General features: G+C 66.6%; 49 protein-coding genes (1 of these 49 only partly in view). 15 read left to right on the top strand and 34 right to left on the bottom strand.

Annotated elements, in window-relative coordinates:
* From GGR43_RS08760 to GGR43_RS08740, 5 genes are all read right to left on the bottom strand, one after another.
* Window positions 1-504 carry the 5' portion of an enoyl-CoA hydratase-related protein gene (locus tag GGR43_RS08760; RefSeq protein WP_188071602.1) on the bottom strand. The gene continues 285 nt to the left of window position 1, outside the view, so the window shows 504 of its 789 coding nt (coding positions 1-504); the start codon lies at window positions 502-504; its stop codon lies beyond the left edge, outside the window.
* A complete protein-coding gene (locus GGR43_RS08755) occupies window positions 504-1,262 on the bottom strand; it encodes an enoyl-CoA hydratase-related protein (RefSeq protein ID WP_188071601.1) in 759 nt (252 codons plus the stop codon). The genes GGR43_RS08760 and GGR43_RS08755 overlap by 1 nt, the downstream gene beginning before the upstream one ends.
* Entirely contained in the window at window positions 1,259-2,896 is a 1,638-nt protein-coding gene (locus GGR43_RS08750) for a (2,3-dihydroxybenzoyl)adenylate synthase (protein ID WP_188071600.1), read from the bottom strand. Before GGR43_RS08750 ends, GGR43_RS08755 begins: the two co-directional genes overlap by 4 nt.
* Window positions 2,897-2,942: 46 nt before the next feature.
* Window positions 2,943-3,713 (bottom strand): SDR family NAD(P)-dependent oxidoreductase, encoded by a 771-nt coding sequence (locus GGR43_RS08745; RefSeq protein ID WP_188071599.1) that lies wholly within the window; start codon window positions 3,711-3,713, stop codon window positions 2,943-2,945.
* A 62-nt stretch (window positions 3,714-3,775) separates the two neighbouring features.
* Window positions 3,776-4,891, bottom strand: coding sequence for an aromatic ring-hydroxylating oxygenase subunit alpha (locus GGR43_RS08740; protein WP_188071598.1), 1,116 nt, complete (start codon window positions 4,889-4,891; stop codon window positions 3,776-3,778).
* Between the two features lie 494 nt (window positions 4,892-5,385).
* Here GGR43_RS08740 and GGR43_RS08735 point away from each other — a divergent pair, with 494 nt between their 5' ends.
* Window positions 5,386-7,536: a TonB-dependent receptor gene (locus tag GGR43_RS08735; RefSeq protein WP_188071597.1), complete on the top strand. Its 2,151-nt coding sequence runs from the start codon at window positions 5,386-5,388 to the stop codon at window positions 7,534-7,536.
* Window positions 7,537-7,581: 45 nt separating this feature from the next.
* Here the strand turns inward: GGR43_RS08735 and GGR43_RS08730 are convergent, their stop codons facing one another.
* Entirely contained in the window at window positions 7,582-8,217 is a 636-nt protein-coding gene (locus tag GGR43_RS08730) for a TetR/AcrR family transcriptional regulator (protein ID WP_188071596.1), read from the bottom strand.
* A 127-nt stretch (window positions 8,218-8,344) separates the two neighbouring features.
* Between GGR43_RS08730 and GGR43_RS08725 the strand changes: the two genes are divergently transcribed.
* Genes GGR43_RS08725 through GGR43_RS08700 form a run of 6 tightly spaced genes read left to right on the top strand, consistent with a single transcriptional unit; the run spans window position 8,345 to window position 14,306 of the window.
* Entirely contained in the window at window positions 8,345-9,358 is a 1,014-nt protein-coding gene (locus GGR43_RS08725; RefSeq protein ID WP_223177366.1) for a GlcG/HbpS family heme-binding protein, read from the top strand.
* The gene (locus GGR43_RS08720) at window positions 9,358-10,563 is read left to right on the top strand and encodes a Rieske 2Fe-2S domain-containing protein (protein ID WP_188071594.1); all 1,206 of its coding nucleotides are present in this window, start codon (window positions 9,358-9,360) and stop codon (window positions 10,561-10,563) included. Before GGR43_RS08725 ends, GGR43_RS08720 begins: the two co-directional genes overlap by 1 nt.
* A 13-nt stretch (window positions 10,564-10,576) precedes the next feature.
* Window positions 10,577-11,578 (top strand): PDR/VanB family oxidoreductase, encoded by a 1,002-nt coding sequence (locus GGR43_RS08715; protein WP_188071729.1) that lies wholly within the window; start codon window positions 10,577-10,579, stop codon window positions 11,576-11,578.
* A 52-nt stretch (window positions 11,579-11,630) separates the two neighbouring features.
* On the top strand, window positions 11,631-12,569 hold the full coding sequence (locus tag GGR43_RS08710; protein WP_188071593.1) for a VOC family protein: 939 nt from the start codon (window positions 11,631-11,633) through the stop codon (window positions 12,567-12,569).
* 60 nt (window positions 12,570-12,629) lie between these two features.
* Window positions 12,630-13,001, top strand: coding sequence for a VOC family protein (locus tag GGR43_RS08705; RefSeq protein ID WP_188071592.1), 372 nt, complete (start codon window positions 12,630-12,632; stop codon window positions 12,999-13,001).
* 45 nt (window positions 13,002-13,046) lie between these two features.
* Window positions 13,047-14,306, top strand: a complete 1,260-nt coding sequence (locus tag GGR43_RS08700; protein ID WP_343054472.1) for a multidrug effflux MFS transporter — start codon at window positions 13,047-13,049, stop codon at window positions 14,304-14,306.
* A gap of 95 nt (window positions 14,307-14,401) precedes the next feature.
* Here the strand turns inward: GGR43_RS08700 and GGR43_RS08695 are convergent, their stop codons facing one another.
* Complete coding sequence (locus tag GGR43_RS08695) at window positions 14,402-15,487, bottom strand: aromatic ring-hydroxylating oxygenase subunit alpha (RefSeq protein ID WP_188071590.1); 1,086 nt, start codon at window positions 15,485-15,487, stop codon at window positions 14,402-14,404.
* Between the two features lie 391 nt (window positions 15,488-15,878).
* Between GGR43_RS08695 and GGR43_RS08690 the strand changes: the two genes are divergently transcribed.
* Window positions 15,879-16,631: a glutathione S-transferase family protein gene (locus tag GGR43_RS08690; RefSeq protein ID WP_188071589.1), complete on the top strand. Its 753-nt coding sequence runs from the start codon at window positions 15,879-15,881 to the stop codon at window positions 16,629-16,631.
* A gap of 87 nt (window positions 16,632-16,718) precedes the next feature.
* On the opposite strand, the gene nikR is transcribed toward GGR43_RS08690, so the two are convergent.
* From nikR to GGR43_RS08635, 11 genes are all read right to left on the bottom strand, one after another.
* Window positions 16,719-17,261, bottom strand: coding sequence for a nickel-responsive transcriptional regulator NikR (gene nikR, locus GGR43_RS08685; protein ID WP_188071588.1), 543 nt, complete (start codon window positions 17,259-17,261; stop codon window positions 16,719-16,721).
* A complete protein-coding gene (locus GGR43_RS08680) occupies window positions 17,254-18,198 on the bottom strand; it encodes a response regulator transcription factor (protein WP_188071587.1) in 945 nt (314 codons plus the stop codon). The genes nikR and GGR43_RS08680 overlap by 8 nt, the downstream gene beginning before the upstream one ends.
* On the bottom strand, window positions 18,195-21,581 hold the full coding sequence (locus tag GGR43_RS08675; RefSeq protein WP_188071586.1) for a hybrid sensor histidine kinase/response regulator: 3,387 nt from the start codon (window positions 21,579-21,581) through the stop codon (window positions 18,195-18,197). Before GGR43_RS08675 ends, GGR43_RS08680 begins: the two co-directional genes overlap by 4 nt.
* Window positions 21,578-22,243, bottom strand: a complete 666-nt coding sequence (gene ureG / locus GGR43_RS08670) for an urease accessory protein UreG (RefSeq protein WP_188071585.1) — start codon at window positions 22,241-22,243, stop codon at window positions 21,578-21,580. Before ureG ends, GGR43_RS08675 begins: the two co-directional genes overlap by 4 nt.
* Window positions 22,240-22,968 (bottom strand): urease accessory protein UreF, encoded by a 729-nt coding sequence (locus GGR43_RS08665; protein WP_246343439.1) that lies wholly within the window; start codon window positions 22,966-22,968, stop codon window positions 22,240-22,242. Before GGR43_RS08665 ends, ureG begins: the two co-directional genes overlap by 4 nt.
* Window positions 22,910-23,410, bottom strand: coding sequence for an urease accessory protein UreE (ureE, locus tag GGR43_RS08660; protein ID WP_188071584.1), 501 nt, complete (start codon window positions 23,408-23,410; stop codon window positions 22,910-22,912). The genes GGR43_RS08665 and ureE overlap by 59 nt, the downstream gene beginning before the upstream one ends.
* A gap of 13 nt (window positions 23,411-23,423) precedes the next feature.
* A complete protein-coding gene (ureC, locus tag GGR43_RS08655; RefSeq protein ID WP_188071583.1) occupies window positions 23,424-25,136 on the bottom strand; it encodes an urease subunit alpha in 1,713 nt (570 codons plus the stop codon).
* Complete coding sequence (locus tag GGR43_RS08650; RefSeq protein WP_188071582.1) at window positions 25,136-25,441, bottom strand: urease subunit beta; 306 nt, start codon at window positions 25,439-25,441, stop codon at window positions 25,136-25,138. Before GGR43_RS08650 ends, ureC begins: the two co-directional genes overlap by 1 nt.
* A complete protein-coding gene (locus GGR43_RS08645) occupies window positions 25,438-25,758 on the bottom strand; it encodes an urease subunit gamma (RefSeq protein WP_188071581.1) in 321 nt (106 codons plus the stop codon). Before GGR43_RS08645 ends, GGR43_RS08650 begins: the two co-directional genes overlap by 4 nt.
* Window positions 25,758-26,627, bottom strand: a complete 870-nt coding sequence (locus tag GGR43_RS08640) for an urease accessory protein UreD (RefSeq protein WP_188071580.1) — start codon at window positions 26,625-26,627, stop codon at window positions 25,758-25,760. Before GGR43_RS08640 ends, GGR43_RS08645 begins: the two co-directional genes overlap by 1 nt.
* A gap of 158 nt (window positions 26,628-26,785) precedes the next feature.
* A complete protein-coding gene (locus GGR43_RS08635; RefSeq protein WP_188071579.1) occupies window positions 26,786-28,279 on the bottom strand; it encodes an agmatinase family protein in 1,494 nt (497 codons plus the stop codon).
* A 331-nt stretch (window positions 28,280-28,610) separates the two neighbouring features.
* On the opposite strand from GGR43_RS08635, the gene GGR43_RS08630 reads away from it, so the two are divergent.
* On the top strand, window positions 28,611-29,210 hold the full coding sequence (locus GGR43_RS08630) for a hypothetical protein (RefSeq protein ID WP_188071578.1): 600 nt from the start codon (window positions 28,611-28,613) through the stop codon (window positions 29,208-29,210).
* Between the two features lie 3 nt (window positions 29,211-29,213).
* Here the strand turns inward: GGR43_RS08630 and GGR43_RS08625 are convergent, their stop codons facing one another.
* Window positions 29,214-29,513, bottom strand: a complete 300-nt coding sequence (locus GGR43_RS08625; protein ID WP_188071577.1) for a UrcA family protein — start codon at window positions 29,511-29,513, stop codon at window positions 29,214-29,216.
* 303 nt (window positions 29,514-29,816) lie between these two features.
* Here GGR43_RS08625 and GGR43_RS08620 point away from each other — a divergent pair, with 303 nt between their 5' ends.
* Complete coding sequence (locus GGR43_RS08620; protein ID WP_188071576.1) at window positions 29,817-32,198, top strand: TonB-dependent receptor; 2,382 nt, start codon at window positions 29,817-29,819, stop codon at window positions 32,196-32,198.
* A 349-nt stretch (window positions 32,199-32,547) separates the two neighbouring features.
* Here GGR43_RS08620 and GGR43_RS08615 read toward each other — a convergent pair whose 3' ends face one another.
* From GGR43_RS08615 to GGR43_RS08605, 3 genes are read right to left on the bottom strand one after another with little or no spacing between them, the layout of a single operon-like run.
* Window positions 32,548-34,143, bottom strand: coding sequence for a tetratricopeptide repeat-containing sulfotransferase family protein (locus GGR43_RS08615; protein ID WP_188071575.1), 1,596 nt, complete (start codon window positions 34,141-34,143; stop codon window positions 32,548-32,550).
* Entirely contained in the window at window positions 34,140-35,186 is a 1,047-nt protein-coding gene (locus tag GGR43_RS08610) for a HupE/UreJ family protein (protein WP_246343438.1), read from the bottom strand. The genes GGR43_RS08615 and GGR43_RS08610 overlap by 4 nt, the downstream gene beginning before the upstream one ends.
* A complete protein-coding gene (locus tag GGR43_RS08605; protein ID WP_188071574.1) occupies window positions 35,164-36,009 on the bottom strand; it encodes a peptidyl-prolyl cis-trans isomerase in 846 nt (281 codons plus the stop codon). Before GGR43_RS08605 ends, GGR43_RS08610 begins: the two co-directional genes overlap by 23 nt.
* Before the next feature lie 241 nt (window positions 36,010-36,250).
* Between GGR43_RS08605 and urtA the strand changes: the two genes are divergently transcribed.
* Genes urtA through urtE form a run of 5 tightly spaced genes read left to right on the top strand, consistent with a single transcriptional unit; the run spans window position 36,251 to window position 40,980 of the window.
* Window positions 36,251-37,471 (top strand): urea ABC transporter substrate-binding protein, encoded by a 1,221-nt coding sequence (gene urtA / locus GGR43_RS08600; protein WP_188071573.1) that lies wholly within the window; start codon window positions 36,251-36,253, stop codon window positions 37,469-37,471.
* Between the two features lie 54 nt (window positions 37,472-37,525).
* Window positions 37,526-38,419, top strand: coding sequence for an urea ABC transporter permease subunit UrtB (urtB, locus tag GGR43_RS08595; RefSeq protein ID WP_188071572.1), 894 nt, complete (start codon window positions 37,526-37,528; stop codon window positions 38,417-38,419).
* Window positions 38,412-39,521 carry an urea ABC transporter permease subunit UrtC gene (urtC, locus tag GGR43_RS08590; protein WP_425502173.1) on the top strand — a complete coding sequence of 370 codons (1,110 nt, stop codon included), beginning with the start codon at window positions 38,412-38,414 and terminating at the stop codon, window positions 39,519-39,521. The genes urtB and urtC overlap by 8 nt, the downstream gene beginning before the upstream one ends.
* A complete protein-coding gene (locus GGR43_RS08585) occupies window positions 39,518-40,276 on the top strand; it encodes an ABC transporter ATP-binding protein (RefSeq protein WP_188071570.1) in 759 nt (252 codons plus the stop codon). The genes urtC and GGR43_RS08585 overlap by 4 nt, the downstream gene beginning before the upstream one ends.
* Window positions 40,273-40,980, top strand: a complete 708-nt coding sequence (gene urtE, locus GGR43_RS08580; protein WP_188071569.1) for an urea ABC transporter ATP-binding subunit UrtE — start codon at window positions 40,273-40,275, stop codon at window positions 40,978-40,980. The genes GGR43_RS08585 and urtE overlap by 4 nt, the downstream gene beginning before the upstream one ends.
* Before the next feature lie 365 nt (window positions 40,981-41,345).
* On the opposite strand, the gene GGR43_RS08575 is transcribed toward urtE, so the two are convergent.
* The 12 genes from GGR43_RS08575 to GGR43_RS08520 form a co-directional block, all read right to left on the bottom strand.
* A complete protein-coding gene (locus GGR43_RS08575) occupies window positions 41,346-42,722 on the bottom strand; it encodes an agmatinase family protein (protein ID WP_188071568.1) in 1,377 nt (458 codons plus the stop codon).
* 3 nt (window positions 42,723-42,725) lie between these two features.
* Window positions 42,726-44,219 (bottom strand): agmatinase family protein, encoded by a 1,494-nt coding sequence (locus GGR43_RS08570; protein WP_188071567.1) that lies wholly within the window; start codon window positions 44,217-44,219, stop codon window positions 42,726-42,728.
* Window positions 44,220-44,343: 124 nt separating this feature from the next.
* Window positions 44,344-44,835: a hypothetical protein gene (locus tag GGR43_RS08565; RefSeq protein WP_188071566.1), complete on the bottom strand. Its 492-nt coding sequence runs from the start codon at window positions 44,833-44,835 to the stop codon at window positions 44,344-44,346.
* Window positions 44,832-45,536: a DUF4198 domain-containing protein gene (locus tag GGR43_RS08560; RefSeq protein WP_188071565.1), complete on the bottom strand. Its 705-nt coding sequence runs from the start codon at window positions 45,534-45,536 to the stop codon at window positions 44,832-44,834. The genes GGR43_RS08565 and GGR43_RS08560 overlap by 4 nt, the downstream gene beginning before the upstream one ends.
* A 16-nt stretch (window positions 45,537-45,552) precedes the next feature.
* A complete protein-coding gene (locus GGR43_RS08555) occupies window positions 45,553-47,577 on the bottom strand; it encodes a TonB-dependent receptor (RefSeq protein WP_188071564.1) in 2,025 nt (674 codons plus the stop codon).
* Window positions 47,574-48,320: a HupE/UreJ family protein gene (locus GGR43_RS08550; RefSeq protein WP_223177365.1), complete on the bottom strand. Its 747-nt coding sequence runs from the start codon at window positions 48,318-48,320 to the stop codon at window positions 47,574-47,576. The genes GGR43_RS08555 and GGR43_RS08550 overlap by 4 nt, the downstream gene beginning before the upstream one ends.
* Before the next feature lie 163 nt (window positions 48,321-48,483).
* Window positions 48,484-50,496 carry a TonB-dependent siderophore receptor gene (locus GGR43_RS08545; RefSeq protein WP_188071563.1) on the bottom strand — a complete coding sequence of 671 codons (2,013 nt, stop codon included), beginning with the start codon at window positions 50,494-50,496 and terminating at the stop codon, window positions 48,484-48,486.
* 162 nt (window positions 50,497-50,658) lie between these two features.
* Window positions 50,659-52,950 carry a hydantoinase B/oxoprolinase family protein gene (locus GGR43_RS08540; protein WP_188071562.1) on the bottom strand — a complete coding sequence of 764 codons (2,292 nt, stop codon included), beginning with the start codon at window positions 52,948-52,950 and terminating at the stop codon, window positions 50,659-50,661.
* A complete protein-coding gene (locus GGR43_RS08535) occupies window positions 52,947-55,091 on the bottom strand; it encodes a hydantoinase/oxoprolinase family protein (protein ID WP_188071561.1) in 2,145 nt (714 codons plus the stop codon). Before GGR43_RS08535 ends, GGR43_RS08540 begins: the two co-directional genes overlap by 4 nt.
* Before the next feature lie 174 nt (window positions 55,092-55,265).
* A complete protein-coding gene (locus GGR43_RS08530) occupies window positions 55,266-56,060 on the bottom strand; it encodes a 2-keto-4-pentenoate hydratase (protein WP_188071560.1) in 795 nt (264 codons plus the stop codon).
* A gap of 46 nt (window positions 56,061-56,106) precedes the next feature.
* Entirely contained in the window at window positions 56,107-56,772 is a 666-nt protein-coding gene (locus tag GGR43_RS08525) for a TetR/AcrR family transcriptional regulator (RefSeq protein WP_188071559.1), read from the bottom strand.
* Between the two features lie 68 nt (window positions 56,773-56,840).
* The gene (locus tag GGR43_RS08520; RefSeq protein ID WP_223177364.1) at window positions 56,841-57,671 is read right to left on the bottom strand and encodes an alpha/beta fold hydrolase; all 831 of its coding nucleotides are present in this window, start codon (window positions 57,669-57,671) and stop codon (window positions 56,841-56,843) included.

The following is a 57,671-nucleotide window of genomic DNA, read 5'->3' as shown; positions in this document are numbered from 1 at the left end:
GCGCCCGGTCAGCAGATAGCCCATGGCGGCATGGCGCGGGATCGCGCGGGGCAGGCGGTGCACGCCCCCGGCAAAGGGCATGAGCCCGCGCCTCGGCTCCGGCAGCGCGAACCGCGCATCCTCGCTGGCGATGATGAGGTCGCACGCCAGAGCGATCTCGAACCCGCCGCCAAAGGCCACGCCGCGCACCGCCGCGATCAGCGGCTTGGGATATTCGAGGCGGTCGGTGAGCCTTGTCGTCCTTGCCCAGCGGCCGTCGATCACCGCCCGCTCCTCGCCGGTCAGGTCCGCCGCCAGTTCCTTGAGGTCGCGCCCCGCCGAAAAGGCCCGCTCGCCCGCGCCGGTCAGGATGATCACGCGGACCGCCTCATCCCCGGCCAGATGGTCGAGCGCCTCGCTCAGGGCGAGGTGCGCGGCGGAATCCATCGCGTTCATCCGCTCGGGCCGGTTGATCGTCAGCCGGGCGACCGGCCCGCTAATGTCCAGAAGAACAGGCTCGGTCATCAGCGCTTTCCGATTTCGCCCTTCAGGCGGGCGACCAGCGCCTTGAAGGCGGGCTGTTGCAGCGACGCCATCTGCTCCTCCGTCTCGCGCGCCAGCGCCCCGGCATGATCGGATGCCACCGCCATGCGCAGCGTCTCTTTCGCACGGATCAGCAGGTCGCGGGGCAGCGCCTCGGTGCGGCGGGCGAGCGCCAGCGCGCTGTCTAACAGGGTCCCGCCGGCGACCACCTCCTGAACGAGGCCGGCGGCGCGGGCTTCGTCGGCATTCAGCGCACGGTCGAGCAGCAGCATGCGCGCCGCCTCCGCCCAGCCGACCGCGCGCAGCAGCATCCAGCCATGGCCGCCGCCCGGATGCAGGCCGATCTTGAGGAAGCGGCAGTCGAAACGGGCGTCCTCCGCCGCCAGCCTGATGTCGCAGGCGAGCGCGAGGTTCATGCCCGCGCCGACGGCGATCCCGTTCACCGCCGCGATGGTCGGCAGCGCGCTGTCGGCGACGTCGATGAACGAGCGATAGACGAGATGGAGCGTTTCCGTCTCTCCCCCGGCGGCAGCCTCCAGATCGTCGAGATGCGCCCCGGCGCAGAAGGCGGGCGGCGCGCCGGTGATGACGATCGCGCTCGCCGCCGGATCGGCATTGGCCCGCGCCACGGCCTCGCTGATCTGGCGGCACAGCTCGCCCGACAGCAGGTTCCGACGCGTGGGATCATCGAGGACGATCAGCCGCGCGCCGCCATGGCTTTCCATGCGAACAAGGCTCATTGCGCGCTCACGCGCCCGGCGACGATGGCCGTCAGATCCTTCTTCGAAACCTTGCCGAAATTGCTGAGCGGAAACTCCTCGAAGCGCTCTATCCGTTCGGGATATTTGAACTTGGCCAGTTCGAACTGGCCGAGGAAATCGACCAGCTCGCCCAGTTCCAGCGAAGAGCCGTTGCGCAGCACGACGCAGGCGCAGTTCCGCTCCCCCAGCACCGGATCGGGCATCGGCACGCAGGCGACATTCTCGACCGCCGGATGCTGGAGGATCAGCTCCTCGATCTCCTCGGCGCTGATCTTCTCCGCGCCCCGGTTGATCAGGTCCTTCTTGCGCCCCTCGACCATATAGTTGCCGGAGGGATGCTGGCGCATCAGGTCGCCGGAGCGGTAGAAGCCGTCCGGGGTGAAGGCGCGGGCATTATGCTCCGGCGCGTCATAATAGCCCCGCAGCGTATAGGGGCCGCGGCAGCAAAGCTCGCCGACCTCGCCGAACGCCACCGGCTGGTCGTCCTCGCCGAGCAGCAGGATTTCGTCATCCTCGCAGATTTTCCGCCCGACCGTCTCCATCCGCACATCTTCGGGATCGTCGAGGCGGACGAACATCAGCAGCCCCTCGGCCATGCCGAAATTCTCCTGCACGGTGACATTGGGGAACACCCGCGCCGTGCGCCTGCGGATTTCCGGCTGCAACCGTTGACCGCCGCTCTGGATCACCCGCACGCTCGACAGGTCATATTGGCTCGCCAGCGGGCTTTCGGTCCAGCGGACGAGCAAGGCGGGCACGGCATGGATATGGGTGACGCCGAACCGCTCGATCAACGGGAAAATCTCTTCCGGTGCCGTGCTGGTATGCAGCAGCGTCGTCGCGCCGTTCAGGAGAAACCCCTGAAGCCCCGGACAGCCGAGCGGCAGATTATGCCCGATCGGCAGCACGTCGAGCAGCACGCTGTCCTTGTCGATACCGCAGACCGAGGCGGCCATGCGGCTGTTATAGGCATAGTCGTTATGGGTGCGCGGGATCAGCTTCGGGATGCCGGTGGTGCCGCCCGAAAGCAGGAACAGCGCGGGATCGGTCGGATCGATCGTAATAGCGTCCAGCGCCGACGGGTCGCCGGACGCCGGTTTCGCGATCAGCTCGGCGAGCGAGAAGAAGCCCTCCGGCGCGTCCCCGATCACGATGCCATATTTGAGGCAGGGCGCCTCGGCCCGGATGCGGACGATCATGTCGGTGAAGCTGAAATCGCGGTGCGCCACGGGTGAGAACACCGCCACCGCTTCGGCCGTCTTCACGAAGAAGCTGATTTCCCGGAAGCGGTGCGGCGGCAGCGCGAGCACGGGCATCACGCCGATCTTCTGCAAGGCGAAGTGCAGCACCGCGAACTCGATGACATTGGGCAGCTGAACCACCACCCGCTCCCCCGGACGGATGCCCAGTTCCAGCAGATTGAGCGCGAGATTGGTCGAGGCCGCGTCCAGTTCACTGAACGTCAGCGCCCGCTCGGTATCCCTGACGGCGATGCGATCGGTAAAGGCATCGCACCATATTTTGAACACCACGCGCAGCGGCTGGTCCCGCCAATAGCCCTTGGCGCGATAGCGGGCCGCGAATTCGGGGGGAAAGGGCGTGACGCCTCTCATCGGAAATCCTTTTCTGCTTGCGCGGCCTTCACGCCGCATCTTTCGATCAGTTGACGAAGCTGTACCCGCCGTCGATCACGATGGTCTGCCCGGTGGAGAAGGGCAGGCGGGTCGCCAGGGTGACGACGGCCTCGCCGACATCCTCGACGCGCGCGCAGCGCTTGAGCGGCGTCATCTTCGCCCGGCGTTCCATCAGCCGTTCGTAATTGTCGCCCAGCGTCCGCTCCATCCAGTCGCCTTCCAGCCAGCCCGGCGCCACCGCGTTCACCCGGATATTCGGCCCCAGCGCGCCCGCCATGGTCTGCGTCATCGAGATGATCGCCGCCTTGCTCGACGAATAGGGCAGCGGCTGCGGGCCGGGGCGCAGGCCGACGATGCTCGCCGTGTTCACGACATTCGCCTTCGGCATCGCCTTCAGCAGCCGGCAGGCATGCTTGGTGACGAGGAAAGTCCCCCGCACATTGACCGCGAAAACCCGGTCGAAATCCTCCACTTCCATCGTGTCGAACTTATGGGGCGGCACCTCGCTGGTGGTGCCCGCGTTGTTGACGAGCAGGTCCAGCTCGCCGCCGAACAGCGCCTCCGTCTCGGCGATCATCCGGCCGACGTCCGCTTCGTCGCTCACGTCCGCGCGAAATGCGGCCGCACGGACGGCGCCGGCTTCCTTGACCCTGGCCAGCGTTTCAAGGGCCGCGCCTTCGCTTCGGCTGTAGTTGATCGCGACATCGAAGCCATTTTCCGCAAGGGCGATGGCAATGGCGCGGCCGATGCCGGTCGCGGCACCCGTGACCAGTGCGGCCTTTCTCTTCTCACTCACTCGGCTCTCCAATTTCGTTCAGGATTATGTTCGGTTGATCCGCGCGGCCCCGGCGCGGGGCTTCATTCGGCGGGCTGGGCAAGCCGCTGCTTGTCGGCCTGAGCCTCCTTGCCGCCCGCGGCCGCCTGTTCGTCGCGGATAAGTTTGGCGAGGCGGCGGCGCGCCCTTATGCCTCCGGCGTCATTGGGCAGGATGACGGGCTCTTCGCCCCAGAAATCGCTTTCCATGTTCGCCTCGACCGCCTCGATCATCGGCTTGTCCTCGACCTCGAAGGCGAGCTTGAAGAGAGCGAGGCCGGCATCCTTGTCGAGCCCACCCACGAACGGACCGGCACCGGTCGGCTTGTTCGCGCTCCAGAAATAATGGCACGACCCGTCGTCCTCCGGCGTGATGATATGGGCCGAGAACTGGCCGGGCAGGTCGTCGCGCTTCGTATCCTTGCGGTCGGCATGGACGCCCTGGGGGAGGAAGCTGACATGCAGGCGCATGTTGCTGGGCGCATTCCAGCGCATGTCGAGGAAATGATCGAGCCGCTTGCCCGTCGGCGTGCGCGTTTTCGGGTCGATGAACGGGATATCGGGCATCCACCAGTTGGAATGGATTTCATTCCCGAAATCGCGCAGCTGGAATTCGCCGTTCTGGATGAAGCCCCGCCCGCCGAACGAACCGGCATGCAGGAATTCGGTATGCGACAGGTCGAGCAGATTGTCGGTTTCGAGCTGATAATCCGCCTCGACATGGGTGTAGCCGAACACCACCCAGTCGCCGTCCACCCCGTCATGATTCTGGAAGCTGTAATCCGGGATCTGGTCCGGGTCCGCCAGCGCGGCATCTCCCGGCCAGATCCACAGCATCTTGTCCCGCTCCACGACGGCGAAGCTTTCCACCCTGGCGCGTTCGGGCAGAGGGCCGAGGGGGTTTTCGACGCAGCGGCCGGCGCCGTCGAAGCACAGGCCGTGATATTGGCACTGCACGACACCGTCCCGCAGCACGCCACGGCTCAGCGGCGCCATGCGGTGGGGGCAGCGATCGCGCAGCGCGGCCGGGCGGCCCTCGGCATCCCGGAAGGCGATGAGATTCCGTCCCAGAATCTTACGGCTCAGCAATTGGCCGTCATCGATTTCCGTCGCCCATCCGAGCCCATACCAGCAGTTGAGCAAATATTTCCGGTTTTCCACACCCGCTCTCCTCGATTTGGGGGCAAAGCAGCAAGAATCGTCCTGTTTTTGAATAGAACATGTACATAATCGATCGCAATCGATTATGTCTAGAGCAAAGGCGAAATTTCCTGCAGGACCGGCCGGAAAAGAGACTTGCGGATGAAATCAGGGAGGCCCGGATTGTCTCAGTTGCGTTCCTCCGCGTTCATCCATAAGCCTATGAAAGCACATCGCTCCTTCACCGCTGCTACGCTGTACCCGACCGCACCCCGATCGCGGGGCATCGCACCGGCATATCCAACATGAAGAGCGCGCCGGACCGGGCCTGGATCAAGGTGAGCGCCACATGGAAATCGGCACGGGATCGCGATTAAGGAAATCTGCATAATCGATATATTGACCATCAAATCTTTTTTGATCATAATCATAATAGAATACGGTCAAACCGGTGGGGTTTGGCGATAAAAAGAGAGAGGGAGGAGAGCGTGCCCGTTATGCGAAAATCTTCATTCATGATGTCTGCGGCTCTGGGCGGTTTGCTGCTGGCGGAGCCGGCCTGGAGCCAGGATGCGCCCGATAGCGCATCGATCCAGGACATAATCGTGACGGCGCAGCGCCGGGCGGAGAATATCCAGAACGTACCGATCGCCATCACGGCGATCAGCGGCGATGTGCTTGCCTCGACGGGCATCGACGCCACCAGCGGCCTCATCGCGATCACCCCCGGCCTCAATTACACGGTGGCCGCCGGCATCTTCGCGCAGCCGAAGATCCGCGGCATCGGGACGAGCAGCAACGGTCCCGGCATCGAGAACCCGGTCGCCACCTATATTGACGGCGTCTATATCAGCGCGATGAGTGCGTCCCTGCTCAACCTGACCGATGTGGAGCAGGTCGCCGTCCTCAAGGGCCCGCAGGGCACCCTGTTCGGCCGCAACGCGACGGGCGGCCTCATCCAGATCACCACCCGCCAGCCCGAAGAACGCCCCGCGATGGACTTCAGCATCGGCTATGCCAATCTCGATACCGTCACCGGCTCGGCCTATCTCAACGGTGGCCTCACCGACGGACTCGCCGCCAATGTCTCGGTCTATTACCAGAATCGCGGCAAGGGCTTCGGCACCAATCTCGCCAACGGCCGGGACGTCTATGCCGGCCGCAACATCGCCGCGCGCGGCAAGATCCGCTGGCAGCCCGGCCCGACGACGACCGTCACGCTTTCCGGCGACTATGCCGAAACGACCGGCTCGCTGCCGGGCATGCGCGTTATCGACGGCGGCCTGAACGCGATCGGCCTGCCTTTCACCGGCGGCCCCTTCGACGTCAGCGCGAGCCTGCAACCCCATGCAAGGCTGGAGCAATATGGCGGCAGCCTGACGATCGTGCAGGATATCGGCTCGCTGGAATTCCAGAGCATCACCGCGGCGCGCAAGTCCACGAACAACACCGATCTGGATTATGACGCGACGTTCCTGCCCATCGTCAACACCTATATCGGACAATATGACCGCCAGTTCAGCCAGGAATTCCAGATCCAGCCCCAGTCCGCAGGCGGGTTGCAGTGGATCGTCGGCGGCTATTATTTCTGGGCGAAGTCGGGCTATGATCCGACGGTGACGAACGGCCTCGCCATTCCGTCCGGCGCCTCGTCGGTCCAGAACTCCTCGACCTCGGTGCAATCGCTCGCCGCTTATGGCCAGGCGACGCTGCCGCTCGGCGAGGACACCAATGTGACGGCGGGCATCCGCTACACCACGGATCTTCGCAAGGTGAACGGCCGCAGGGATATTGTCCTTCCCAATGGCTTTATCGTCGCCACCGATATTTCGACCGGGCGCAAGCGCTTCTCCGAGGCCAGCTGGCGTCTGGCGCTCGACCATCGCTTTTCGCCGGAGCTGCTCGCCTATGCCTCCTATAATCGCGGCTTCAAGAGCGGCGCCTATCTGATCCAGGCCTACCCCGCCGAGGTGCTGAAGCCCGAAATACTCGATGCGTTCGAAGCCGGCATAAAGAGCGACCTGTTCGATCGCCGCGTGCGGCTGAACCTGGCCGGCTTCTATTATGATTACAAGAACATACAGGTCCAGCTAATCAACAACGGGTTGATAACCGCCTATCAGGGGTCGGGCGCCAAGCTCTATGGCGTCGACGCCGACCTGACCGTCAACGTGACCGGCGGCCTCACGCTGAACGCGGGCGCGAGCTGGCTGCACCACCGGTACAAATCATTCACCAACGCCTTCACCGCGACGCCGCGCGTGCCGGTCTTTCCGCCGCCGGCCGCCGGGCCGAATGGCGGCAATGTCATCGGGACCGACGATGCCACCGGCAACAGGTTGCAGGCCGCGCCCGACTGGACGCTGAACATCGGCGGCAATTACCGGATCGACATGGGCAACGGCCATCTCGATCTCAACGCCAACTACTACCATAATGACGGATGGTATGCCGAGGTCGAGAACAGGGTGAGGCAGCCCGCCTATGATCTGGTCAACGCGTCGATCGCCTACAGCACGGCCAATGACGGGCTGACCCTGTCGCTGTGGGGCAAGAACCTGTTCGACAAGGTCTACGCCGCGTTCCTGGCGGAAACCGATGTGGGCGACCTGACCACGCCGGCCGAAGGGCGCACCTACGGGGTGACTCTGTCCGTCCGGTTCTAGGGAGGCGCTAAACGATGGGCGGCGCGATCGGGTGATCGCGCCGTTTCATTTGGCGTCCTTGCCCGACTTCCTCGACGGCCGGCTCACAAGGGCCAGGATCGGGATTTCCATCAGATAGCGCATGCGTTCGATGCCGCTTTCCACGTCGGACTCGTTCGCGCTCAGCCATTCGTTGACCGACGCGATGTAGAGCGCGAACAGCAGCTCCCCGGCCTGCTCAAGGTTCCATTGATGCCCGATGAGGCCCTGTTGCTTGAACTGGAACAGCCAGGCGATCAGCGCGGCGCGAACGCCGGCGCGCCTGCGCATGATGATGTCGACATAGGGGTTGTCGGTATTGCCCAGCATCGGCAGGACGACGCGGCTCAGCTCCGGCTTGCTGGCCCAGAAGCGGAAGGTGAACGCGAAATTGTCCACCACCTGATCGAGCAGCGGCACGTCGGGCCGAACCTCGGTGAAGATCGGGTCGAGCTGGTCCAGATCCTCCACGAACAGCATCGCCGCCAGCCCTGCCTTATCGCTCGCATAGGCGGAAACGGTTCCGAAGCCGACATCGGCGATGCGCGCAACCTCGCGCATCGGGGTCTCGTGGAAACCATGCGTCGTGAACAACTGGCGCGCGGCATTACGGATCGCCTGAAGCTTCTCCGCTTTGCGGCGTTCACGCAGACTTGGGGGCATTGGCGTAACCTATACTGCATTCCTGGTACCTCCGGCCAATGTGCCAGCCGCCTTGACTCGACTCAAGACATAGTTTTATATTGATCGTAATCAAAAAAGAATCAGTTCGATTAAGATGGAGAACAATGTGGGTTCCCTCCCCTCCCCGGCCCGGCTTTCGCTCGCCACGGCGCGCTCGCTGCTGGCTCGCGCCGTCGACAAGACCGAGGCCCTGCGCCAAACCGGCACATTCATCGTGGTGGATTCATCGGGATCGCCCGTCAGCGCGGCCCGGATGGATGGATGCGCCCCCGGCGCGCTGGCGATCGTCCGGGCGAAGGCCTTCGGCGCGGCGGCGAACGGGGAACCGAGCGCCAGCTTCGCGGCGCGCATGGCCAAGTTCAGCCCGGCCGTCTTCGCCAGCTATCAGGCCGTGCTGCGGGACCAGCCTTTCCCTGGCGGCGGGGCGATGCTGGTCGAGAAGGAAGGCACGGCGCTCGGCGCGATGGCCACGGGCCTGGGCATCGGGCCGTTCGTGAAGCTGGCGGGCGTCGAGCCTTCGGAGCTGATCGTGGACGGCAAGCCCGCCAATCTCGAAGACCTGATCATCAGCTATGCGCTGGGCATAGACTATAGCCCGCAGCATGGCGACGATATGGCCCGCTGGGTCGATGCCTATGGCGGCCCGCCCGATCCCGGCATCAAGGGCACCGGCCTGTCCCCTGCGCCCAGGGCAAGCGCGCAGGCGCGGCTCGGCCGGGCGCAGGCGATCGCCGATCATATAGTCGGCGAAGCCGCAAACAAGGGCGCCAGGGTCGCGATGGCGATCGTCGATGCCGCGGGCGATGTCGTCACGCTCGACCGCATGGACGGCGCGCCGCCCATGGGCGTGGACGTGGCCGCCGCCGTCGCGGTGGCGTCGGTGAACTTCGGCGTCGCGTCCGGCGAAATTGCCGCGCAGAAGCATTATTCCGCCGCGCTGGACAGGCTGCTGGCCACCGTCCCCTACCCCATGCTGGCGTTGCCCGGCGGATATCCTCTTGGCCCTCAGGACGAGCCGGCGGGCGGCGTCGGCATCCATTGCCACGACCTCGACCTCGCGCAGGAACTGGCACGCGGCGCCGCGCAATGGGCTTCCACGAATTTTGAAGGAGAGCGTTAATGAACGAACAGGTCGCCATTCAGACCCCGCCGCCGCCGCTGACCGATCCCGGCACGATCGATTATATCCACACCGGGCCGGGGACACTTGCGGGCACCTATTTGCGGCTTTTCTGGCAGCCGATCTACGTCAGCCGCAAGCTGGAGGCAGGCCGCGCCGTTCCGCTCACCATCATGAACCAGAAGCTGGCGCTCTATCGCAGCCAGGACGGCAAGGTGCATTGCGTGGAAAACCGCTGCGCCCATCGCGGCGCCCTGCTCAGCACCGGTTGGGTCGAAGGCGATGTGATACGCTGCCCCTTTCACGGATGGGCGTTCGGCCCGGACGGCCAGTGCGTGCACCAGCCGCTCGAAGCGGCGGGATATGCGAAGAACATCCGCATCGGCGGCTATCCGACGCGGGAATATCTCGGCCTTGTGTTCGCCTATCTCGGCGAGGGGGAGCCGCCGGAATTTCCGACCTATCCCGAATGGGAAAACGCCAAGTTCGTTTCGGCCCAGATCGATACGCGGCCTTGCAACTGGTTCCAGAATGTCGAGAATTTCCAGGACGAAGGCCATGTCTTCTTCACGCACCGGCGCTCCGCCTTCGAGGATCTCGATCTGACGCAGATCCCGAAGATCAAGACCGAAAAGACGCCCTGGGGGCTGAGCCAGACCTCGCTGTTCCCCGACGGGCGCCGCCGCGCGACCCTGTTCGGCATGCCGAACATCGGCATGTTCGCCGTCCACCCGGACAACATCAAGCGGCAGGGGGAAGAGCGGAACGCCGAGGAATCCGCCTGGCAGATGTTCCTCGACTATCGCGTGCCCGTCGATGACGAAAGCCATCTTCAGGTTCACGCCATCGCCGTCTTCATCGACGGCGAACCGAGCGAGGACTATAAGAAGCGGTGGGAGGATTTCTCCGACGCCGAGGCGGAGGCGCACGAGGTCGCGGCAAAGGTCCTGAGCGGCGAACTGCCCTATGATGCGATCGCGGAAAAATGCCACCATGTGCCGCTGGCGCAGGACGAGGTGGTGCAGGTCGGTCAGGGCGTCATCGCCGACCGCCGTCGCGGCATCGAAAATCTCGGCGCGTCCGACACGGGGATCGTCGCCATACGCAGGCTCTACACCGAAGAGCTGACGGCGCTGGCCGAAGGGCGTCCGCTGCGTACATGGGAACGCCCGGAAGGGCTGCTTCCGCTGGGTGGCGCGGAGTAGCCGCTTGACCCATATGTCCCACATTTCCGCCTCCGAACCGCGCCTCGATCAGGAAGAGGCGGCGAAATGGCTGCGCCTGAAGGTCGTCAATCGCCGCATCGTCGCGCGCGATATCGTGGCCTTCGATCTTGAGGACCCGGCGGGCGAGCCGCTGCCGGTCTTCGCCGCCGGCGCGCATGTCGATGTGCGCGCCGGCGACGGCCTGATCCGCCAATATTCGCTCTGCAACGATCCGCGCGAGCGCCATCGCTACCGGCTGGGCATATTGCTGGACCCGCAATCCCGTGGCGGATCGGCGGCGATCCATGCGGGGTTTGCCGAAGGCGAGCTGGTGGACATCGGGATGCCGCGCAACCTCTTCCCGATCCGGGACAAGGCGCGCCCGGCTCTCCTGTTCGGGGGCGGCATAGGCATCACCCCGATCCTGGCGATGGCCCATGAGCTGGAGGCCGCGGGCGCTTCCTTCGCGCTGCATTATTGCGTGCGGGACGCCTCGCGCGCGGCCTTTCTCGACGAGATCGGGGCCGGAGCGCTCGCGCCGCATTGCAAGGTCCATTTCGATGACGGCGCGGCCGAGCAGCGCCTCGATGTCGCCGCGCTGCTCGCCGGGGCCGACCGGCGAACGGACCTCTATGTCTGCGGCCCGGCGGGGTTCATCGACCATGTCCGCTCGGAGGCCCGGCGCGTCGGTTGGCCCGACGACCAGATCCACTCCGAAAGCTTCGACGCCGCCGTCGATCTGAGCGGCGGGAGCTTCGAGCTGATCGCCGAACGGAGCGGCCGCCGTTTCATCGTTCCGCCCGGCAAAAGCCCCGCGCAGGTGCTGCTCGACGCGGGGATCGATGTGCCCGTGTCGTGCGAGCAGGGGATTTGCGGCACCTGCCTGTGCGACGTGCTGGAAGGGACGCCCGATCACCGGGATCTCATCCAGAGCGACGAGGAGAAGGCATCCAACAAACAGATCGCCCTGTGCTGCTCGCGCTCGCTGACGCCGGTGCTGCGCATCGACCTGTAAGGCCGGGCAGCCGCAGGGCGGGGGGCCGGATAACGATCCATGGGAGGTTGATATGCCAGTTACGGGTTTGCTGTCGGTAACGCTTGAAGTGCCGGACGTGGAGCCGGGCATCGGCTTTTATACCGATGCGGGACTGCTCTGCGATCGCGTCGGCCCTGACGCGCAACTGCGCTGTGCCGGGCAGGATCGCCCCTCCATCGTGCTGCTGGGCGGACGGCCGCGCAAACGCCTCCACCATGTCGCGCTGCGCGCCGCCGACCTGCCGCAGATCGCGGAGAGGGTCCCTGCAAACGGCGGAAAGCTCGTCGCGGCGCCGGAGGGGTTCGCGGAGGATGGACTGTGGGTGGAGGACCCGCATGGCGGCCTGTTCCATCTCGTCGATTGCGCGGCCGATGCGGAGCTGCCCCAAGGCCCGGAATTCCGGATCAATGCGCCCGGCCGCATCGTCCGCACGCGGCGATCGGCCATTCTTCCCCGCGCCGCCTATCCCCCGGCCCGGCCCCTGCGGATGGGCCATGCGCTTCTGTTTACGCCGGACGTTCCCGAAAGCGTGCGCTTCCTGTCGGAGGCGCTCGGCATGGGTCTGGCGGATCATGCCCAGGATGTCATCGCCTTTTGCTGCGCGCGCACGAACAGCGACCATCATGTCCTCGCCTTCGCCAAATCGCCCGGCATCGGCTTTCACCATGCGAGCTTTCAGGTGGCGGACCCGGACGAGGCGGGCCGCGCCGGACGCGCGCTTGCCGACAGGAGCCGGCGGGGCGACTGGGGTTTCGGCCGCCACACCATCGGATCGAACTTTTTCCATTATATTCAGGACCCGTGGGGCAGCTGGTTCGAATATTATGCGGATATGGACTTCATCGACGACTATGATCTCTGGTCGCCGACCAATTACGACATGGCGGATAGTCTTGCGAGCTGGGGACCGAAAGTGCCCGACGATTTCGTCCATAATTACGAAGTGGCCGGCGCCTTCGAACCGGCCTGACAGACGCCCGCGTCCGGCACCCCTGCCGCGTGGACAATCAAGATGAAAAGGTGAAAGACCATGTTCACGCATATGTTCCTCGGCTCGAACGACACGGAACGCTCGAAGCGGTTCTACGATGGGGTGATGAGCGCGCTCGGTTTCGAGGGCGGGCCCCATCCGCGGGGATGGGCCTATCATTCCGCGACGCAGGGCCTTATCGTCGCCACGCCCCGCGACGGCGGCGAGACGGCGCCTTCCAACGGCTTCACCCTGGGCTTCGCGGCGCCCGACCGGGCGGCGGTCGACCGGTTCCACGCCGCCGGTCTCGCCAACGGGGGGACCTGCGAAGGCCCGCCCGGCATCAGGGAGGAATCCCCCGGCCATATGTACGGCGCCTATCTGCGCGACCCGGATGGCCATAAGCTGTGCGCCTTTGCGCGGGCGGGTTGAAAGCCCGGAGGCTTTACGGTTCCTGATGCTGCGGATTTCGGGCATATAGCCGCCCGGAACCGGCCTTTCCGCACCGGATCGAGGCAAGGCACGCAGAAAGGCATCGTCATCCGTTCCGACACCGCTCCCCGCATTCCCTTCACCCTGCTGCTGGTGCTGGCGGGCCTCAGCGCCTTTGCGCCGCTCTCCATCGACATGTATCTGCCCGCGCTGCCGGCGATGACGCATGATCTGGATGCAGGCGCGGCGCAAGGATCCCTGACCGTCGCGGCCTTCTTCGCCGGGCTGTGCCTCGGCCAGCTGGTGCACGGCCCGTTGTCGGACCGGATCGGCCGCCGCCTTCCGCTGCTGGGCGGGCTGGCGCTCTATATCGCCGCCGCCGTCTGCGCCGCGCTCGCCCGGTCGATCGAACTGCTGATCGTCGCGCGCTTCGTCCAGGCGCTCGGCGGGTGCGCGGGGATGGTCGTGTCGCGTGCATCGGTGCGCGACCGCTTCTCACCCCAGGAAAGCGCCCATGTCTTTTCCCTGCTGCTGCTGGTAATGAGCCTTGCGCCGATCATCGCCCCGCTGCTCGGCAGCTGGGTCATGCTCATCGCCAGCTGGCGGGCGATCTTCTGGATATTGGCTGCGCTCGGCGTGCTGGTGGGCGTGGCCACCCTGGTCGGCCTGCCGGAGACGCGCTCCCCCGAAACCGCCGCCCATGCCCGCGCCGAATCCCCCTTTGCCGCCTATCGGTCGCTGTTGGGCGAGCGGCGGGTGATGGGCTATGCGCTTGTCGCAGGCCTGTCGCATATGGGGCTGCTCACCTATCTGGCGGTGTCGCCTTCGGTGCTGGTGAACGGGTTCCGCATCTCGCCGCAGGCCTATGGCTGGGTGGTCGCGATCAACGGGATCGGGCTGGTGACGACCAACTATCTGAACCGGCGGCTGCTCGCCCGGCTGAGCTACGACTATATCTTGCGCCGCGCCAATCTGGGGTGCGTGATGGCCGCCGCGGCTCTGCTGGCCTGCGCCGCCGGGGGCTTCGGCGGGCTGTGGGGCGTGACCGTCCCGCTGTTCTTCATGGTCGCGATGATGGGCTTCACCCAGGCCAATGCGCTGGCGGGGGCGATGGCGCACGATCCGCAGCGGGCGGGCGCGACATCGGCGCTGGTGGGTTTCCTGCAATTCGGAGGCGGCGCGCTGGGCGCGACGACGGCGGGCTGGTTCGATGACGGCACGGCGCTGCCGATGGCCGTGGTAATCCTTGCGGCCTATACCGGTGCGGCGCTGGTGCTGCATGGATTTTGCGCCCGCCGGCCATGAACTCATAAGTCCTGTACCGATGAGTTCATGGGGCGTTGGAAGCTGACCCTGTACGATTACTGTAAATCGGGAAGAAGGAGCTCAATCGACCCCCGTCATGCCATTCCGCACATGACACGACGACTGCGAAGCGCAGCCTCGTCCGCCCTGACGCTGACTTCCTGAACCTGATCGCCGAGGCGATCATATTCGCGCTGGATGGCCTCGATCGCCAGCCTGTCCTGCTCGAAGATCATCTTCACCCCTTCGACATGCTCCCTGACCCGCTCCTCCGTGTCGAAAAATTCGGAAAAGGACGAAGAGCCCGCAACGAATTGATAGGTGTTTTCGTCATCGCGCGGGGTGATGGCGAAAGGCGAAATGAACTCGCGCAGAATTTCGTTCGGGCGGTCGGCCGGTCGGATGATATTCCGCACGACGCTTAAATTCGGCAGATGCGCTTCGGTAATAAGCTCTCTGGTGATGATGGTGTCCTCATCGATGGCGAAGAGATGGGCAAATGCCTTACCCGCGACGCCGGCGGGCATTTCCCGGATCAGGCGGATGACGTTCCCTTCATATTCCGTGCGGAACCCGGCCGCGGCGGCATTGCCGGCATCCAGAAGGCCGGGGTGCAGATAGGTGATATGGGTAAGATCGAGGAGATTTTCGTGCAGCAGTTGCAGGTGCCCGTTAATTTCCAGCACGAAAAATTTGATATTCCCATATCCGTCCCGGTCCAGCCCCAGGCTGTGATGGTCCGGGATAAGGGAGGCATCGGCATTGTCCCGCTCTCCCGTCCAGACCCAGATCCACTGCCAGCGTTCGGCGGCCGGAAAGGACCGGACGGCCATCGCGCGCGGTATCGTCTGTTGCGACGGGATGTCGGTGCAATTGCCGTCCCGGTCGAACATGAAGCCATGATAGCCGCATTCGATCCGGCTTCCGCAGACCTTCCCCATCGAAAGCGGCATGGCGCGATGGGGACAGCGATCTTCCAGAACAACGACCTGCCCGGCTTCATCGCGGAAGAACACCATGTCGATGCCGGCTATCCGGCGGGTGAACGGCTTTTCCGACACTTCGTCGGAGAAGGCCGCAACATACCATGTTTCCCGCGGAATCGGGATATTGGTCGGTATGATGCGGTCCCTTGCGCTCGTGCTTTTCTGAATCGGACGATTGGCAACCAGGGTGGACATCAAATTCTCCTCTCGAAATTTGCGTCACGGGTACGCTGCGCCATGAGCAAGGATGTTATAGATATGACCAGATTCTGATCAATAATGATCATGATCACAAACGTCAAGCAGGAGAAGCGCTTGAGCCGCCGTTGCAAAAGCGTCGTCGAATGGAGTGGCGGGCTTGACACCCGCAATTCCCACAGTATCAATAACTGAACATGATCGATTTAGTACGCAGTCGGAGATAGCCGGTTATGCCGGGCGCCGACCCGAACGACCGATCCTGAATCGACGGTTCTACCGCCGCGACAGATCGGGCCCGCCTGTGGCCGGACGCGGCAGCGCTGCTTGCGCCATCCATTTCGGCGCATGGGGCTGGCGGTTCCTCGCCGAAATCTGGAGAATATTCATGCTGGAACTCTATCATGCCGGTCTGACCACCTGCTCCAAGAAGGTCAGGCTCTGTCTCGCCGAAAAAGGACTGGATTACCGCAGCCATTATCTCGACCTGCGCAAGTTCGAGCATCACCGGCCCGAATATCTCGCGATCAACCCGAACGGCGTCGTGCCGGCATTGGTGCATGACGGGGAGCCGATCCTCGAATCGATGCTCATCAACGAATATATCGATGCGGTTTTCCCGGATCCGCCGCTGCGCCCCGCCGATCCCCTCGCCCTGGCGCGGATGCGGCTGTGGACGAAGCTGGCGGACAATTATGGCCTGGCCGCCGTCGTCCCGAACACCTGGGCTTTCTATCAGCCGGTCCTGGCCAGGCTGAGCGCCGATGAATATGAGAAGGTGATCGCCCAGGTGCCGACCGATGAACGGCGCGAGCAGTGGCGGAAGGCGGCCGACAACAGCTTTTCGGCGCACGATCACGAGAAAGCGCGCGCGTCGGCAAAGCGCATCGTGGAGAAGATAGAAGCGGGCGTCGGCGATGGACCTTGGCTGATGGGGCAGGCCTATACGCTCGCCGACATCGACCTGCTGCCCTATGTCGACCGGATCGCCCTTTATTTCCCGGACATACTCGGCCCCGACGCCGACACGCCGCGCACCCTGGCGTGGCTTGAGCGAATGCGCGAGCGGCCCGCCGTCAAGGAAAGCTACACGCCCTCCGCCGATGCGCCTGCGAGCGTGGTGCCGGTCGCCGGGAAGTGAACGCACCTCCAGCCTCGCGAAGCATCACCTCTTCACCGCGAGGATTCTCCGCCCGGCCAGCCTAACGGCCTTCCGTTGGTGCTGCCGCTACAGCGTCGGCGACAGATGCCGGTGGCCGTCATGGGAATGATCGTCCGGCCGGTCGTGATCGTCCCCCGGCGTCACCAGCAACAGGTTGAGCGCGCCGAAGCGCACGCCCCGCTCGGCGCGCAGGCGATCGGCAAAGGCCCGCACCGCGCCGGTCGGTCCCTTGAGGATCACGCTTTCCAGGCTGTGGAAATGGTCGAGCCGCACCACGGTGCTGGAGGCGACGAGATCGTGATGGGCATGTTGCAGCTCCGCGATCTTCTGCGACAGCGCGCGCATCCGCCGGTCGACGACATAGGAGAGGTTGGCGACGCACAGCGCGCTGCCCGTCATCTCCGTCCGCCAGCGCTCCAACCCCTCGCCGATCAGGTCGCGGACGGCTTCCGACCGGCTCCTATACTGCCTTTCCTTCACCAGCTGATCGAGTTCGGCGCCCAGCGCCACGCCGAGCGAGATGGTGAGGCGTTGGAGATTGGCCTGCGTCGCCGCGCCTTCCCCGTCCTTCCGGTCGAGGGCCGCCGGGGCAGAGGGACGGTCAGCCATAATGGCTGCCCGTGCGCACGGCGACCGCCGCCGCCGCCGCGCGCGTTTCCACGCCCAGCTTCTCGAATATCTGCTCCAGATGCTTGTTCACCGTGCGCGGGCTGATGGCGAGGATCTCGCTGATGACGCGATTGGGCTTGCCATAGCTTATCCACAGCAGCACCTCGGCCTCTCTCAGCGTCAGCCCGTGCCGCTCCTGCAATCGGGCGATATCGGCGGCGGGGTTGATCTCGTTGAGGCGCAGCAGGCATTCATTGTCGCGATAGCGGGCGATCAGCACCAGTTCGATGGAGAGGCCCTCGCCCATGTCCATCCGGGCAGGCGTGCCGAGCGGGGCGCCGGCGGCGGTGAGGCGCGCCGCCAGCGCCCGAAAGGGCGGCGGCAGCGTGCCGCTGCTTTCCGCCCAGCCGGGCGCATGCCGGAGGATGAGCTGCCGCGCCAGCGGCGTGCACCAGAGCAGCGCGCCGCGCGTGTCGACGGCGGCGAGCAGGCGCCCGGTCGCGTCCAGCCCGGCCTCGCTCGCCTGCCGCGCCCGCGCATGGTTGATGTGCACCCGCACCCGCGCCAGCAGTTCGTCCACGTCGATCGGCTTGCGGACATAATCGGCCCCGCCCGCGTCGAAGCCATGGACGACATGCTCGCTTTCGGTAAGGCCGGTCATGAAGATGACGGGAATATGCGCCCAAGCCGGGTTGGCCTTGATCGCGCGGGTCGCCTCGAACCCGCCCATGCCGGGCATCACGGCATCCATCAGGATGAGGTTCGGTTCGATATGCGCCAGCAGGTCCAGCGCCCCTTCGCCGGTGGTGGCGACCAGCACCGTCAGGCCCGACGCCTCCAGCGTATCGGTCAGGAAACGGAGCGAATCCGGCGTGTCGTCGACGATCAGGACAGTATCGCCGATGATGCGGGGATCGGATGGCGGGGAAGCTGTCATGCGGCATGCCTTTGTATCAGGTCGGAAAGGGCGCGCAGGTCGAAACGATCGAGGCAGAGCAGCAGCTGCACGGAAAGCGGCTCGCTTTCGGGCACCGCCTCCACCATCGCCTTGATCGTGCCCTCTATCCCCCGCACATGTCCGATGCGCACCAGCCGGGCGATATCGTCGAGATGAGGGCGGGCGGTCGCGGGCAGCGGCGTGACGGTGCGCCGCGCATCGCCTGTGTCGGCCACCGGCCGCGCCTCACCGTCCCCGCCCGGCTTTTCCTCGACGATCCAGCTGAGCTTCAGCAGTTCGGCGATGCTGTCGAGCAGGGCGCCGAAATCGACCGGCTTCATCAGGAAGCGGTCGTGCGCGTCGTCGGGCCTCCGGTCGGTGCGATATTCATGGGCGTCGGCCGACAGCATGACGATGCGCACATGCTCGCCCAGCGCCTTGCGTATCCCCCTGGCCGCCGCCCATCCGTTCTGCCCCGGCATGGTGATGTCGAGCAGCGCGAGGTCGGGCTGGCGCTCCTCGCACAGGGTCACGCCGCTCAGCCCGTCGCCCGCCTCCACCATCGTGAAGCCGAGCGGTTCGAGAAGGTTGCGGATCAGCGACACCTGCTGCGGGTCGTCATCAACGATCGCGATGGTCCGCCGGGGGCCATCATAGCCGATGATGGCGCCGCTCGACGCCGGGTCGGCCGCATGCCCGGCCGCCTCGCCCAGCATCAGCCGCACGGAAAAGCGCGTGCCCTTGCCGAGCTGGCTCTTCACGCCGATCTCGCCGCCCAATATCTGCACCAGCGCATGGGTGATCGACAGGCCGAGGCCGACGCCCTGCTGCTCGCGCGCCTGCGGATTGTTGCCCCGCTCGAACGGAACGAAGATCAGGTCCAGCTCGTCGGGCGCGATGCCGGGGCCGGTGTCGCTGATCTCGAACGTCGCCATCTGGCTGCGATAGAGGACGCGGAAGCGGACATGCCCCTCACGCGTGAACTTGATCGCGTTGGACAGGATGTTGATGAGGATCTGGCGCAGCCGCTTCTGGTCGGTGCGCACGAAATCCGGCAATATCTCAGGGCGGTCGTAGAGGAATTTCAGCCCCTTGGCCTTCGCCTGATAGCGGAACATGCTGGCGATCTGGTCGAGGAAGGGGGCGAATTGCACCGTGTCGTTGCTGAGGCGCAGCACGCCGTTTTCCACCTGCGATATGTCCAGCAGGCCCTCGACCAGATTGGTCAGATGCTCGGCGCTGCGGCGGATCACCCGCGCGGCCTTGACCGGGGTGACGTCGTTGCCGCCCCGTTCCAGCAACTGGGCATAGCCGTAGATGGAATTGAGCGGCGAGCGGATTTCGTGGCTGACGCTGACCAGATAGCGGCTCTTGGCGGCATTGGCGGATTCCGCCGCCTCCTTCGCGCGTTGCAGCCGCGCATCGGTTATCTCATGGGCGGCGATCTCCTCGCTCAGCTTGCGGAGATGATGGCGGGTCTCGCGGATCGCGGTGCGGCGGCTCTCATGGGCGAGGACGACGATCCACGCCGCGATGCCGCCGACGAAAGAGAGCAGCAGGAACAGGCTGATCAATATGCCCCGTATCAGCTCCCGCTCGTCCGCCTGGCGATGCGCATGGCTCGCCCCGATCAGCAGCATCAGCAGCGCGTTGCCGCACAGGATGAGCGCGAAGATGGCGATGAAATGCCCGACCGGCGTGTGCACATGGCGGGCGATGGCGGCGGGCAGCAGCTTTTCCAGCCAGATCGACGCCTGCTGGGTCGCGCGGCTGTCGGTCTTGCAGCGGTCGTAGCAGCGGGCCTCCAGCGTGCAGCAGAGCGAGCAGATCGGCGCGTCGTACATCGGGCAGCTGGCCATGTCGACGCGCTGGAAGCTGTTCTCGCAGATGACGCAGCGATGGGTGGCATCGCCCGAAGGCAGCTTCGACTGGCGCGCCAGATAATAGCGGCCATGGGTCAGGAGGGCGATCGCCGGCGCGCTGATGAACGCGACCGACAGGCCCAGCAGCGATCCGAACGCCTGCGCCATCGGGCCGAACAGGCCGAACCAGGCGAGGCTCGACACCAGCACCGACAGGCCCATCGCACCGACGCCCACCGGGTTGATGTCGTAGAGATGGGCGCGCTTGAATTCGATGCCGGGCGGGCTGAGGCCCAGCGGCTTCGAGATGACGAGGTCCGCCGCCAGCGCGCCGATCCACGCCACCGCGACATTGGCGTAGAGGATCAGCAGGCCCTCGATCGTCTGCCCCAGCCCGATTTCCATCAGCAGCACGGCAAGCACGATGTTGAACAACAGCCAGACGACCCGGCCGGGATGGCTGTGGGTCAGCCGGGCGAAGAAGTTCGACCAGGCGATCGACCCCGCATAGGCATTGGTCACGTTGATCTTGAGCTGGCAGGTGATGATGAAGATCGCCGTCAGCAGCAGGGCGAGCCGGTCGTGCCCGGTCATCGCGGCGAAGATCGCCTGGAACATGCCGGTCGGACTGGCCGGGTCCGCCACGCCATGGGCCATGCCGTAGCAGGCGAGCAGCGACCCCAGCGCCAGTTTCGCGCCGCCTATGAATGCCCAGCCGGGGCCGCCCATGACGACCGCCATCCTCCACCGGCGCGCGGAGGCGCGGCCGCGCGGGCGGGGCAGGAAGCGCAGATAGTCCGCCTGCTCGCCGATTTGCGGCATCAGCGACATCAGCATGGAAAAGGCGAAGCCGAAATGCAGCAGGTCGAGGCCGCCCTTCCCCTCCCCGCCGCCGCCGATCAGCTCGGTCCACGGCGCGATGGCGGACGGGCCGAGCCACAGCAGATAGGCGAAGGGCGCCAGTTGCAGCACCAGCCACAGCGGCTGCGTCGCCCATTGGAAGCGCGAGATCGACTTCATCCCGTAGAGCGCGATCGGCAGCACCGCGACCGCGCTCAGAAGATAGGCGAGGCCGAGCGGCATGCCCGTCAGCGCGACGAGGGCGACCGCCATGATGCTGGCTTCCACCGAAAACAGCAGGAAGGTGAACGAGGCGTAGATCAGCGAGGTGACGGTCGAGCCCAGATAGCCGAACCCGGCCCCGCGCGTCAGCAGGTCGATGTCGAGGCCGTGCCGTGCCGCGCGGAAGGCGATGGGCAGGCCGATCAGGAACATCACCACCATGGCGGCGGCAATCGCGGCGATGCTGTTGGCGAAACCGTAGGCCAGCGTTATCCCCGCGCCGATCGCCTCGCATGCCAGAAAGGCCGCCGCGCCCAGCGCGGTGTGCACGACCCGCCCGACCGTCCATTTGCGCGCATGGTCGGCGGTGTAGCGCAGCGCATAATCTTCCAGCGTCTGGCTGGCGACCCATTTGTTGTACAGCCGTTTTTCGCGAAAGACCGGCGCTGCGCTTGTCATGGGGCGAGCGGCCTTTCCGGCAGCCCGCCCGCGCGGAGGATGAAGGCGATGATCTCGTCCAGCCCGATAGCGTCCTTGAGGTTGGTGAACAGAAACGGGCGATACCCGCGCATCCTGCGGGCGTCGCGGTCCATCACCTCAAGGCTGGCGCCCACCAGCGGGGCGAGGTCGATCTTGTTGATGACCAGCAGATCCGACCGGGTGATGCCCGGCCCGCCCTTGCGCGGAATCTTATCCCCGGCGGACACGTCGATCACGTAAATCGTTATATCGGCCAGTTCCGGGCTGAAGGTGGCGGCGAGATTGTCCCCGCCGCTTTCGATGAAGATCATCTCCAGCCCCGGAAAGCGCGCCGTCATCTGCTCGACCGCGGCGAGGTTGATGCTGGCGTCCTCGCGGATCGCGGTGTGCGGACAGCCTCCGGTTTCCACGCCCATGATCCGTTCGGGAGCGAGCGCGCCGGACCGGTTCAGGAATTCCGCGTCCTCGCGCGTGTAGATGTCGTTGGTGATCGCCGCGATGTTGTAGCGGTCGCGCAGCGCCTTGCACAGCCGGTCGGTCAGCGCGGTCTTGCCCGACCCCACCGGCCCGCCGATGCCGACGCGCAGCGGTCCGCTGAGGGAGGCGGCGGCGGGGGCTGGCGAAACGCTGGATGGGATCATGACCGGAACAGCCTTGTATAGAGGGTTTCGTGGTGGAAGGACGCCAGCTCCAGCAGCGGGGAGGCGGTGCCCAGATCGTCGAGCGAGGTGGCGAGCGCGCGGTCCGCGAGGGCGGGGATCAGGCGGGAGAGAGCCGCCGTCGCGATCTGCCCGTCGGTCTGGCCGAGGGGCACGAGCCGCACCCCCGCCGACACCAGATTGGCCGCCATGCCGTGGATACAGGCGTGCAGCGAAGGGGCGAGCGGCAGGCCATGGGCGGCGCAGGCCAGCGCCATCACGCTGCAATGGGCGACGGGCAGGTCCGCCCGCCGCGCGGCGAAGGCGTCCAGCGCCGGATGCGGCCATGCCGCGCGGGTGACGGCGAGGAAGGAGCGGCCCTGCTGCACGCTTTCGAGCAGGGTCTCGCTGCTGCCGCGAAAGGCGGCGGCGAGATCGGCCAGCTCGTCGAACGCGGCCTCGTCGCCCGCTGCGCGCCAGCCATGGGCGAACAGCACCGCGTCCACCCAGCCGCCGCCGCTCGACAGCACGGTTTCGACATAGGCGACGATATCGGCGGCGGTGCGGACGCGGCCATCGTCGACCGCCGTTTCGAGGCCATGGCTATAGGTGAAGGCCCCGATCGGATAGGCGGGGGAGGTCCATGCCAGCAGCGGCTGAAGAGCGGCGTCAGTGAGCATGGTCGTGGTGGTGGTGGTGATGTTGCCCCTGCGCGGGGGCGTGGTCATGCGCGCCCGTACCGCTATAGGCGCCCTGTTCGGGGGTGAAGGCGGCGCTGACGTACGTGACCGTCGCGCCCAGCCCCTCCAGCATCGCGGCGATGACATGATCCTCGCGCAGCAGCAGATGATCGTCCCCGATCATCGCGGGCAGGTGCCGGTTGCCGACATGCCAGGCGAGGCGGGCAAGACCGACCGAAGACCCAGCGGCGACGTGCATCAGCGGCTCGGCCGCCGCCGCCACCCGGATCAGCCGCCCGTCCTCCAGTTGCAGCGCATCGCCGTCGCGCAGCACCGCCGCGCGGGGCAGGTCGAGCAGGAACGCCGTGCCGCCGTCGGCGACCAGGCTGATGCGGCGGCGATGGCGGGCGTCATGGTCGAGCGTGATGACATCCGCCGCGCGGGCGCGGGACCAGTCGAAGGGGGAAAGGACGATATGGGCAACCGGCATCGGACGCTTCCCCCTAGAACAGAAAATATCGCTGGCCGAAAGGCAGGGTGTCAGCCGGTTCGCAGCGCAGCAATTCCCCATCGGCGCGCACCTCGTAGGTTTCGGCGTCAACCTCGATAAAGGGCATGCTGTCATTGTGAATCATCGCGCTTTTCCCGATGCCTCCACGAACATTGTGCACCGCAACAAGATCGCGTGCAAGCGCGTAATCATTCGCAATTCCGGCCTCGATCGACGCGGCGGAGACGAACAGCGCCGACGACGCCGTGGAGGCCCGGCCGAGCGCGCCGAACATCGGCCGGTAATGCACCGGCTGCGGCGTCGGGATGCTGGCATTGGGGTCGCCCATCGGCGCGGCGGCGATGCTGCCGCCCTTGAGGATGAGGTCCGGCTTCACCGCGAAAAAGGCCGGCGACCACAGCACCAGATCGGCCATCTTGCCGACCTCGACCGATCCGACATGGGCGCTGATGCCATGGGCGATCGCAGGGTTGATCGTATATTTGGCGATATAGCGTTTCGCGCGGAAATTGTCCGCCTCGCTGTCGTCCGGGGCAAGCGGGCCGCGCTGCTGCTTCATCTTGTCCGCCGTCTGCCAGCAGCGGATGATCGTCTCCCCCACCCGGCCCATCGCTTGGCTGTCCGACGACATCATCGAAAAGGCGCCGAGATCGTGGAGAATATCCTCCGCCGCGATGGTTTCCTTGCGGATGCGGCTTTCGGCGAAGGCGACATCCTCGGCGATGCGCGGGTCGAGATGATGGCACACCATCAGCATGTCGAGATGCTCGTCCAGCGTGTTGACGGTATAGGGCCGCGTCGGGTTGGTGGAGCTGGGCAGCACATTGGGCAGGCCCGCGACGCGGATGATGTCCGGCGCATGCCCCCCGCCCGCGCCCTCGGTATGGAAGGCGTGGATGGTGCGGCCCCTGAACGCGTCGATGGTGCTTTCGACGAAGCCGCTTTCGTTGAGCGTGTCGGTGTGCAGCGTGACCTGAACGTCATGCGCGTCGGCCACGGTCAGGCAGCAGTCTATCGCCGCCGGGGTCGTGCCCCAGTCCTCGTGCAGCTTCAGCCCGCACACCCCGGCGCGGATCATCTCCTCCAGCGCCTGCGGCTGGCTGGCATTGCCCTTGCCGAACAGGCCGAAATTCATCGGCAGCGATTCCAGCGCCTGCAACATCCGCCCGATATGCCATGGGCCGGGCGTGCAGGTGGTGGCGAGCGTGCCGTGCGCCGGGCCGGTGCCGCCGCCCAGCATGGTGGTGACGCCCGAACACAGCGCCTCCTCCACCTGTTGCGGGCAGATGAAATGGATATGCGCGTCGATCGCGCCTGCGGTCAGGATCTTGCCCTCGCCCGCGATGACCTCCGTGCCGGGGCCGATGACGATATCGACGCCGTCCTGCACATCGGGATTGCCCGCCTTGCCGATGGCGGCGATCCGCCCGTCGCGCAGCGCGACATCGGCCTTCACTATGCCCCAATGGTCGAGGATGACGGCATTGGTGATGACGGTATCGACCGCCCCCTGCGCGCGGGACAGCTGGCTCTGCCCCATGCCGTCGCGGATCACCTTGCCGCCGCCGAACTTCACCTCCTCGCCATGGACGGTGAAATCCTTCTCGATGCGGATCAACAGGCTGGAATCGCCCAGCCGCACCCGGTCTCCCACGGTCGGTCCGAACATGCCCGCATAGACGCGGCGGCTCATCGCGACAGGCATCAGAGGTCCCCCATGATGTCGCCGCGAAAGCCGATGATCCGGCGCGCGCCGCCAAAGGGGATCAGCGCGACCTCGCGGCTCTGGCCCGGCTCGAAACGGATGGCGGTGCCGGGCGCTATGTCGAGGCGGCGCCCGCGCGCGGCGGCGCGGTCGAACAGCAGCGCGGGGTTGGCCTCCGCGAAATGATAGTGGCTGCCCACCTGGATCGGCCGGTCGCCGCTATTGGCGACGGTCAGGGTCGTCGCCTCCGCCCCGGCGTTCAGCACGATCTCGCCCGGCGCGGGGAGTATCTCTCCGGGGATCATGCGGCGCCTCCCTTCGCGCGGATGGGCAGGTGGACGGTGACGAGCTTGGTGCCGTCGGGAAAGGTCGCCTCCACCTGAACGTCGTGGATCATCTCCGGCACGCCCTCCATCACCTGATCGGCGGTCAGCACATGGCCGCCGCTCGCCATCAGATCGGCCACGCTGGCGCCGTCGCGCGCGCCTTCGACCACATGCTCGGTGATGAGGGCGATGGCTTCGGGATAGTTGAGCTTCACGCCCCGTTGCAGGCGATTGCGCGCGACCATCGCGGCCATGGCGATCAGCAGCTTGTCCTTTTCGCGGGGGGTCAGTTGCATCAGCAGGTCCACAGGGCTGGAAGGCGGGCGGGGGAGCCGAGCGCGGCGGCGCGCAGCGCCGTCACCGCGCGAACGGCGGCCGCGCGCAGGGCCATGCCGTCACGGTCGATCAGGCGCAGGATCAGCAGGTCGTGCATCGCCGTCGCGCCGCCCCATGGCGCCGGAGCAAGGGCGCGGGCAAGGTCGAGATGGCTGGCGGCGTCGGCCCCGGCATAGACCAGCGTCGCCATCGCCCGCGCCTCGCCCATGCCGAAGCGCGGGCCGGGGGAGGCAACCCCCGCCCGTTCCAGATGCAGCGCATCGGCCCAGACCAGCCGGCCGTCCCGCCATATCCGCCATGCATCGTGGACGAGGCCGGTCGCGAACCGCTCGCCCATCGCGTCGCGGCCCAGCATCGTCATCTCCACGCCCAGCAGGCGCGCATCGCCGTGCAGGCGGATGTCCAGCGACCGGCGCAAGCGGCTGCGGTCGAAGATTATCGCCTCCTGCGACAGCCATTCGACCACCGCGCCCCGCGCTATCTCGATCCGCGTGTCGATCCTGATATCCGCCTCGCCCGGCAGCACGCGATAGAGCTTTTCCGCCGCCTGCGTCGTCACCGTGCCCCGCGCCTCCGGTTCCGCCTCGATATCGAGGCGGATGCGGTCGCCGCCGGTCAGGCCGCCGCTGGTGGTGATGAGCACGGCGAGCGGCGCCTCGCCTTGCTCCCGGTCGGGGAACAGCATGCGGCAGGGCGCGCGCTGGTAGAGATCGCCGACGCCATGGCTGGAAAAGCGGATGCGGGCATGGCCGTCGACGCGCTGATGACGGGGAGGCAGGGAGGGGGCGGAAACCCTGTTCCTTTCCGGTAAAGACGCTGGCTGCTCCATGACGGCAAGGTGCGGTCGGGCCGCTTGCGGCGACATGGGGCGTTTGACGTATGGCCGCCGCGCGGGAAAGGATGATGGCGCCTCACGCCAACCGGGGAAATGGTGCGTGAGGCGCCTTTTATGACCCGAAAGGCCCCGGTTGTTCCGTAACTCTCCTGTCAGATGCGCGGGCGGGACCTGCGCAGGTCGCCATAATCGGGGTCGATCTTCTCCGCCTTGCCGTCCTTCGCACCCGTGCGGCCCGCGCCGGGCTGCCTATGGTCGGTCGTCAGCTCGGAAAGGAAGCCCGGCGCGCTGATGCCCTTCTTGCGCATCGCCACGCCCGTCAGGCAGGCGTGCAGGATGAAATTGGCGTTGAGCGCGCTGCGATAGCTGGTGTCGAGCTGCGGCGCGAGCTCGACGATCTCGAACCCGATCAGGTCGTTTTCCGCGCACAGCCGGCGCACGATCGGTATCGCCTCGCGCATGGTGAGGCCGCCCGGAACCGGGGTGCCGGTCGCCGGGATGAAGGCCGGGTCGAGAATGTCGACGTCGAACGAGATATAGAGCTTCTTGCCGTTTTCCTTCGCGTTCTTCAGCACGCGCTCCATCGTCGCGGCCCAGCCATATTTCTCGACCGTCGGCATGGTGTAGTAGCTCATGCCGTTGTCGCGCATCCATTCGAAGCCCTCGGCGCCCGGCCACGACCCGCGCAGCCCGACCTGGATATAATCCTGGCCCCGCACATGCCCTTCCTTGACGGCGCGATAGACCGGCGCGCCATGGGTGAGGAAATGAATGCCCTCGCGCCCGGCGTCGAAATGGGAATCGAAATGGATGACGCTGAAGCTGCCCTTGCCGTGGATGTCCGCCATCGCCGCGACGTTGGGATATTCGAGGCTGTGGTCGCCGCCGACGATGAACGGGACGGTGCCGGTGCGGGCGATCTCCGCCACGCGCTCGCGCACATGCTGCACGGTCAGCTCGGTGCTCATATTGTCGACGGCGATATCGCCATAATCGACGATGTTGAGCTCCTTCGACGGGTCAACCATCGTCGCCATGTCGACGCCGCCCATGCCATATTGATTGCGCATCGCCGCCGGACCGCCCTTCGCCCCGCGATAGCCCGACCCCATGTCCAGCGGCGCGCCGACGATCGCGACATCGACCTTGCCTGCCACCAGATCCTCCGGCCAGATCGCCACCGGCGCGCCCGCGAAGGTGGCGATGCCGCTGCCGTACATGCCCTGCGCGCCATGCTGGAACATATAGCGGCTGAGGCCGAACGGCCCCGGCTCCCGCTTCGGGTCCATCGTGCGCGGGCGCATCAGCTTCCACGAGTTGAAGAACGGGTCCTCGGTCCGCAGCGGGATGGAGGCGACATCGGTTTCCGGGTTGTATTTCAACGCCTCGGCGGCGCTCATCAGCCCGTCGATATAGGCCTCTATCTCGCCTGTGGTGCGGTTTTCGAGGCGCTGGAACATTTTGGCGAAGGATCCGGCCAGTCCCTCGGCGGCTTCCGAGGTCAGGAAATCGCGCTTCTCCTTCGGCAGCGATGCGACCTTCTGCGCCAGTTCGGGCGGCAGTTGCGGCTTCCCGCTTTCGGCGATGACCGCCGCCGATGTCAGCGCGGCGGCGGCCAGCGCCGCCCCCGTGATCCAGTCCCGCATCGCCATTCCCGCCTGCCCCCTTTAGGCCGTTGCTGTAGCTGAGGACGGCAGGCTAGGCCGGTCGAGCCCTCCGGGCTATGGGGCGATTGACGTAGCCCGCCCTTGCGCTGGACCGGCGCGGGAAAAGGCCCGCCTCTACGTCAATTGCCCGATGGCGGAAAAGGGCGATTGCGGGCAGCCTGCCCGACGGATGCAGCCGGTTCGACGGCCCTTCCCCCTCCTTCAACGGAGAACACCATGCCGGAGAGACGATCATGATGCCCGCCCGCCTTTTCACCCGGCCGCGCCTCGCGCCGGGGCGCAGGAAGAGCGGCCGGGAAAGCGACCGGCCATGCTGATCGTTTCCAGCTTCCTGCTCTGGATCGTCGTGCTGCTCCAGACCGTGGCGCTCATCGCGATGGCGCGCCATATCCGGGCCGCGGGCTCCGGCATGGGCAATGTCTTCCGCGCCCGCCGGCAGGGCAATGGCGCGAGCCGGCAACAGCCCTTGCCCGCCGTCCCGCCCGAACGTCCCGATGGCGTCACCCTGCTGATCCATATGGCGGAAAACTGCATCCTCGGCCGCACTCTGGCCGAGGATGCGGAGCTGATGGCGCGGGCCGAGAATATGCGCCTCGTCCTCGCGCGCGACGGGCAGGACGGAAGCGCATGGATTCCGCCGCGCGGCGCCCGGCCGGGCGCGCGCGGACCGAAGGGGCCGCCGCTCCGTCGCAGGCCCGCCGCGCAAGGCGCGCCGCTGCCGCACGCGATGATCATCGACGGCGCCGGGATGATCGTGGCGCAAAGCGAGGTCAGCGGGCGGACGGACCTCGTCCACCTGCTCGCCAGCGTTGCCCCGAAGCGTTCCCCGCCCGCCGCCGGGCAAGGCGGCAGGCATGCCGGTCAGGACGGAGGCGGAGACGGGGCCGGGGCCGCCGTCTCCGTCACCTGACGATCAGCGCAGGAGCAGCTTCGAGCGGGTTTCCGCGATCACTTCCTGGCGGCATTGATAGGCCCTGGTCGTGGCGGACGCGCCCAGATGATGCACCGACTTGCCGCAGACCTCGGCCGCCGCGCGCGCGATGCGGGCGTCCAGCGCCGCGCGGCCGCTGTCGGTGGCGAGGTCCAGCCCGGACGTGCTGACCGCCGCCCGCTCGCTGGCGAACGGGGTCGCCTGCGCGGTGCCGGCGGCCATGATGAAGGGGGAGAAGGCGAGCGCAGCCGCAGCTGCCCCATGGGTCAGGGAGAAAGGCATCCTGTTCACTCCTGCGTTGTTCCGTCGAGTCTTCGTTCGACTTTGCGCCTGAGGGTAATGCAAAGCCGACCCGGCCACAATCCGCATTATTTTCATGTAAAATCAATTGCTTGGCAGGGTGCCGCAGCGCCTACGTCAAACGCCCCATGGCTGGCCCGCCCCCCGGCGCATAGCGTCACCCCATCGGACAAGGATCCAGAGGACCGCAGGCGTCCTCGCCCCATGCGCCGCAAGAGCGCGAGCCTCGGGAGGGGGGCATGGTCTGAAAAGGCGTTGAACAAGATACCTGAAAAAGGGGGTAGCATGCAGTTTCACACTCTTACCCGTCTGGCATTGATGTCGGCGACCGCGCTGGCGGGCTTTTCCGCCGTCCCCGCGCAGGCGCAGGAAGCCGACGCCGCCAATGCCGAGTCCGGCGACGTGATCGTCGTCACCGCCACGCGCCGCGCCGTATCGTTGCAGGACGTGCCGATCAACATCGCGGCCATGTCGTCGGAGCAGATCCAGGAACAGGGCGTGCAGAACGTCCGCGATCTCGCCGCCTTCACGCCGGGCGTGACGATCCGCGACACCGGCCCCGGCAACACCGGCACCATCGTGATGCGCGGCCTCAGCGCCAACGACGCCAGCTCCACCGGCAGCAACAACAGCACGATGCTGACCACCTATATGGGCGAGGTGCCGCTCTATCTGGACGTCAAGTTCCTCGATATCGAGCGGGTGGAAACCCTGCTGGGGCCGCAGGGCACGCTTTACGGGTCCGCCACCATGGCGGGCGCGATGCGCTATATCCCCGCCCGGCCCGACCCGGACAAATGGTCCGGCAAGTTCCACGGCCGCCTCTACGACGTCGCCCATGCGTCCGATCCGGGTTTCAGCGTGGACGGCACGATCAACATCCCGATCATCCCCGGCAAGGTCGCGCTGCGCTCGACCGCAGGCTATTACAACGATCCCGGCTTCATCGATTACAACTATCTGGTGCAGACGCCGGGCGTCTCGCTCCCCCAGCCCGGCAGCCCGACGACATGGGACGGCTCCATCGGCACGCCGGACCAGATCGCGCAGAATCTCTGGTCCTACAAGGACGCGAATTCGGAACTGACCTATTCCACCCGCAACCAGCTGGGCCTGTTCCCGTTCGACGGGCTGAACGTCTACCTCACCTATCTCTATCAGCAGACCAGCACCAATGGCCGCCAGTCCAATGGCGGCGGGGTGCTCGGCACCGGCAAATATGAGGCGCCCTGGCGCTATCTGGAGCCGGTCAAGCGCAAGTCGCAGATGCTCAGCGCCGAAATCGAGCTGGATCTGGCGGGCATCGCGCAGCTGGTTTCCTCGACCGCATGGTCCGAACGCAAGATCCGGTCGAAGTCGGACGTGACCGACCTGCTGCTCGATCTCGACTATGGCTATGAGATGTTCCCGGCCTTTGCGGGCTATGCGACGGGCGACACCAGCTATCGCCAGTTCACGCAGGAAGTGCGCTTCGTTTCCACCCATGGCGGCCCGCTGAGCTGGGTGCTGGGCGGCTTCTACAACAAGCTGAAATACAGGAGCGACCGTCGGGAAATCCTGCCCGGCTATCCCGAATGGGCGGGCATATACCGTCCGGACGCGGTCGAATATGCGTCCTATGTGAAAAGCAAGGATACGGAAAAGGCGGTTTTCGGCGAAGCGACGCTGGAACCGGTCGAGGGGCTGACGCTGACCGCGGGCGCGCGCTATTTCAAATATGACTCCTACATCATCGGCGGCACCGCGCTGCCGCTGTTCCAGACCTATCCGCAGATCAACTTCCGCTCACGCGAGGGCACGACGGCGGACGACGGCATGGTCTGGAAATTCAACGCCTCCTACAAGCTCTCGCCCGAATGGATGGTGTACGGGACCTACAGCAAGGGATACCGCATCGGCGGCGTGAACCGCGTCGCGCCCTGCGTGCTGCCGCTGCCGGCGGGCCAGAATCTGTGCGCCCTGCCCGACGAGCTGTTCTTCGCGCCCGATACGGTCAAGAATGCCGAGCTGGGCGTGCGCGCGACGCTGTTCGACAGGCGCCTGTCGGCCAGCCTGTCGGTCTATCATATCGACTGGGCGGGCATCCAGCTGGCCGGCCAGACGATCAACGGCGCGATCGGCATCACCACCAATGGCGGCGCGGCGGTGTCGAAGGGGGTCGAGTTCAACTTCAGCGCCCGGCCGATCGACGCGCTGCGCATCATGGGCACGTACAGCTATAACGACGCGCATCTGACCGAGGACGTGCCGCTGCTGATGGACGTCAATGGCGGGCCGAAGGTATCGGCGCTGTCGGGCGACCGCCTGCCCGGCTCCACCAAGAATTCGGGCAGCCTCGGCGTCACCTACACCGTTCCGGCGGGCGACGGGGATATCGACCTCAACTGGACCGCGACCTACACCGGCAATGTGCTGACCCGCGTGGGCGGCCGCGCCGGGGGCGAGAAGCTGCCCGCCTATACGCTGCACCGCGCATCGGTCGCCTATAAGCTGGATGGCATGGAAATCCGCCTCTATGCCGACAACATCTTCGACAAGTTCGCGGTGGCGAGCGTCGGCAACGACCTGACCCGGCGCATCCTCAATGACGGGGTGGTGTCCCGCTATTATGCGAACACGATCATCAGCCCGCGCAAGGTCGGAATAGAGTTCACCAAGAGTTTCTGATCCTGCCTCCCCGGCCAGCGAAGGGCCGCTCCCCTGTGGAGCGGCCCTTTTGCATGGGAATTGCGGGGAGTTGGTGTTTCAAGTTGCAGATATAGAAAGCCGTTCGGGCTGAGCTTGTCGAAGCCCTGTCCTTCTTTTGGAGGGAGGAAGAAGGAAGAACAGCCGTTGACCTTCGGTCGCCCTTCGGGTCGACAAGCTCAGGGCGAACAGGGGTGGGGATAATGCTATTTCCCCGTCATGCCAGCGCAGGCTGGCATCTCAGGAGGCAGCGCGCAACATCGCTTATGACTCCAGCCTGCGCTGGGGTGACGGTAAAGGCTAGTGTCCGCGAACCATCCCCAAACCGGCTTCAGTCGGTGGAGATGCCCTGCCGCTCCAGCCATTGCCGGGCGGGTTCCAGATGCCGGGCATAGGCGCGCCATCTGCCGATCGAGCGCGCATTCAGGGGGCTGCGGACCTGCTGCGCGCTCGGCGTGGCGACGGCCCCGTCGCTTTCGTGGAAGCGCAGGCAGCGGCCCGACCATTCCAGCCTAGCATGATCGAGCAGGCGCCGCGTTTCCCCTTCCTGATCGGCGATCAGCGCCTCATAGTTCAATTCGAGGATGCGGCCGGGGAAAAGCGCCTTCCAGAACGCCATGAGCCGGTCGAACAGCGCATAGTATCCGGCGCAGTCCAGCAGGTCGTAGGACCAGCCATAATAAGGCGATTCAGGCGCGAACAGCATCTTGTAGGTCGCCCAGACCGTATCCATCGGCTGACGCCGCAGGCAGATGATCGGCGCATCGGGCAGCGCCCGCGCGATATGGCCGATGTTGAGGAAATTGAGCGGCAGCTTGTCGGTGAAGCGCCCGCTTCTCGCCCCTTCATGCTGGCGGGCGCGGTCGAGATAGGCCTGCCCCAGTTGCGCGGGCGCGACATCCCGCATCGCGCGGATCGTTTCCGGGTCCAGCACATAGCGAGAGCCGGTGCCGGCGAGATGCTTGATCGCGAGTGGCATCGCCTGCAATTCCCCGGCGGCGCGGACGGCGGGATGGGAGGAGAGGATCCTGTCCGCCAGCGTCGTGCCGGTACGCGGCAGGCCGGTGATGAAGATCGGATCGTCCCCCGCGCGGAAACCGGACGACCGGAAATAGCCGGGGTCGGAAAAGGCCTCGATCAACGCGGCGACGCGCGCTTCGTCCGCCGCCAGCGTGAAGCCCCGGCCCTGCTTCAGGCGGGCATTGGCGGCGGACAGCTGCGCGAAGCAGGCGTCATGCGCGCCGATATCCTCATATTCCTTGGCGAGCGCATGCCGGATGCGGAGCAGGTCCGCTTCGGGCGCGCCCTGCCGGATCGCGCGCTCCAGCCGCTCGATATGATTGGCGTCCTCCTTCTGCGTGCGCAGGCCCGCCAGCCCCAGATGGGCGCGGCCGTTTTGCGGCTCCCGCTCCAGCACCGCCTCATATTCCCGCTCCGCCGCCGCGACATTTCCGAAGAAGCCGAGGCTGATCGCATGGTTGAGCCGCCAGCGGGCGTCATGCGGCGACAGCGCGACGGCGCGCGCGAACAGGGGAAGGGCGGCGCCATGATCGCCCAGCCGCGCATAGACGCAGCCGATGGTGTCCCAGGTCCGCGCGTCGCGATCCTTCCGCCGCTCGGCCAGGATATGCGCCCGGTCGGCGGTGTGGCGCGCCTCCCGCTCGCGCCGGGCGAGGGACAGCAGGCGGGCGAGCTGGGCCTGATAGTCGGCCCGGTCCGGCGCCCGCTCCACCGCCTGCTCCAGCGCCTGGAGCGCAAGGCCGACCCGTCCCATCTCCGCCAGCGCCAGCGCCAGCAGGAACAGCGCCTCGGCATTGCCCGCATCGGCGCGGATCATCTCGCCCGCCATACCGGCGCAGCGTTTGATCTCGCCCCGCGCGAGAGCGTCGCGCGCTTCGGCGAGACGGGCGGTCGCGGCCCCGCTCATGCCTGCAGGAAACCAGCGATGCGCTCGACCATCCAGAAGCAGCCGAGGCACCCCGCGGCCGTCATGCTCGCGGCCTCCATCGGGCGGGCAAGCGCAACCACGCGCAAGGCGGCCAGCGCCGCCGTCATGGCCGCAACGAAGACGAGTTGCCCGGCCTCGACGCCGAGGTTGAAGAAGATCAGCGCGGGCACGCGCTCGGCCTGCTGCACGCCCAGCTCCGACAGCGCGCTGGCAAAGCCCAGCCCGTGCAGCAGCCCGAAGGCCACGACCACCAGCATCTGCCGCCGGAAATGGGGCAGGGCGCCGTCGCCCTTCCCGTCCCGTCCCCCGTCCCACCCCTCATCCCGCCTGTGCATCAGCAGCGCCTCGCGCGCCATGATCGCGATGGAAAGCGCGATGATCGCCTCCACCGGCGGCACCGGCAGCCGCACCAGCTCGAAAAAGGCCAGCGACAGGGACAGCGAGTGGCCGATGGTGAAGGCGGTGACGAGCGCGATCAGGCGCCGCCCCCGCGCGATCATGCACAGGCACAGAACGAAGGCGAGATGATCCCACCCCATCCAGATGTGCAGCACGCCCTGTATCAGATACTCCCAGGCGATCTCCACGATGCTGCGCGCGCCGGACAGCGCGCCGCCGATCGGGATGGCGATGCCGCTATCGCCGCCGCTGAGCGAGCGGCTGGCCTCTACCCCCATCACATTGGAGCGGAAGCTCGCGCCGTCCAGCTTCCACGGGGTGAGGATGGTGTCGCCTGCCCGCAGCACATGGTCGCAGCGAAAGCCGTAGCCATATTGCGTCCGCGTGCCGACGAGATGGCGGGTCGCGGAAATCTGCTCGCACCCTTCGGGCCAGACCGGCGCTTCGGTCGAATCCGCGAGGTCCGGCACCGAGGCGACGAAGGTGAAGCTGGTCGCGTCCTCGCCGTTCATCAGCGTGAATTCGCCCGCGCGGAACACGTCCGCCGATGCCGGAGCCGCCAGCAGCACGCCGCACAGCAGCAGCAGGAAACGGACAAGCCTAGCCGGTGATTTCGACATCATATTTCTCTTTCAGCTTCGCGACTTCCCGATCGAGCGCCTCGCGCGTGCTGCTCATCATGAAATCCTGCCGCACCTGCGGGCGGGCGGTGGCGTAGGGGATGCGGGCGGGCGCCTTTGTCCCGGTCTTGCGCACGAAATGCCAGCCCCGGCTGCTCTGCACCGGCCCCTGCCAGACCCCCGCCACGCCCTGTTCGAGCCGGTCGAGGAAGGGCTTGCCGAACATGCCGCGGATCATGCTGTGCCCATAATCGGGAAAGTCCCTGCCCAGCCAGAAATCGTCGCCCCTCACCGCCTCGCCCCGGTTGAGCGCGGCCAGTATCGCCGCCTCGTCCGCCGGGCGGCTGGCAAAAAAGACCTGGGAGAAGCTGATGCCCGGCTCGGTCCGGTAAAGATCCGGATGGGAGGCGTAATAATCGACCATCTGCTCCTCGGTCGGCTCGACCGGCGCGCCCGCGACGATGTAGCGCAACTGATCCACCAGCCGCTCGCGCGTTTCGGCGTCGCTCAGGTGCAGGCCGCGCTCCAGCGCCTCGCGGAACATCAGCTCGTCGCCGATATAGTCGTCGCGCAGCTTTTCCCGGTCGGCGGGCGTCGCCTTGCGGCCGGAAACCAGCTCGAAATTCTCGACCAGCTGCTTCTCGATCGCCGGGGTGTAGGTGACGGGGTCGGCGCGGCTCCGCTGCGTCAGATGCCAGGCGAGGAAGATCGCCCCGCCGACGATCAGGAACAGGAACAGCGGGTCGCGGACCAGACGCCCGGCCGATGCCGGGATGGTCCCTCCCCCCGCCGGACGGAAGCGTCGAACCAGAGCATTTGCCTGCATGGCGGGCCTTTTCCCTTCTGCGTCGCGATGCCCGGAACCCGGCGGATTTCCACGGGGCGCGGGCTGTGCATGGCGGCATGATATGCCTTTTGCCCGCGCCCGGCCTACGTCAAATGACGCATATCGGACCGGGGGCGGCCCTCACTAGCTTTCAAGGCAGGATCGGCGGCCTGTCGCGGCACCGTTCAAAGGTTTGTTCGGCCAAAGGTTCGTTCGGCCAGAATTTCGTTCGGAGGTGTTCATGATTTCAGTTCGTCGGCGCGTTCTTGCCCTTGCCTGCATGGCGAGCAGCCTTGCGCTCGGTGCCTGTTCCGGCGGGCAGTCGGCCGATAGCGGCAGCGGAGGGGACGGCATCGCCGTCGGCGTGCTGCAATCGCTGACCGGCACGATGGCGATCAGCGAGATCACGGTGAAGAACGCCGAGATGCTGGCGATCGAGGAGATCAACGCGGCGGGCGGCGTGCTGGGCCGGAAGATCACCGCGCTGGTCGAGGACGGCGCGTCCGACCCTTCCACCTTCGCGCAGAAAGCCTCGAAGCTGATCGAGGACAATGGCGTCGCCACCGTCTTCGGCGGCTGGACCTCCGCCAGCCGCAAGGCGATGCTGCCGGTGTTCGAGCGCACCGGCAACCTGCTCTGGTACCCGGTGCAATTCGAGGGCAATGAATGCTCGCCCAACATCATGTATTCGGGCGCGCAGCCCAACCAGCAGGCGCTGCCCGCGCTCCAGTGGGCGGTCGGGCAGGGCTATAAGAGCTATTTCCTGATCGGGTCCGATTATGTCTATCCCCGCACCGCCAACCTGATTCTGAAGAAGCATATCGAAAAGGACGGGCTGAAGGTCGCGGGCGAATCCTACGTGCCATTGGGCGGCACCGACTTTTCCGGCGTGATCGCGAAGATCCAGCAGGCGAAGCCCGACATCATCATCAACACGCTGAACGGCGACAGCAACGTCGCCTTCTTCAAGCAGATGCAGGCGGCGGGCCTGTCGCCGACGAAGCTGCCGGTCATGTCCTTCTCCATCGGCGAGCAGGAGGCGCAGGCGATGGGCCCCCGGCTGGTCGAGGGCAGCTATGCGAGCTGGAATTATTTCCAGAGCCTGACGCTGGAGGACAATGCGAAGTTCATCGCCGCCTATCGCAAGAAATACGACGCCAACGCGGCGATCACCGACCCGATGGTGCACGGCTATCTCAACGTCTATGCGTGGAAGGCCGCCGTCGAGAAAGCGGGCGGCTTCGACCCTGAAAAGGTGCGCAAGGCCGCCGCGACGCTGGGATCGTTCGCGACGCCGATGGGCCCTGTATCCTTCGCCGCCAACCAGAGCCTCGTGCAGAAGGCCTATATCGGACGGCTGAAGGCGGACGGCCAGTTCGAGATCCTCTCCGACAGCGGAGAGGCGATCCAGCCGGAACCCTATGACCCGCTCGCCTTCCCCGGCAAGAGCTGCACGCTTTGACGCCGGGCCGCCGCCCGGTGTCGCCCCAGGGGACAGAGGCGATGGACAGAGACGATGGATAGCGTAGCGCTTTTCCTGCCCCAATTGTTCAACGGCCTGTCGGTCGCCTCGCTCTATCTGCTGGCGGCAGTGGGGCTGGCGCTCAGCTTCGGGCTGATGCGGGTCATCAACATGGCGCATGGCGAGATGCTGATGCTGGGCGGCTATCTCGCCTGGCTGACGCTGATGGTGGTGCCGGGCGCGTTCGGCATCCTGCTGGCGCTGCCGGTGGCGTTCCTCGGCACGGCGGCGATCGGCGCGCTGGTACATATGGGGCTGATCCGGCGGCTGGCGGACCGGCCGCTCGACACGCTGCTCGCGACATGGGGGCTGAGCCTCATCCTCCAGCAGGCGGCGCGCGACCTGTTCGGCGCCATCGGCGTGGAAGTGCGCGCGCCGGACTGGCTGGCGGGCAGCATCAGCCTTGGCGATGTGGTCATTCCCTCGGCACGGCTGATGATCATCGTGATGACCCTGCTCGTGCTGGGCGGCATCGCGCTGATGCTGAACCGCAGCCGGATCGGCCTCGACATCCGCGCCGTCAATCAGGACCGGATGATGGCCAGCGCCACCGGCATCAACGTCCGCAAGGTGGAGCTGACCGTCTTCTGCGCCGGCGCCGGGGTGGCGGGGCTGGCGGGCGTGCTGCTCGCGCTGCTGGGGCCGGTGACGCCCAATGCGGGGCAGGTCTATATCGTCCCCGCCTTCCTCGTGGTGGTGATGGGCGGGCTGGGCAGCCTGACCGGAACCAGCATGGCCGCGCTGATCCTCGGCCTGTTCTCGGCGCTGGCCCAGATCTTCTTCGATGTGTCGATCGCCCAGATGCTGATGCTGGTGCTGGTCATCCTCTTCCTTCAGATCCGCCCGCAAGGGGTGGTCGCGGTGCGGAGTCGCGCGCTCGATGTCTGATCCTGATCCCATGATCCTTTCCGCTGCCGGGGCCGCACCGGGAGCTGCACCTCTGACTGCACCTCTGGCCGCCCGGCTGGCGCCGGTGGGCAAGGCGCTGCCATGGCTGGCGCTGGGCCTTGCGGTGGCGGCGCCATGGCTGCTGTCGGCCTATGACCTCAACCTGCTGGCGCGCTTCATGGCGATGGCGATCCTCGCGCTCGGCATCGTGCTGATCTGGGGCCATGGCGGTATATTGAGCCTCGGCCATGGCGTGTTCTTCGGCCTCGGCGGCTATGCGCTGGCCATCCACATGAAGCTGGCCGACCTGCCGCAAGGCGAAATCCCCGATTTCATGCAATGGAGCGGGCGTACCGCCCTGCCCTGGTGGTGGGAGCCGTTTTCCAGCCCCATGTTCACCTTGCTGGCGGTGCTGGTGCTTCCCGCGCTGGTGGCGGGCCTTTTCTGCTGGGCGGTGTTTCACCGCCGGGTCGGCGGCACCTATTTCGCGCTCATCAGCCAGGCGCTGGCGCTGGCCTTCGCGACGCTGCTCGTCAGCCAGCAGGACGTGACCGGCGGCTTCAACGGCCTCACCCAGTTTTCCAGCCTGTTCGGCTTCGGCCTGACGCGCCCCTCGGTGGTGCAGGGGCTGTACTGGGTGACGCTGGCGATAGTGGTGGCGGCGTATCTGGGGCTGAGGCTGTTGCTCGCCTCGCGCTTCGGCATGCTGCTGCGCGCGGCGCGGGACGGGGAGAACCGCCTGCGCTTCCTCGGCTACAGCCCGACGCCGGTGAAGGTCGCCGCCTTCGCCCTCTCCGCCCTGCTGGCGGGCATGGCGGGCGCACTGTTCACGCTGCACGCCGGGGTGATCTCTCCGGCGCTGGTGGGTGTGATCCCGTCGATCGAGATGATCGTCTGGGTCGCGATCGGCGGGCGCTACAGCTTCGCGGGGGCGATACTCGGCACGCTGCTGATCAACATCGCCCGCGACAGCATATCGAGCGCCTTTCCCGAACTGTGGCTCTATGTGATGGGCGCGCTGTTCATCCTCGTCGTGACGCTGATGCCCGACGGGCTGGCGGGCGCCGCTCGCAACCTGATCGAAAGGGCGCGCGCGCGATGAAGGACGAAAGCACCAGGGACCTGTTGCTGGCGGTCGACGGCGTCACCGTCGATTATGGCGGGTTCAAGGCGCTGGACGGGTTCAGCATGACCCTCCAGCGCGGCGAGACGCGCGTGGTGATCGGCCCCAACGGCGCGGGCAAATCGACGCTGTGCGACACGATCATCGGCCGGGTGCGGCCCACCGAGGGGGCGATCCTTTTCCGCGGCGAGGATATCAGCGCGCTGCCCGAACAGTTGATCGTGGCGCGCGGCATCTGCCGCAAGTTTCAGGCGCCCGGCATCCTGCCCAGCCTGACCGTCGCCGACAATATCGGCCTCGCCGCGCGGCGGGACCGGCGCTGGTGGCGCAGCCTCGGCTTCGGCATCCCGGCCGGGGAACAGGCGATCGTGAACGACATTCTCGAACAGGTCGGCCTGACCGCCCGCCGCGCGACGCAGGCCGGGCTGCTGGCCCATGGCGAAAAGCAATGGCTGGAAATCGGCATGGTGATCGCCACCGGCGCGGAGCTCATCCTGCTCGACGAGCCGACGGCCGGCATGGGGCCCGCCGAAACGCGACGGACGGCGGAACTGATCCACAGCCTCGGCGACAGCCGCACGGTGCTGGTGATCGACCATGACATGAGCTTCGTCGAGCAGCTGGGCGCCACCGTGACGGTGATGCACCAGGGACGCTTCCTCGCGCAGGGCGACGTGCAGGCGATCCGCAACAATGCGGAGGTCGCATCGGTTTATCTGGGGCATACGGCATGAGCGACGCGCTGCTTCGTCTGGAAGGGGTATCGAGCGGCTACGGCCAGAGCCGCATCCTGTGGGATGTCGATTTCGCGCTGCCACGCGGCAAGGCCACCGCACTGATCGGACGCAACGGCGTCGGCAAGTCGACGCTGCTCTCCACCATCATGGGGCTGCGCCCTCTGATTTCCGGGCGGGTGCTGTTCGACGGGCGGGATATCAGCCGCCTTTCCACCCATCAGCGCGCCCGCGCAGGGATCGCGCTGGTGCCGCAGGGGCGGCATGTCTTTCCCTTCCTGACGGTGGAGGAGAATCTGCTGTCCGGCCTCGCCGCGCGGCGGGACGGGCGGCGGACGATCCCCGGTTTCATCTTCGACCTTTTCCCGAAGCTCGACGCGATACGCCACCGCAAGGGCGGGCTGCTGTCGGGCGGCGAGCAGCAGCAGCTTGCGATCGGGCGGGCGCTGGCGGGCGACCCGCGCCTGCTCCTCCTCGACGAGCCGACCGAGGGGATACAGCCCAATGTCGTCGCGCAGATCGAGGACGCGCTGCGCCATGTGCGCAGCGAAATGGGCATGACGATCCTCGTCGTCGAGCAATATCTCGACTTCGCCTGGCGCCTCGCCGATCTCTACGCGGCGATGCAGTGCGGGCGGATCGTGAGGTCCGGCGATACCGGGACGGAGACGGCGGACACGGTAGCGCATCTCGTGCATATCTGAGAATTTGGTCCAGACCGGATCCTGACCAGAGCCGTTCGGGCTGAGCTTGTCGAAGGGCTGCTTTTCTCGTGGGGCCAAGAAAGAAAGTACAGGGCTTCGACAGGCTCAGCCCGAACGGTTTTGGGTTAGCGGCGCCTAATCCCCCAAAACCACCATTCTACCCCGTCATGCCAGCGCAGGCTGGCATCTCAGGAGGAGGCGCGCCACATGGCCTGCGACCCCAGCCTTCGCCGGGGTGACGAGTGAGGCGGACGTCTGCTCCCACCCAAAACCCGCCATCGCATGGCCCTATTCCCACAAGCATAACCAAAAATACCCCCGGATCGCTCCGGGGGTGAGTGCCGTCTTCTCGATGAAAGGAAAATCTAGGGCGCTTTTGTGACAGCCGCCTTACGCTGCGCCATTCCGGCCAGGCAGCTGTGCAGGATGTAATTGGCGTTTTGCGCGGTCTTGTAGCTGATATCCAGGATCGGCGCGGGGTCGAGCAGTTCGAAACCCACCACCTTGTTCTGCGCGCACAGGGTCCGCACCAGCGGCACCGCCTCCCGCATGGTGAGGCCGTTGGGCGCGGGGCGGCCGACGCCGGGGGCATAGGCCGGGTCGAGCACGCTCATGTCGAAGGAGACGAACAGATGCTCCGGCCCCGCGCGCACCTGCGCCAGCGCCCGGTCGACCACCGCCCGCCAGCCGTCCTTCTCTATATCGGCCATGCTGTGCATGCGGATGCCCTGCGCGGTCGCGCGGGCCTTGTCCGCGCCGGACATGCCCGCGCCCCTTATGCCGATCTGCACGATGTCGCCGCCGCTGAGGATGCCGTCGCGGATCAGGCGGCTGACCGACTGGATGTCGGAGATATAATGCGCATCCTCCGCGACGCCCTCATAATGGGCGTCGAGCTGGATCACGCCGACCTTGCCCTTGCCGTAGACATCGACCATCGCGGCGACATCCGGGTACATCAGCGCATGGTCGCCGCCGACGATGAACGGCACCGCCCCGGTGGAGGCGATCTCGGCCACCATCGTGCGGACATGCCCGACCGTCCGTTCGACGCTCATATTGTCGACGGCGATATTGCCATAATCCGCCATGCGCAGCAGCTTTGCGGGGTCGAGGCCGGTATGGATGTCGGTGCCGACCAGCCCGTCGCTGGCGCGCAACGCCATCGGCCCGTGCTTGGCGTCGCGATGGCCGTTGCTGAAGTCGAGCGGAATGCCGACGAACGCCACCTCCACCTTGCCCGCGACCAGATCCTCCTTGCGCAGGGCGATCGGGGCCTGCGCGAAGGTGGGGATGCCGGCGGGCTGATACATATAGGAGGCGATGCTGAACGGGCCGGGCGCGCGGTAGAATTTGTCCAGCAGGGCCGGGCGCAGCGTGGTGGGCAGGTTGAACGCGGTGGCTTCCGGGTTGAGCGGGATTTCCGCCATGTCCGTCGCCGGGTCGAACCGGGCGTCCGCCACCACCCGGACCAGCGCGCCGACATAGGCGCTCGCCTGCTCGTCGGTGCGCCCCTGCAGCGCGAGCGCCACCTCGTCCGCCGTCAGCCCGACCCGGTCCAGCATCGCGCTGTCGGTAAGGAACGCCTGTTGCTCGGCCGGCAGGGCGGCGATCCGCGCGGCGAGCGCGGCGGAATAGCGGACGGTCTCGGCGGCGGCGGGCATGATGCCCAGCGCGCAGGCCATCGCCAGCAGGGAAGGAAGGGCAAAAGCCCCGATGCGCGTGTTCGCCGTCGCGGTCATGGCTCAGGCTCCTTTCCGGCTGCTGGAGGAAACGGGATCGAGCCAATGCGGCTTGGTCAGGCCCTTCTTGCGCATAGCGATGCCGGTGAGGCAGGCGTTGAGCAGATAGGCGCTGTTGAGCGCGGTCTTGTAGCTGACGTCGAGATAGGGCGCGACCTCGACGATATCGATCCCGGCAATGTCGTTTTCCGCGCACAGGCGGCGCATGATCGGCTGCGCCTCGCGCATGGTGAGGCCGCCGGGGACCGGGGTGCCGGTGCCGGGCATATAGGCCGGGTCGAGCACGTCGATATCGAAGGATATCCAGATCTTCTTCGCGCTCTTGCGCGCATTGGCGAGCGCGGCTTCCATCACCTTGGCCCAGCCGTTCTTCTCGACCTCGACCATCGTATGATAGTTCATGCCCATCTCGCGCATCCACTGGAAGGTCGGCTTGTCCGGGCCGCGGGCGCGCAGGCCGACCTCGACATATTGGTCGGGCCGGACATGGCCTTCGTGCAGCACGCGGTAGACCGGCTGGCCATGGTCGATCAGGTGCACCCGGTCGCTGCCGATGTCGTAATGGGAATCGAAGTGGACGACGCCGACATTGCCCTTGCCGTGCACATCGGCCATCGCCGCCAGATTGGGATATTCGAGGCTGTGGTCGCCGCCGATGACGATGGGGATCGCGCCGGTCTTCGCGATCTCGCGGACGACCTCGCGCACATGATGGACGCTGCGCTCGGTGCTCTGCTGGTCGATGGCGATGTCGCCGTAATCGGCGATCTTCAGCACCCGCGTCGGATCGATCATCGAGAACATGTCATTGCCATAGCCGCCGACCGCACCCGCGGTGCGCAGCGCCAGCGGTCCGTTGCGGGCGTCGCGCCAGCCCGACCCCATGTCGAGCGGCGCGCCGACGATCGCCACCTCTATGCCGTCGGCGATCAGATCCTTCGGGCCGAGCGCGACGGGGGCGTTGGCGAAGGTCGCAAAGCCGCTGCCGCGCCCGCCGAGATAGCGGCCCAGCTCGATCGGCCCGTCCTCGCGCCACGGGTTCAGCTCCGCCGGGCGCCTGATCTTCCATGCGTTGAAGGAAGGCGATGAGGTATCGAGCGGGATGGACGCCTTGTCGCGCCCGGCCTTGTAGTCGATCTGGTCCTGCAACGACAGCAGCGCATCGACATAGGCGGTGATCTCTTCGGACGACAGGCTTTCGAAGCGCCTGAACATCACCTCCGGGTTGACGATGCGGCGGCTCTTGCCGCTTTTCAGATAGTCCATCTGCTCGGCGCTGAGGCCGGACAGTCTGGACTGGAGCTTTTCCGGTATCTCGATCGGTTCGGGGGGCGTCGGCGCGCGCGTGATGCCGGGCGCCCGGTCCATATTGGCGACCGCCGCGGTGGCGAGCAGCGTCACGGCGGACAGCGCCAGCGCCGGCTTCCACAGGGTCCTGGCGCTATGCGTTCGGCGGGCGGGCGGTCGATCGATGGGGGGATGGCCTGAACCGGGCATGATGTCTCCTTTGCGCTCCCTTCGTGCCGCCCGCGCCGGTCCGTAGAGGAAAGGCGGGCGAAACCGGTCCTTTTTCGGCCGGACCGGCGGGGCATGCCATCGGGCATTTGACGTAGCCGGGCGTCTAATCCCGATGATCGCGGGTTGCGGCGGGCGCGCGCCGCCGCAGCCACAGCGCCGGTATCGCCGACAGGGCGAGCAGCCCGCCCAGCACCGCCCAGGCGGGAACGGCCTCCGCTTCGGAGGGGGCCGCGCCCTCTTCCTGCGGGCCGCTCACCATCTTCCCCCGCGCTTGCGCGCCGTCGAAGGCGATGGTCATGGTGATTTCATGCCCCTCCTCGCCCGACGCGCGCACGCGATAGCGATGGCCCTGCTCTCCGTGCAGGCGGAAGGAACCGTCGCCCTGCGTGCGGATGGTCTGCACGGCCGCGCCGGGCCGCGCCTCGTCGAACAGCTCGATCCATTCGCCGCCCGCGCGCTGGCCGTTGCTGTAATAGAGCGTCCCGGCGATCGCATCGCCTTCCCGCTCCAGCTTCATCAGCAGGCCATGGGCGAGCGCGGCGGGCGAGAACAGCAGCGCCGCACCGGCGAGCGCGAGGGATAGCAGCCGCCTCATTCCGCGAAGAATCCCAGCGAATATTCGATGCTGTCCTCGGTGAAGGCGGGGTTGCCCTTTACCGGCACGCGCCTGCCGGACCAGATGCGGTTGAACCCGGCGACGGGCGTGAAGCTCGCCACGCCCTGCGCGTCGGTGACGGCCTCCCGGCCTTCCTCGTTGCGCGCAATGGCGATGCCGGGGGCGGGCTTGCCGCCGATCAGCACCCGCAGCTTCATCGGCCTGCCCGCGACGGGCCGGGTCGCGGAAAGCGGCACCAGCTCGAACGGCTGGCCGTAGCTGCGGGCGACGGCGGGCGTCCAGTCGGCAAGGGTCTTGTGATATTTGATCGCGCGCACGCCCCTGGTCGCATGCGGCACCTGGTTCATCGGCTTTTCGACCGAGGGGCCGTCCGTCCGGCTGGTGTGGATGCCATTGTCATAATGGGCGAGGATGACGCTCGGTTTCCCCTCTATGGCAAGATGCACGCCGTCCGGCGCAACGGTACGGCGGACGGGGAGCGTCTTGCCGTTGGCGGCGATCGCCCGCACCGTCTTCAGCTTGTCGGCGGGATAGGCGTTGGTTTGGCCTGCATGGCCGCCGAAGAGAACATGCCAGCGCCCGGCCTTTTCGGGCACCAGCCAGACCGTATGGGCGTGCGCCGGGGCGGCCAGCGCGAAGCAGGCGAATGCAATCAGTGGCGCGGCAAGGCGTGAGCGCATCAGGGGGTCCTTTCTGTCATAACGTGATCTGGATGCCCGCGCGGACGGTGCGCGGCGCTCCGGGGGAGAACAGCGTCTGCCCGCCGATCAGGGAGACGGAGGCGGCATAGCGGGTGTCGGCCACATTCTCGACCCGCACATAGGCGCGATAGGCGAAGGGCGCGCGGCCTTCATGCGACAGGGTCAGGTCGACTATGTCATAAGGGTCGGCTTGCAGGCTGTTGGCGGCATTGACCTGATAGGCGCCGACATAGCGCCAATTGCCCGCCAGTTCCCATCCGCCGATCGGCTGCCAGCGCAAATCCACATTGGCGCTGTCGCGGGGCACCCCGGCGACGCTGTTGCCGATCAGCGCCGGGTCGCCGTTCTTGCGCACCTCGGTATCGGTATGGCCATAGACGGCGCGCAGCCAGAGGCGCGGCGTCGCCTGCCATTCGGCGCTGATCTCCACCCCCTGATTGCGGGTGGAGCCGTAATTCTCGTAAATGCCCGGCGCGACGGTGCGAACCTCGCCGCTCGATGTCAGGCGATAGGCGGCGGCATCGAGGGTGAGGCCCTCCCCCGGCGTCAGCTTCACGCCGATTTCGGTCTGGCGGAAGACGCTGGCGTCGAGCGGCTGGCCGCCGGTCGCATATTTGACGAAGGCATTGGGCAGCGCGAAGCCCTCCGCCCAGCCGAGCCGCAATTGCAGCGCCTCGGCCAGTTGCGAGCGCAGCCCGATCTTGGGGCTGAGCCGCTCGATCACCCGCAGCCTGCCGCAGGGGTCGCCCCCGGTTTCCGGCCCGCGCACCGCGCAGCCGCCGGTGAAGCGGTCGGCGCGCAGGCCGAGGGAGAGGTCGAACAGCCGGTGCAATGGCGCCTGAATCTCGGTGAAGGCGGACAGGCTGTTGAGCCGCGTGCGCCGATCGGCCAGCGCCGGGCTCACGCGCCTGCGCCGGTCCAGCCCGTCGTAGAACATATAGTCGGTCCGTTCCCGGAACAGCTCCACCCCGACGACATAGCGGATCGGCTCTGTCGCCCAGTCCGCAGCGATGGTGCCGTTGAGGCTGGTACCCGCCCCGAAGATGGCGCGGTCATAGCTTTCCTCTCGCTGCCGCCATGCGCCGGAAACGGGGCGGGAGAACCAGCGGGTGAAATCCTGCCGCGTGCCATAGGCGAAGCCCAGCAGGCTGGCCGAGGGGGAAAGCGCGATGCCGAGGTCCGCCCGCGCCGTACCGAAATGCTTGCGCGCGCCGTCATTCTGCACAGCGGGGTCGATGCCATAAGGGTCGGTCTCGAACTGCGCGGCGGTGATATAGCTGGCATTTTGCGCATCGGCATGATGATAGCGGCCCGACAGCGCCAGCGTGACACCGGGCGACAGGTCGAGGCCGAGGCGGCCCGACAGCGTCTGCCGCTCCTGATCGGTTTGGGGGCGATATCCGTCGGAGAGGAAATATTGCCCGGTGAGGTTGAGCGTGCCGCCGGACCATTCCCGCCCCAGCGCCATTTGCAGATCGCCCGTACCGAATGAGCCCATGCTGGCGTCGGCGTTGAGATAGTCGCCGCCCTTGCGGGTATCGAGGCGGACGAGGCCGCCGCGATTATAATTGCCGTAGAGCGCGGAAACCGGCCCGCGATAGACGGTCAGGCTCTCCAGCTCCAGCGGGACGACGACATTGAGATCGACATAGCCGTCCGCATGGCTCATCGCCTCGTTGAGCGGGATGCCGTCGATCACCGCGCCCAGATCGCCGCCATGGCCGCCATTGCCGAAGCCGCGAATGACGATGCTGTTGGCGACGCCGCCCATGCCGAGGTTGCGCACCGCCATGCCCGGCACGAAGCGCAGATAGTCGTCCATCTGGCCGAGCGCCTGCTCGCGGATCTCCTCCGTGCCGAGGGTGGTGACCGACCAGGCGCTCGCCGTCGCAGCGACCAGCTGGCCCTTGACGACAATGGCGCTGCCATCGTCGGCGTCGGCGGAGGCGTCCTCCGCCAGCGCGGCGGCGGGCAGGGTTGCGATGCCGCCGAGCATCAGGAAAGCGAGGGCCTTTTTCATATGCGAGCTTCCTTGGAAAGGAGGGAGGTGGAACGGCTGGCGATCGCCGCCTCGTCACGATCGCCCGCGGCGAAATGGCCGAGCTGCGTCGCGAACAGGCCAAGGCCCGCCAGAATGAGCGCCGCGTTGACGGCGCGCGTCACCGGGCGCCACAGCGCGGTCTGGCGCCATAATCCGACGACGCCGACCATCAGGCCGAGCGCCGCGATCTGCCCCAACTCCACGCCGACATTGAAGGCGAGGATCTTCGGCACGATCCGCGGGTCGTCCATCAGCGTCATCTGCTGCAACCGGGTGGAAAGGCCGAAACCGTGGATCAGGCCGAACAGAAAGACCATCAGCAGCAGGTTGGGCTGGCGCACGCCCAGCCAGCGCCGGAACAGGTCGAGATTCTCGCACGCCTTGTAGCAGACGGTCAGCGCGATCGCCGCATCAACCAGATAGGCGTTGGCGGTGACGCCCAGCATCGTCGCGCCCAGCAGCGTGATCGTGTGCCCCAGCGTGAACGCGGTGATGAAGCGGACGATCTCGCCATGGCTTTTGAGGAAGAACAGCACGCCGAGCAGGAACAGCAGATGGTCGTAGCCGGTCAGCATATGTTCGGCGCCGATGCGAACGACATCCAGCAGGCCGCCTTCCAGCATCATCTGCCGCGCCTGCTCCGATACATTATGCGCCATCGCCGGAACGGGGGCGAGCAGCGCCAGCACCGCACAGGCGGCGCGCGCGGCCCCTCTGGCCAACCCGTTCCCATATCCGGGCCCATATCCGGGGAAATGCCTGCTCATCTCTTGCCTCCGCTGTTATGAAGATTGCCCGCATTCCTCATAACCGGCGGGGAGGACCCTCGCCCAAGGGGCATTTGACGTAGTGCGGGGGCGGCGGCGCCGGTCCAGGATGCACCGCCTACAGGCTGGCCAGCGCGGTCAGGGTGAAGGCGCGCGGGCGGACGCGGGACAGGGTGCCCGATCCGCTGGCCGACCAGGACCGGTCGTTCAGCAGATTCTGGACGCGAAAGCGCAAGGTCGTGGGCCTGCCCGCCAGCGCGAGGCGATAGCGCGCGCCGATGTCGAACAGGCTGTTGGCGCCGGTGCGGAACCTGTCCGCCATGTCGGCGGGCTGCGTGGAATTATGCGTCAATTGCACGTCGACCGACAGGTTCGCGGGCACGGGCAGGCGATATTCCATGTTGAACTGCGCGGTGAGGCGGGATTGCCCGGCGGGCCAGTGCGCGATGAGGCCCGTTTCCACCGCCGGTCCCGAATTTTCCGGGTCGAGAAAGACCGCGCCGGTGGCGATGGTCAGCCGGTCCGTCAGCGGACCGGACAGCGACAGCTCGACGCCGCGATGGCGCACCGTGCCTTGCAGGCCGAAGCGCCCCTGCTCGTCGAACCCGGTCGTGGGCTTGACGATCTCGAACAGCCCGGCGGCCAGCGACAGCCGGCCGTGGACGCGCCCGCGCACGCCCAGTTCCACCTGCCGCGCCATCACGGCGGGCAGCACCTCGTTGCGGTTGGCCGCGTTGGCGGGGGCGACGCCCTTTTCCTCCAGCCCGCGCGTATAGCTCATATAGCCGAGCCAGCCGCGCGGCAGCGGGAGGATCAGCGCGCCATTGTACAGCCAGTAGCGGTCGTCCGTCTCCTGCGGGACGGCGCCGTCAATGGCGACCGTCTTGCGGTAGAAGGCTCGCTGGACACCCGCCTGTATCCTTACCCGCCCGGCGATATCCATTTCATAGCTGAGGCCGATGCTGTCCTGCCTCACCAGCCCGTGGCTGTAGACCATGTCGCCGTCGAGAACGGGCGGCGGCCCGAAATCGCGCGCGTCGAGGTCGACGAGGCCGAGGTCGAAGGATTGCCCCGGCGTCGCGCGGGTGGTGGTGCGGCGATACCGCGCCGCGCCGGTCAGCCGGTGGGCGATGCCCAGCCACTCGAACCGCCGCCCGGCCAGCACCTCGCCGGAAAGGGAGCGCGTATACTGGTCGCGCACCGCGATCGCCGTGGTGCGCGCCGTGCCGTCCGGGTTCAGCGTCATCATCGTGAAGTCGTTTTCCGGCTGCGACGAGGAGGACCAGAACAGCCCGGCCTTCCTCTCCCACCCGTCGGGCGTCGACCAGTCGGCCATGCCGCCCAGATTGACCATGTCGTTCCTGAAACGCTGCCATGGCGGGGCGAACAGCCGGATGCCCTTCAGCTCCGGCGGCAGCGCGCCGTTGGCGCTGCGGAAGCTGTAATTGCCGTTGAAGCGCCGGTGCTGCCATGCGGCCAGCCCGGTGAGGTTAAGCGCCCCGATCCGCGCGCGCGGTACCGCCCCCACCGCATATTCCTCCCCCCGCGTTCCGTCGGAATAGAGGATATGCGGGTTGACCAGCGCCCCGCCCGCGACGCCGAGCGTCCCGTCCGCGCTGGCGAGCCATCCCTTCATCTCCACCATCGGGGCGAATTGCGGACGGATGCCCGCCTCCACCGTCAGCCCGGCCGTGCCCGCGCCCGGCCTGCGCAGGCGGGAGGCCACGATGCCGGAGGGCGCGGGGAAATCGGTGGCCAGTGCATTGGCGCCGACCTCGATCGCGACACCGGCGAGGACCACGTCCGGCAAGCGGGCGGCGCGGACGTAATAATGCCCGTCCATGCGGTAATTCCCCGCATTCTCAAGGCTGAACCCGCGCACCTGCCCTTCGGTATAGAGGCCGATCTCCTCATTGCCGATCCGCTGGCCGAACGCATCGCGCGCCTGGCTTACTACGCTGCCGGCCGCGCCGTTGGCCATCCCATTGCCCACGCCGCCGGCATCCTGCGCCAGCGCGGCATGGGGAAGCGCGGCAAGGCCCAAACCGCCGGACAGAATCCAGCAGGACAGCGTCCGCCACGGCGCATGCAGGCGGGGCCGGGGCGCGGGGGAAAGGCGGCTATGGGGCATTGCAGGCTTCTGATCCTTCGGAAACCTGCCCTATGTGGAAAACCCCGCCGCAAGAGGATATGGGGCGTTTGACGTAAACCGGAGCGGCGTGGCGCGCAGCGGGCAACGGCCCGAACCGGCTTCCCCTGCCGGTTTCGAGCCGCGGCGCCCCGTCAATGGGCGCTATGCCAGCGCAAAGCCGCTGATGGTCTGCTTTCCGTCCCTGGGGGCGATGGAGGTGTGGAGCGCCGTGCCGCAGCCGGGGCATATATGCTGGATAAAGCCGATCTCCTCATCGACGAAATGATGGGGGTCGGAGCGGACGATGGGCCCGGCCATGCTCGACTCCCCTTCGACCGCGCCGACATGGAGCAGCCCGTCCGCATCGCCGAGAGCCTGCCCGCAATGCCGGCAGCCGACCCTTGCGCGATCGCCGTCGCCGACGATCACGAGGTTGTCGTCGACCGGTTGCCCCTCGCCCGGCTCCACCCGCCCCTCGATGATCGAGCCGATCGTCATCCGGTCCAGACGGGCCTGCCGCATGTCCTGCCGCAGCCGGTCGGTCGCGGGGGCATCGACGCGGCCCTCCGCATCGAAAAGCACGCCGTAGATGTCGCGCGCGGCGGCCATGCTGATCAGGCCGTCGCCGATGTCGCGCGCCACCAGCTCGGGATCGCGCAACAGGGGATCGCCATAGCCCCCGCCGCCCTGGCAATTCATGTAGAGCACATCCCCCGGCGACAGCATGCTGGTCGCGAAACATTGGGTCGCGTCCGCCTCGCCCGCCAGTTCGCCGAGGTCGGTGGGAATGACGCCGCGCGCCAGCATCGCGTCCACCGCCGCGCCCTGGACGATGACGTCATGCCCCAGATTGCCGGGATAGCCCCCGGCAAGACCGGGATTCTGCGCCGTCGCCTTGCCCGATGTGGACATGATGACATGGGCGGGCAGCGACGTGCCGTGGGGGGTCATGGCGACGGCGCAGCTCGTGCCGCCGCGCTGCCTGCCCGCGCCGCCGGAATCCTGTTCCTCGCGCCGCCAGAGGACGAGAAGGGGATAGAGCAGCTCGGTCACCTCCGCATCGGGCACGCGGCCCATCGGAATGCAGAAGCTGCCGCCGGTATTGATCCCGTCGCGGCCGGGCCGCGCGCCATAGCCGCCCGCCACCGTTTCCATCACCACGTTGAGGAAGGGCACAGGCTCCTTCGGCCGCTCGTCGGTGCCCGCGACGCAGGCGAAGTCGAACGTGCCGCAGCAGCTCGCCTGCACATTGTCGCGGAACCTGAAATCCCGCTCCAGCATCTGCGAAAGGCATTGCGCGACCAGATTGCCGATCATCCAGCCCGTGCCCAGCGGCGCGCGGTTGATCGCCGCCGGGAAGGTCGCGTTCACCAGCGTGCCTTCCGGCGCGATGATGTCGAAACATCGCATCAGGCCGCTGGCGGACCATGGAATGTCGCCGCACAGGATCGGCAGGAAGGCGAGCATGATGCCGCCCCGGCAGCCGCCCAGCGTGCAGCTGATGACCCCGGCCTGCGGGTCCGTGCCGGTGAAGTCGAACAGCAGCCGGTCGCCGGTCTTGGTCATCGCGAGGACGACCTTGTGCGTCGCCCGGTCACCCGCGAAAGCCTGGTCCTGATAGCCGGTCGCGGTCCATTTGCCGTCGGGGACGGAGAGCAATTTGTGACGCAGCCGATGCTCGGCGTCGTTCATCATCTTCTTCATCACGGCCTTGACCACATCAGGGCCATATTCCTCGATCACCGCCTTCAGCCGCTGGCGGCCGATCGTGTTGGCGCCGACCTTGGCGCGCAGGTCCAGCCCCACCACCATCGGCACGCGCGAGCGGCGGACCCACACATCGACGATATCATGCTGAAGCTCGCCCTTGCGCATCACCTTGACAGGCGGCGTCGGCAGGGCTTCCGAGAACACGTCGACATTGCCGATCGGCGCCGAGCCGATCGCCGTTCCGCCCAGATCGGGCTCGTGGCAAACGGCGCTGGTCCAGCCGAACAGCTTGCCGTCATGGAAGATCGGCTGGAACACCACGGTGTCGTTCTGGTGCAGCCCGCCGCCGACCCACGGATCGTTGCACAGGAACATGTCGCCTTCCTCTATCCCCGGATTGACCGCCCGGTTCTGGAGCGTCCATGTCAGCGCGAGGTCGATCGCGCCGATCAGCATCGTGTTGTAGAGGCCGACCTGCACGAGCTGCCCCGCCTCGTCGTTGATCGTGAAGTCGAAATCATTGGCATCGGTCACGATGGGCGAGCCGGACATGCGCTTGAGCGTCTCGCCCATTTCATCCGTCACCGACCAGAGGCGGTGGCGCACGACCTCATAGGTCAGGGGATCGAGATCGTCGATCGCCTGCTGGCTGACGGTGTGCACCTGAAGCCTGGAGGGCAGCGACCGGATCAGCGCCTCGGGGTCGACGGGACGGGTTACAAAGGCTTCGGAACCGGGGATCATCCTGCGACACTCCTCTTGGGCTGAAACTGCGTGACATTGCTGTTGGTCTGGATGCTGAGAACGCCGATCTCGTCGATGTCGCCGTACATGCCGTCGGGCACGACCACCGATGTCGTCGGCACCTGAATGACCGCGGGCCCGGTGATCCGGTGCCCGGCGCGCAACGCGTGATAATCGTAGACCGGCGTATCGACGAAGCCCTTGCCGGCGGTGAGACAGACGGGCCGGGTTTCCAGCAGCGCCGCCGACGGATCCGGCGACACCGCCCGCGCGAGCGGTTCGAACACGGGATGCGTTTCGAGCAGGCCGAAGCCCCGGATGCGGAAGGTGATGGCGTGGATGCCCGCCCCGGCAAAACCCGATCCCTCGCCGAAGAGGCGGGCATAGCGCTGCTCGAACTCCTCGACGCAGGCTTCGAGGCTCGCGGCCGTGACCGGCCCGTCCGCCAGCGGGGTCGTCACCTCTTCGAGCTGCAGGCCGTAGCGTATGTCGATTTCGCGATGGAGCACGATGCGGTTGAGGCGGATGCCCTGCCGCTTCATCGCCTCCATCACCTCGCGTTCCAGCCGCGCGAAATTCTCCTCCACGCGGGCCGGATCGAACGGGGCCGTCATCGGATCCGAATGCTCGCGGATGAGGACGATGTCGGACGAGGCCAGCCCGAAGGCCGAGAAGGCCGAGGCGACCGGCCCCAGCGGCACCACCACATTGGCGACGCCGATATGGGCGGAATAGGCCGCGCAATGGGCAGGGCCCGCGCCGCCAAAGGCATAGACGGTGAAATTGCGAGGATCATAACCGCTTTCGACCACGATCTTGCGCAGCAGGTCGCCCGTCTGCGCATTCTGCACCGCGTAGATGGCGGCGGCGGCTTCCTCCACGGTCATGCCCAGCGGATCGGCGATGCGGCGGCGGATGGCCTCCGCGGCAAGATCCTTGCGGATCGGCCGCAGCCCGCCGAGCAGGCCCGTTTCCGGCAGGATGCCGAGGATCAGGTTCGCGTCCGTGTTGGTCGGCTCCGTGCCGCCCGCGCCATAGCAGGCGGGACCGGGCGCCGCCTGCGCGGAGAGTGGCCCGACATGCAGGTTGCCGCCGGTATCCAGCCAGGCGATCGCGCCGCCCCCGGAACCGATGGCATCGACCCGCAGCGTCGGCACATTGACCGGATGCTGGTTGACGATGGTCTGCGCCGCGCGCACCGGCTCGCCATCGGCGATGATGCCCGCAAGAAAGGTCGTGCCGCCGACATCGGTTGCGATCACATTGTCATGCCCCAGCTTCTTCGCGAGCTGGGCGCAGCCGACCACGCCGCCGGTCAGCACGCCGCCGATGGTGGTGATCGCGGAGGCCGCCGCCTCGCTCGCGGCGATGGCGCCCCCCGCGCTCTGCATCACCAGCAGCGCGCCGCGCAACCCCAGATCGCGCAGCCTGCCCTCCAGATCATCGAGATAGAGCTTGAGGCCGGGGCCGATCTGCGTGCTCATCACGGTGGTCGAATGGCGCGCGAATTCGCGGATGCGGGGGCTGACCTCGGACGAAAGGGCGACGAACGCCGTCGGGTCCTGCTCATGCACCAGTTCGCGCAGGCGCTGCTCATGGACGGGGTTGCGGAACGACCACAGCAGCGAAATCGCGATCGCCTTGACGCCTTCGGCGAGGATCTCGCGAATGACCTGCCGCGCATCCTCTTCGTTGAGCGGGACGATCACATTGCCCGCGCGGTCGATCCGCTCGATCGCCTCCCGCGCCAGCCGGCGTTCGACAAGGCCGCGCGGCTTGGACTGGCCCATGATGTCCTGCAACTCATGCTGCGGCCGGCCGAGATAGCGCCCCTCCACATTCATGATGAAGATGGAATCGCGATGGCCCCTGGTGGTGATGAACCCGATGCTGGGCACCTTCCCCATCACCAGCGCATTGAGCGAGGAGGTGGTGCCGTGGGCGATGTGATCGGTTTCGTTCAGCAGCTGCGAAACCGGCATCTCCAGCTCCGCCGCCAGCAGATCGATCGCGCTCAGCACGCCCTGGCTGTAATCCGGCGGGGTCGACGGCGTTTTCGCCGAAACCATGCTGCCATCGGGTCGCAACGCGACGGCATCGGTGAATGTGCCGCCGACATCAATGCCTATAACGTATCCCATATCCTCGTCCTGTCTCCTTGAAGGCGTCCGGCCTCGCCGCCGCCTTCCGATGTCCGGTTATCGTGCCGCCGAGCCTGCCGGGCGGGACGGCGCGCATGCCGCCACGCAGCGGCACATGCTGATTATCGAGCCTGCCCAGGCTCCTGGGTGAAGTCCGCCATGTCCGACCTCTTCTCAGAATTGCGCCGCGACGGAACCCAGCCCGTCGAACGACGCGGAAAACCGCGATCCGGCGCGCGCCGGATAGGCCCTGGTCAATCCCCCGGTCATCACCAGCTGACCGGCCCGGAGGCAGGAGCCCGTCCGGGCGAGCCTGTTGGCGAGCCAGGCGAGGGCCAGGGCGGGGCCGCCCATCGCATCGCTGCTCGACCCCCGGTCGACGGACTGCCCGTCCCGCTCCAGCCGCACGGCCCTGCCGCCCGGTTCCGCTACCTCCCGGCGCGGGACGCCATCCCCCAGCACGAAACAGGCGGCGGAGCTGTTGTCCGCGATATTGTCGAGCGCGGCGAAGCTGTAGCTTTCGTACCGCGTGTCGACGATCTCCAGCGACGGGAACACCATGTCCACGGCGTCCCACGCTTCGTCTCCGTCAACGCCGGGACCGCCGAGATCCCGCCCCATCAGGACCGTGATTTCCGGCTCGACGAGCGGATGGATCAGCCTGTCCAGCGGCACCGGCATGTCCCCGGCAATGGCGCTGCCTTCCAGCAACACGCCATGATTGGGCTCCTCTATGCCCATCTGGGCGCGCATGGCCGCGCTGGTGTACCCCAGCTTGTAGCCGAGCGATCCCCGGCCCGTTTCCGCGCCCCTCATCCTGGCGACGGCATAGGCCTCGTCCTCGGTCAGGTCGGGAATGGAACGGGTGATAGGAGGAATGGGGCGACGCTCCCGCTCGGCGGCGGCCAGCGCCCGCGCCGCCGCCCGCAGCCTGTCGGCTCGGGTCCGGACGGTGGCCGCCTTCGTCATGCGGTTCCACCCCCGGCCGGACGCCGCGCCGCCAGCGACGGGCCCGTCATGTCCGGTCCTCCGGTCTTGCCGCTTCCTCCCTGCCGATCTTCTCGTTGAGCGCCGCCAGCAGCACCATCAGCTGCCGGAACACCTTGCGCAGATCGGGGCCGTCGCCGAAATCCCAGGCGAAGAACGCCCCGTCGATCAGCGAGCGGCCGAACTCGGCATATTCCTCCGCCACGAGGCGGGCGACGGTCGGGCCGCGATTGGCGAACTGCTTCTCCAATATCGCCTGCCACCAGAGGCGCGCGGAGTTGCGCACCTCTATGATGACCTTGCGCACCTCGTCCGGCATGTCCTTGCGTTCCAGACCGAGCAGCAGGAGGAAGCGCAGGAAAAGCGGATCGTCCTGCAACGACCGCCCGACCTGCTCGGCGATCTGGTCGATCGTGCTTTCGGATATTCCGTCCGCATCCTGCCCCTGATGGAACTGCTTGAAGAAATAGCCCGCCTTCCAATGGACCACCTCCGCGAAGAGATTCTCCTTGCTGGTGAAGTGCCAGTAGAGGGAACTGGCCGGGCAGCCCGCCGCCTTGCAGATCATGGATATGGACGTGCCCGAAAAGCCCTTCGTCGCCATGATCCGCGCGGCGGCCTCCAATATGGCCTGCCGCGAATCCGCGTCGGCCGCCGGGCCCGCACTGGTCATGTCCTTACGCGTCTTCGCCATTCTCGTTCCCCGTCGTCTGGCCGTCCTCATCGACACGACCTTGCCGTCATCGCTTGCGTCTATTTCGCTCATTCGGAGAGGAAATCCAGAACAGACTGTTCGAACAGGGCCTGATGTTCCAGCTGGAACCAGTGGCCGCACCGGGTTTGCAGGATCATCCGCGCATTCTGCACGCGCCGCATCAGCGTCATCGAGGTTTCGACCGGGCAGAAGCGGTCGTTCATCCCCCACAGCGCCAATATGGGCTGGGCGATATTGCCGATTTCCTCGACCAGCGAGGGGATGAACCATCGCTTGTAGATCGCGTCGTTCTGAAGCCGGGCGATCGAGAAACGCTCCTCGATCAGCCGGTCGCTGACGAGCGAGGAATCATAGAGCATCTTGCCGAACACCTGGCGCAGCGCATCGGGGGTAAGGCCGCCGGGCGCGGTCAGCACCGGGATCATGTCCACAATGCCTTCGGTGCTGCGATAATAATCGAGCGTCTCCAGCCCGCCCGGCGCCATCAGCACGATCCGCTCGACCAGATCGGGGAAATCGAGCGCCATGCGCATGGAGATGGTGCCGCCCATGGAGTTGCCGACCAGCGCGCACCGCTCGATCCCCACCGCGCGCAGCGCCTCGGCGAGCGTGCCCGCGAACATGTCCAGCGTATAGTCGAAATCCGGCTTCGACGAATAGCCGTAGCCGATCAGGTCGGGGACCACGCATTGATAGCCCCGGTCGGTGAACGCCTTCAGGTTCTGCTTGAAGTTGCTCCAGCCCGAAGCGCCCGGCCCGCTGCCGTGGATGAACACCACGGGATAGCCCTCGCCGATGATGTTCATGTGCAGCTCGCACCCGTTGCCGAGCGGAACCATCCGGCCGGTGGGCAGCAATTCTGTCGAAGTCATGGTCAT

The sequence above is a fragment of the Sphingobium jiangsuense genome (assembly GCF_014196495.1).
GTDB classification, from domain to species: Bacteria; Pseudomonadota; Alphaproteobacteria; order Sphingomonadales; family Sphingomonadaceae; genus Sphingobium; species Sphingobium jiangsuense.
This window is presented reverse-complemented; position numbering and strand designations above follow the sequence as displayed.

Excerpts from the sequence above, each read along its gene's own strand:
- GGR43_RS08755 (WP_188071601.1), bottom strand. The coding sequence starts at position 1,262 with ATGAGCCTTGTTCGCATGGAAAGCCATGGCGGCGCGCGGCTGATCGTC.
- GGR43_RS08750 (WP_188071600.1), bottom strand. The coding sequence starts at position 2,896 with ATGAGAGGCGTCACGCCCTTTCCCCCCGAATTCGCGGCCCGCTATCGC.
- GGR43_RS08735 (WP_188071597.1), top strand. The coding sequence starts at position 5,386 with ATGATGTCTGCGGCTCTGGGCGGTTTGCTGCTGGCGGAGCCGGCCTGG.
- GGR43_RS08730 (WP_188071596.1), bottom strand. The coding sequence starts at position 8,217 with ATGCCCCCAAGTCTGCGTGAACGCCGCAAAGCGGAGAAGCTTCAGGCG.
- GGR43_RS08720 (WP_188071594.1), top strand. The coding sequence starts at position 9,358 with ATGAACGAACAGGTCGCCATTCAGACCCCGCCGCCGCCGCTGACCGAT.
- GGR43_RS08715 (WP_188071729.1), top strand. The coding sequence starts at position 10,577 with ATGTCCCACATTTCCGCCTCCGAACCGCGCCTCGATCAGGAAGAGGCG.
- GGR43_RS08710 (WP_188071593.1), top strand. The coding sequence starts at position 11,631 with ATGCCAGTTACGGGTTTGCTGTCGGTAACGCTTGAAGTGCCGGACGTG.
- GGR43_RS08705 (WP_188071592.1), top strand. The coding sequence starts at position 12,630 with ATGTTCACGCATATGTTCCTCGGCTCGAACGACACGGAACGCTCGAAG.
- GGR43_RS08695 (WP_188071590.1), bottom strand. The coding sequence starts at position 15,487 with ATGTCCACCCTGGTTGCCAATCGTCCGATTCAGAAAAGCACGAGCGCA.
- GGR43_RS08690 (WP_188071589.1), top strand. The coding sequence starts at position 15,879 with ATGCTGGAACTCTATCATGCCGGTCTGACCACCTGCTCCAAGAAGGTC.
- nikR (WP_188071588.1), bottom strand. The coding sequence starts at position 17,261 with ATGGCTGACCGTCCCTCTGCCCCGGCGGCCCTCGACCGGAAGGACGGG.
- GGR43_RS08680 (WP_188071587.1), bottom strand. The coding sequence starts at position 18,198 with ATGACAGCTTCCCCGCCATCCGATCCCCGCATCATCGGCGATACTGTC.
- GGR43_RS08675 (WP_188071586.1), bottom strand. The coding sequence starts at position 21,581 with ATGACAAGCGCAGCGCCGGTCTTTCGCGAAAAACGGCTGTACAACAAA.
- ureG (WP_188071585.1), bottom strand. The coding sequence starts at position 22,243 with ATGATCCCATCCAGCGTTTCGCCAGCCCCCGCCGCCGCCTCCCTCAGC.
- GGR43_RS08665 (WP_246343439.1), bottom strand. The coding sequence starts at position 22,968 with ATGACCACGCCCCCGCGCAGGGGCAACATCACCACCACCACCACGACC.
- ureE (WP_188071584.1), bottom strand. The coding sequence starts at position 23,410 with ATGCCGGTTGCCCATATCGTCCTTTCCCCCTTCGACTGGTCCCGCGCC.
- ureC (WP_188071583.1), bottom strand. The coding sequence starts at position 25,136 with ATGCCTGTCGCGATGAGCCGCCGCGTCTATGCGGGCATGTTCGGACCG.
- GGR43_RS08650 (WP_188071582.1), bottom strand. The coding sequence starts at position 25,441 with ATGATCCCCGGAGAGATACTCCCCGCGCCGGGCGAGATCGTGCTGAAC.
- GGR43_RS08645 (WP_188071581.1), bottom strand. The coding sequence starts at position 25,758 with ATGCAACTGACCCCCCGCGAAAAGGACAAGCTGCTGATCGCCATGGCC.
- GGR43_RS08640 (WP_188071580.1), bottom strand. The coding sequence starts at position 26,627 with ATGGAGCAGCCAGCGTCTTTACCGGAAAGGAACAGGGTTTCCGCCCCC.
- GGR43_RS08635 (WP_188071579.1), bottom strand. The coding sequence starts at position 28,279 with ATGCGGGACTGGATCACGGGGGCGGCGCTGGCCGCCGCCGCGCTGACA.
- GGR43_RS08630 (WP_188071578.1), top strand. The coding sequence starts at position 28,611 with ATGCTGATCGTTTCCAGCTTCCTGCTCTGGATCGTCGTGCTGCTCCAG.
- GGR43_RS08625 (WP_188071577.1), bottom strand. The coding sequence starts at position 29,513 with ATGCCTTTCTCCCTGACCCATGGGGCAGCTGCGGCTGCGCTCGCCTTC.
- GGR43_RS08620 (WP_188071576.1), top strand. The coding sequence starts at position 29,817 with ATGCAGTTTCACACTCTTACCCGTCTGGCATTGATGTCGGCGACCGCG.
- GGR43_RS08615 (WP_188071575.1), bottom strand. The coding sequence starts at position 34,143 with ATGAGCGGGGCCGCGACCGCCCGTCTCGCCGAAGCGCGCGACGCTCTC.
- GGR43_RS08610 (WP_246343438.1), bottom strand. The coding sequence starts at position 35,186 with ATGATGTCGAAATCACCGGCTAGGCTTGTCCGTTTCCTGCTGCTGCTG.
- GGR43_RS08605 (WP_188071574.1), bottom strand. The coding sequence starts at position 36,009 with ATGCAGGCAAATGCTCTGGTTCGACGCTTCCGTCCGGCGGGGGGAGGG.
- urtA (WP_188071573.1), top strand. The coding sequence starts at position 36,251 with ATGATTTCAGTTCGTCGGCGCGTTCTTGCCCTTGCCTGCATGGCGAGC.
- urtB (WP_188071572.1), top strand. The coding sequence starts at position 37,526 with ATGGATAGCGTAGCGCTTTTCCTGCCCCAATTGTTCAACGGCCTGTCG.
- urtC (WP_425502173.1), top strand. The coding sequence starts at position 38,412 with ATGTCTGATCCTGATCCCATGATCCTTTCCGCTGCCGGGGCCGCACCG.
- GGR43_RS08585 (WP_188071570.1), top strand. The coding sequence starts at position 39,518 with ATGAAGGACGAAAGCACCAGGGACCTGTTGCTGGCGGTCGACGGCGTC.
- urtE (WP_188071569.1), top strand. The coding sequence starts at position 40,273 with ATGAGCGACGCGCTGCTTCGTCTGGAAGGGGTATCGAGCGGCTACGGC.
- GGR43_RS08575 (WP_188071568.1), bottom strand. The coding sequence starts at position 42,722 with ATGACCGCGACGGCGAACACGCGCATCGGGGCTTTTGCCCTTCCTTCC.
- GGR43_RS08570 (WP_188071567.1), bottom strand. The coding sequence starts at position 44,219 with ATGCCCGGTTCAGGCCATCCCCCCATCGATCGACCGCCCGCCCGCCGA.
- GGR43_RS08565 (WP_188071566.1), bottom strand. The coding sequence starts at position 44,835 with ATGAGGCGGCTGCTATCCCTCGCGCTCGCCGGTGCGGCGCTGCTGTTC.
- GGR43_RS08560 (WP_188071565.1), bottom strand. The coding sequence starts at position 45,536 with ATGCGCTCACGCCTTGCCGCGCCACTGATTGCATTCGCCTGCTTCGCG.
- GGR43_RS08555 (WP_188071564.1), bottom strand. The coding sequence starts at position 47,577 with ATGAAAAAGGCCCTCGCTTTCCTGATGCTCGGCGGCATCGCAACCCTG.
- GGR43_RS08545 (WP_188071563.1), bottom strand. The coding sequence starts at position 50,496 with ATGCCCCATAGCCGCCTTTCCCCCGCGCCCCGGCCCCGCCTGCATGCG.
- GGR43_RS08540 (WP_188071562.1), bottom strand. The coding sequence starts at position 52,950 with ATGATCCCCGGTTCCGAAGCCTTTGTAACCCGTCCCGTCGACCCCGAG.
- GGR43_RS08535 (WP_188071561.1), bottom strand. The coding sequence starts at position 55,091 with ATGGGATACGTTATAGGCATTGATGTCGGCGGCACATTCACCGATGCC.
- GGR43_RS08530 (WP_188071560.1), bottom strand. The coding sequence starts at position 56,060 with ATGACGAAGGCGGCCACCGTCCGGACCCGAGCCGACAGGCTGCGGGCG.
- GGR43_RS08525 (WP_188071559.1), bottom strand. The coding sequence starts at position 56,772 with ATGGCGAAGACGCGTAAGGACATGACCAGTGCGGGCCCGGCGGCCGAC.
- GGR43_RS08520 (WP_223177364.1), bottom strand. The coding sequence starts at position 57,671 with ATGACCATGACTTCGACAGAATTGCTGCCCACCGGCCGGATGGTTCCG.